At 67.1% G+C, this 54900-nt stretch carries 58 protein-coding genes and 1 pseudogene (2 of these 59 cut by a window edge); 32 read left to right on the top strand and 27 right to left on the bottom strand.

The features are described 5' to 3' along the window. The 7 genes from D9X30_RS03905 to D9X30_RS03875 all read left to right on the top strand — a co-directional run. Nucleotides 1–148 carry the 3' end of an SDR family oxidoreductase gene (locus tag D9X30_RS03905; protein WP_153948188.1) on the top strand. It extends 635 nt beyond the left edge of the window, so the window shows 148 of its 783 coding nt (coding positions 636–783); its start codon lies off the left edge, out of view; it ends in the stop codon at nt 146–148. Between the two features lie 109 nt (nt 149–257). Beyond that, nucleotides 258–689 (top strand): PaaI family thioesterase, encoded by a 432-nt coding sequence (locus tag D9X30_RS03900; protein WP_153948189.1) that lies wholly within the window; start codon nt 258–260, stop codon nt 687–689. An 85-nt stretch (nt 690–774) separates the two neighbouring features. Next, nucleotides 775–1788, top strand: a complete 1014-nt coding sequence (locus D9X30_RS03895; RefSeq protein WP_153948190.1) for an NADP-dependent oxidoreductase — start codon at nt 775–777, stop codon at nt 1786–1788. Nucleotides 1789–1820: 32 nt separating this feature from the next. Continuing rightward, entirely contained in the window at nt 1821–2663 is an 843-nt protein-coding gene (locus D9X30_RS03890; protein ID WP_153948191.1) for a class II aldolase/adducin family protein, read from the top strand. A 44-nt stretch (nt 2664–2707) separates the two neighbouring features. Then, the gene (locus tag D9X30_RS03885) at nt 2708–3643 is read left to right on the top strand and encodes a glutathione S-transferase family protein (RefSeq protein WP_153948192.1); all 936 of its coding nucleotides are present in this window, start codon (nt 2708–2710) and stop codon (nt 3641–3643) included. Nucleotides 3644–3761: 118 nt separating this feature from the next. Further along, on the top strand, nt 3762–4664 hold the full coding sequence (locus D9X30_RS03880; RefSeq protein WP_153948193.1) for an SDR family oxidoreductase: 903 nt from the start codon (nt 3762–3764) through the stop codon (nt 4662–4664). Between the two features lie 66 nt (nt 4665–4730). Beyond that, complete coding sequence (locus D9X30_RS03875; protein WP_153948194.1) at nt 4731–5651, top strand: alpha/beta fold hydrolase; 921 nt, start codon at nt 4731–4733, stop codon at nt 5649–5651. Between the two features lie 63 nt (nt 5652–5714). On the opposite strand, the gene D9X30_RS03870 is transcribed toward D9X30_RS03875, so the two are convergent. Continuing rightward, a complete protein-coding gene (locus tag D9X30_RS03870; RefSeq protein ID WP_153948195.1) occupies nt 5715–6236 on the bottom strand; it encodes an O-acetyl-ADP-ribose deacetylase in 522 nt (173 codons plus the stop codon). Between the two features lie 286 nt (nt 6237–6522). Between D9X30_RS03870 and D9X30_RS03865 the strand changes: the two genes are divergently transcribed. The 3 genes from D9X30_RS03865 (at nt 6523) to D9X30_RS03855 (ending at nt 9121) form a co-directional block, all read left to right on the top strand. After that, a complete protein-coding gene (locus tag D9X30_RS03865) occupies nt 6523–7521 on the top strand; it encodes an alpha/beta hydrolase (RefSeq protein ID WP_228770937.1) in 999 nt (332 codons plus the stop codon). 117 nt (nt 7522–7638) lie between these two features. Further along, nucleotides 7639–8622, top strand: coding sequence for a tripartite tricarboxylate transporter substrate binding protein (locus D9X30_RS03860; protein WP_153948197.1), 984 nt, complete (start codon nt 7639–7641; stop codon nt 8620–8622). Between the two features lie 61 nt (nt 8623–8683). After that, a complete protein-coding gene (locus D9X30_RS03855) occupies nt 8684–9121 on the top strand; it encodes a YbgC/FadM family acyl-CoA thioesterase (RefSeq protein WP_153948198.1) in 438 nt (145 codons plus the stop codon). A 220-nt stretch (nt 9122–9341) separates the two neighbouring features. Here the strand turns inward: D9X30_RS03855 and denD are convergent, their stop codons facing one another. The 7 genes from denD to D9X30_RS03820 form a co-directional block, all read right to left on the bottom strand. Then, entirely contained in the window at nt 9342–10313 is a 972-nt protein-coding gene (denD, locus tag D9X30_RS03850) for a D-erythronate dehydrogenase (protein ID WP_153948199.1), read from the bottom strand. A gap of 31 nt (nt 10314–10344) precedes the next feature. Further along, on the bottom strand, nt 10345–11127 hold the full coding sequence (gene otnI, locus D9X30_RS03845; protein ID WP_153948200.1) for a 2-oxo-tetronate isomerase: 783 nt from the start codon (nt 11125–11127) through the stop codon (nt 10345–10347). 28 nt (nt 11128–11155) lie between these two features. Continuing rightward, entirely contained in the window at nt 11156–12514 is a 1359-nt protein-coding gene (locus D9X30_RS03840; RefSeq protein ID WP_153948201.1) for an MFS transporter, read from the bottom strand. A 192-nt stretch (nt 12515–12706) separates the two neighbouring features. After that, complete coding sequence (otnC, locus tag D9X30_RS03835; RefSeq protein ID WP_153948202.1) at nt 12707–13348, bottom strand: 3-oxo-tetronate 4-phosphate decarboxylase; 642 nt, start codon at nt 13346–13348, stop codon at nt 12707–12709. An 8-nt stretch (nt 13349–13356) separates the two neighbouring features. Continuing rightward, entirely contained in the window at nt 13357–14658 is a 1302-nt protein-coding gene (otnK, locus tag D9X30_RS03830; RefSeq protein WP_153948203.1) for a 3-oxo-tetronate kinase, read from the bottom strand. Nucleotides 14659–14662: 4 nt separating this feature from the next. Next, a complete protein-coding gene (gene ltnD / locus D9X30_RS03825) occupies nt 14663–15562 on the bottom strand; it encodes an L-threonate dehydrogenase (RefSeq protein WP_153948204.1) in 900 nt (299 codons plus the stop codon). Between the two features lie 21 nt (nt 15563–15583). Next, entirely contained in the window at nt 15584–16327 is a 744-nt protein-coding gene (locus tag D9X30_RS03820) for a FadR/GntR family transcriptional regulator (protein ID WP_153948205.1), read from the bottom strand. A gap of 187 nt (nt 16328–16514) precedes the next feature. Between D9X30_RS03820 and D9X30_RS03815 the strand changes: the two genes are divergently transcribed. Further along, nucleotides 16515–16949 carry a GNAT family N-acetyltransferase gene (locus D9X30_RS03815; RefSeq protein ID WP_153948206.1) on the top strand — a complete coding sequence of 145 codons (435 nt, stop codon included), beginning with the start codon at nt 16515–16517 and terminating at the stop codon, nt 16947–16949. A gap of 24 nt (nt 16950–16973) precedes the next feature. Here D9X30_RS03815 and D9X30_RS03810 read toward each other — a convergent pair whose 3' ends face one another. From D9X30_RS03810 to D9X30_RS03800, 3 genes are all read right to left on the bottom strand, one after another. After that, nucleotides 16974–18128, bottom strand: coding sequence for a CaiB/BaiF CoA transferase family protein (locus tag D9X30_RS03810; RefSeq protein WP_153948207.1), 1155 nt, complete (start codon nt 18126–18128; stop codon nt 16974–16976). 35 nt (nt 18129–18163) lie between these two features. After that, entirely contained in the window at nt 18164–19159 is a 996-nt protein-coding gene (locus D9X30_RS03805; RefSeq protein ID WP_153948208.1) for a tripartite tricarboxylate transporter substrate binding protein, read from the bottom strand. Between the two features lie 64 nt (nt 19160–19223). Further along, nucleotides 19224–19985, bottom strand: a complete 762-nt coding sequence (locus D9X30_RS03800) for an enoyl-CoA hydratase/isomerase family protein (RefSeq protein ID WP_153948209.1) — start codon at nt 19983–19985, stop codon at nt 19224–19226. A gap of 78 nt (nt 19986–20063) precedes the next feature. On the opposite strand from D9X30_RS03800, the gene D9X30_RS03795 reads away from it, so the two are divergent. Both D9X30_RS03795 and D9X30_RS03790 read left to right on the top strand, forming a co-directional pair. Beyond that, a complete protein-coding gene (locus D9X30_RS03795; protein ID WP_153948210.1) occupies nt 20064–20720 on the top strand; it encodes a GntR family transcriptional regulator in 657 nt (218 codons plus the stop codon). 92 nt (nt 20721–20812) lie between these two features. After that, entirely contained in the window at nt 20813–21283 is a 471-nt protein-coding gene (locus D9X30_RS03790; protein ID WP_153948211.1) for a DUF3597 domain-containing protein, read from the top strand. A 106-nt stretch (nt 21284–21389) separates the two neighbouring features. On the opposite strand, the gene D9X30_RS03785 is transcribed toward D9X30_RS03790, so the two are convergent. The 3 genes from D9X30_RS03785 to ygfZ are packed head-to-tail and all read right to left on the bottom strand — an operon-like array spanning nt 21390 to nt 23601. Then, nucleotides 21390–22247, bottom strand: coding sequence for an NRDE family protein (locus tag D9X30_RS03785; protein WP_153948212.1), 858 nt, complete (start codon nt 22245–22247; stop codon nt 21390–21392). A gap of 33 nt (nt 22248–22280) precedes the next feature. After that, nucleotides 22281–22571, bottom strand: a complete 291-nt coding sequence (locus D9X30_RS03780; RefSeq protein WP_153948213.1) for a DUF4936 family protein — start codon at nt 22569–22571, stop codon at nt 22281–22283. A gap of 19 nt (nt 22572–22590) precedes the next feature. Then, a complete protein-coding gene (gene ygfZ / locus D9X30_RS03775) occupies nt 22591–23601 on the bottom strand; it encodes a CAF17-like 4Fe-4S cluster assembly/insertion protein YgfZ (RefSeq protein ID WP_153948214.1) in 1011 nt (336 codons plus the stop codon). 266 nt (nt 23602–23867) lie between these two features. Here ygfZ and mltG point away from each other — a divergent pair, with 266 nt between their 5' ends. The 7 genes from mltG (at nt 23868) to D9X30_RS03740 (ending at nt 29232) form a co-directional block, all read left to right on the top strand. After that, nucleotides 23868–24866 carry an endolytic transglycosylase MltG gene (mltG, locus tag D9X30_RS03770; protein ID WP_153948215.1) on the top strand — a complete coding sequence of 333 codons (999 nt, stop codon included), beginning with the start codon at nt 23868–23870 and terminating at the stop codon, nt 24864–24866. Nucleotides 24867–24870: 4 nt separating this feature from the next. Beyond that, nucleotides 24871–25473, top strand: a complete 603-nt coding sequence (gene tmk, locus D9X30_RS03765; protein ID WP_153948216.1) for a dTMP kinase — start codon at nt 24871–24873, stop codon at nt 25471–25473. An 86-nt stretch (nt 25474–25559) separates the two neighbouring features. Beyond that, the gene (locus tag D9X30_RS03760) at nt 25560–26579 is read left to right on the top strand and encodes a DNA polymerase III subunit delta' (protein ID WP_153948217.1); all 1020 of its coding nucleotides are present in this window, start codon (nt 25560–25562) and stop codon (nt 26577–26579) included. A gap of 147 nt (nt 26580–26726) precedes the next feature. After that, on the top strand, nt 26727–27128 hold the full coding sequence (locus tag D9X30_RS03755) for a PilZ domain-containing protein (protein ID WP_502799608.1): 402 nt from the start codon (nt 26727–26729) through the stop codon (nt 27126–27128). A gap of 43 nt (nt 27129–27171) precedes the next feature. After that, the gene (locus D9X30_RS03750) at nt 27172–27681 is read left to right on the top strand and encodes a GNAT family N-acetyltransferase (protein ID WP_153948219.1); all 510 of its coding nucleotides are present in this window, start codon (nt 27172–27174) and stop codon (nt 27679–27681) included. Between the two features lie 17 nt (nt 27682–27698). Beyond that, a complete protein-coding gene (locus D9X30_RS03745; RefSeq protein ID WP_153948220.1) occupies nt 27699–28496 on the top strand; it encodes a TatD family hydrolase in 798 nt (265 codons plus the stop codon). Next, a complete protein-coding gene (locus D9X30_RS03740) occupies nt 28489–29232 on the top strand; it encodes an ankyrin repeat domain-containing protein (protein WP_153948221.1) in 744 nt (247 codons plus the stop codon). The genes D9X30_RS03745 and D9X30_RS03740 overlap by 8 nt, the downstream gene beginning before the upstream one ends. An 82-nt stretch (nt 29233–29314) precedes the next feature. Here the strand turns inward: D9X30_RS03740 and D9X30_RS03735 are convergent, their stop codons facing one another. Next, nucleotides 29315–30391 carry a J domain-containing protein gene (locus D9X30_RS03735; protein WP_153948260.1) on the bottom strand — a complete coding sequence of 359 codons (1077 nt, stop codon included), beginning with the start codon at nt 30389–30391 and terminating at the stop codon, nt 29315–29317. 170 nt (nt 30392–30561) lie between these two features. Between D9X30_RS03735 and D9X30_RS03730 the strand changes: the two genes are divergently transcribed. Then, nucleotides 30562–30759: a hypothetical protein gene (locus D9X30_RS03730; protein ID WP_153948222.1), complete on the top strand. Its 198-nt coding sequence runs from the start codon at nt 30562–30564 to the stop codon at nt 30757–30759. Between the two features lie 65 nt (nt 30760–30824). Next, on the top strand, nt 30825–32024 hold the full coding sequence (locus tag D9X30_RS03725) for an HD-GYP domain-containing protein (RefSeq protein WP_153948223.1): 1200 nt from the start codon (nt 30825–30827) through the stop codon (nt 32022–32024). An 18-nt stretch (nt 32025–32042) separates the two neighbouring features. On the opposite strand, the gene D9X30_RS03720 is transcribed toward D9X30_RS03725, so the two are convergent. Then, nucleotides 32043–32936, bottom strand: a complete 894-nt coding sequence (locus D9X30_RS03720; RefSeq protein ID WP_153948224.1) for a LysR family transcriptional regulator — start codon at nt 32934–32936, stop codon at nt 32043–32045. A gap of 108 nt (nt 32937–33044) precedes the next feature. Here D9X30_RS03720 and D9X30_RS03715 point away from each other — a divergent pair, with 108 nt between their 5' ends. Both D9X30_RS03715 and D9X30_RS03710 read left to right on the top strand, forming a co-directional pair. Continuing rightward, complete coding sequence (locus D9X30_RS03715; RefSeq protein ID WP_153948225.1) at nt 33045–33362, top strand: DMT family transporter; 318 nt, start codon at nt 33045–33047, stop codon at nt 33360–33362. 104 nt (nt 33363–33466) lie between these two features. Next, nucleotides 33467–34804 (top strand): mechanosensitive ion channel family protein, encoded by a 1338-nt coding sequence (locus tag D9X30_RS03710; RefSeq protein ID WP_153948226.1) that lies wholly within the window; start codon nt 33467–33469, stop codon nt 34802–34804. Nucleotides 34805–34864: 60 nt separating this feature from the next. Here D9X30_RS03710 and purT read toward each other — a convergent pair whose 3' ends face one another. From purT to D9X30_RS03690, 4 genes are all read right to left on the bottom strand, one after another. After that, nucleotides 34865–36067, bottom strand: a complete 1203-nt coding sequence (gene purT / locus D9X30_RS03705) for a formate-dependent phosphoribosylglycinamide formyltransferase (RefSeq protein ID WP_153948227.1) — start codon at nt 36065–36067, stop codon at nt 34865–34867. A gap of 42 nt (nt 36068–36109) precedes the next feature. Then, the gene (locus D9X30_RS03700) at nt 36110–38290 is read right to left on the bottom strand and encodes a TonB-dependent siderophore receptor (protein ID WP_153948228.1); all 2181 of its coding nucleotides are present in this window, start codon (nt 38288–38290) and stop codon (nt 36110–36112) included. Nucleotides 38291–38505: 215 nt separating this feature from the next. Next, a complete protein-coding gene (locus tag D9X30_RS03695; protein ID WP_153948229.1) occupies nt 38506–39330 on the bottom strand; it encodes an IclR family transcriptional regulator in 825 nt (274 codons plus the stop codon). After that, nucleotides 39327–40112, bottom strand: coding sequence for an IclR family transcriptional regulator (locus D9X30_RS03690; RefSeq protein ID WP_153948230.1), 786 nt, complete (start codon nt 40110–40112; stop codon nt 39327–39329). Before D9X30_RS03690 ends, D9X30_RS03695 begins: the two co-directional genes overlap by 4 nt. Nucleotides 40113–40248: 136 nt before the next feature. Here D9X30_RS03690 and D9X30_RS03685 point away from each other — a divergent pair, with 136 nt between their 5' ends. From D9X30_RS03685 to D9X30_RS03675, 3 genes are read left to right on the top strand one after another with little or no spacing between them, the layout of a single operon-like run. Then, the gene (locus D9X30_RS03685; RefSeq protein ID WP_153948231.1) at nt 40249–41406 is read left to right on the top strand and encodes an acyl-CoA dehydrogenase family protein; all 1158 of its coding nucleotides are present in this window, start codon (nt 40249–40251) and stop codon (nt 41404–41406) included. A 35-nt stretch (nt 41407–41441) separates the two neighbouring features. Then, on the top strand, nt 41442–42431 hold the full coding sequence (locus D9X30_RS03680; protein WP_153948232.1) for a Bug family tripartite tricarboxylate transporter substrate binding protein: 990 nt from the start codon (nt 41442–41444) through the stop codon (nt 42429–42431). Nucleotides 42432–42433: 2 nt separating this feature from the next. Then, the gene (locus D9X30_RS03675; protein WP_153948233.1) at nt 42434–43681 is read left to right on the top strand and encodes a CaiB/BaiF CoA transferase family protein; all 1248 of its coding nucleotides are present in this window, start codon (nt 42434–42436) and stop codon (nt 43679–43681) included. A gap of 28 nt (nt 43682–43709) precedes the next feature. Here D9X30_RS03675 and D9X30_RS03670 read toward each other — a convergent pair whose 3' ends face one another. From D9X30_RS03670 to D9X30_RS03645, 6 genes are all read right to left on the bottom strand, one after another. After that, entirely contained in the window at nt 43710–44396 is a 687-nt protein-coding gene (locus D9X30_RS03670; protein ID WP_153948234.1) for a GntR family transcriptional regulator, read from the bottom strand. 75 nt (nt 44397–44471) lie between these two features. Continuing rightward, nucleotides 44472–45473: a TRAP transporter substrate-binding protein gene (locus D9X30_RS03665; RefSeq protein ID WP_092595631.1), complete on the bottom strand. Its 1002-nt coding sequence runs from the start codon at nt 45471–45473 to the stop codon at nt 44472–44474. A gap of 55 nt (nt 45474–45528) precedes the next feature. Beyond that, nucleotides 45529–46794 (bottom strand): TRAP transporter large permease, encoded by a 1266-nt coding sequence (locus D9X30_RS03660; protein WP_153948235.1) that lies wholly within the window; start codon nt 46792–46794, stop codon nt 45529–45531. 4 nt (nt 46795–46798) lie between these two features. Beyond that, the gene (locus tag D9X30_RS03655) at nt 46799–47443 is read right to left on the bottom strand and encodes a TRAP transporter small permease (protein ID WP_153948236.1); all 645 of its coding nucleotides are present in this window, start codon (nt 47441–47443) and stop codon (nt 46799–46801) included. 97 nt (nt 47444–47540) lie between these two features. After that, complete coding sequence (locus D9X30_RS03650; protein WP_153948237.1) at nt 47541–48455, bottom strand: dihydrodipicolinate synthase family protein; 915 nt, start codon at nt 48453–48455, stop codon at nt 47541–47543. Nucleotides 48456–48889: 434 nt separating this feature from the next. Next, nucleotides 48890–49450, bottom strand: a complete 561-nt coding sequence (locus D9X30_RS03645; protein WP_153948238.1) for a lipid-binding SYLF domain-containing protein — start codon at nt 49448–49450, stop codon at nt 48890–48892. A gap of 165 nt (nt 49451–49615) precedes the next feature. On the opposite strand from D9X30_RS03645, the pseudogene D9X30_RS03640 reads away from it, so the two are divergent. The 5 genes and pseudogenes from D9X30_RS03640 (at nt 49616) to D9X30_RS03625 (ending at nt 53799) form a co-directional block, all read left to right on the top strand. Beyond that, nucleotides 49616–51000 (top strand): annotated as a pseudogene (locus tag D9X30_RS03640) (LssY C-terminal domain-containing protein). Further along, complete coding sequence (locus tag D9X30_RS03635) at nt 50997–52094, top strand: LssY C-terminal domain-containing protein (protein WP_228770938.1); 1098 nt, start codon at nt 50997–50999, stop codon at nt 52092–52094. Before D9X30_RS03640 ends, D9X30_RS03635 begins: the two are co-directional and overlap by 4 nt. A gap of 38 nt (nt 52095–52132) precedes the next feature. Next, nucleotides 52133–52267 carry a hypothetical protein gene (locus D9X30_RS29680; protein WP_283780707.1) on the top strand — a complete coding sequence of 45 codons (135 nt, stop codon included), beginning with the start codon at nt 52133–52135 and terminating at the stop codon, nt 52265–52267. Between the two features lie 37 nt (nt 52268–52304). Then, the gene (locus D9X30_RS03630) at nt 52305–53345 is read left to right on the top strand and encodes a lipase family protein (RefSeq protein ID WP_228770939.1); all 1041 of its coding nucleotides are present in this window, start codon (nt 52305–52307) and stop codon (nt 53343–53345) included. A gap of 61 nt (nt 53346–53406) precedes the next feature. Further along, nucleotides 53407–53799: a DUF294 nucleotidyltransferase-like domain-containing protein gene (locus tag D9X30_RS03625; RefSeq protein WP_249640874.1), complete on the top strand. Its 393-nt coding sequence runs from the start codon at nt 53407–53409 to the stop codon at nt 53797–53799. Nucleotides 53800–53841: 42 nt separating this feature from the next. Here the strand turns inward: D9X30_RS03625 and D9X30_RS03620 are convergent, their stop codons facing one another. Beyond that, nucleotides 53842–54900, bottom strand: partial view of a hybrid sensor histidine kinase/response regulator gene (locus D9X30_RS03620; protein ID WP_153948241.1) — the 3' portion only. The gene runs 912 nt beyond the window's last position; the window shows 1059 of its 1971 coding nt (coding positions 913–1971); the start codon falls outside the window, past its right edge; it ends in the stop codon at nt 53842–53844.

Genomic DNA, 54900 nt, shown 5'->3' with positions numbered 1-54900 from the left:
CGTGGACAAGATGTGCGAAGGCGTGCCGCTGCACCGGCTGGGCGACGACGAAGACCTGAAGGGCGCCGCGCTGCTGTTTGCGTCGGACGCCGGCAAGCACATCACGGGGCAGATCCTGGCGGTCGATGGCGGGGTCAGCGCGGTATAAGTGCCGTGTAAGTGCCGCGCCCGCTCTCCCAACCCCTCTCCGGGACACGGGAGCGGGACGCGAAGCCGGCGCATAATTCAGGCCGAAGATTTTTTCAATTGCCCCAAACATGACCCAGCGCCAACTCAATATCCCGTTCCTTGCCGATCTCGGCGTGCTGTGCAACACCATGGAAGGCGGCCGCAGCGAGATCGAGCTGGATCTGCAGACGCGCCACCAGAACAGCTGGGACATGGCGCACGGCGGCGTGATCATGACCCTGCTCGACGTGGCGATGGCCATCGCCGGCCGCTCGTCTGACGCCGAAGGGCGGGGCGTGGTGACTATCGAGATGAAGACCAGCTTCATGGCGCCTGGGCGGGGCAAGCTGACCGCGCGCGGGCAGACCGTGCATCGTACGTCGACGATGGTGTTCTGCGAAGGCGAGATCGTCGACGCCGACGGCAAGATCGTGTCGAAGGCCTCCGGCACGTTCAAGTACATCAAGCGCATGCCGCCCAAGCGGGAAACCGGGGCGGCGGATTCAGGTGCCGACGGCTGATCCCGTCGCGCCAGCAGTACTTCCATCCCAATAAACCGCGCAACACCGCGCAAGCCACGCGCAAACCGAGCGAAGGAATCCACACATGTCGAAGCAAACCTACAAGCGCATCGTTCTGGCCTCGCGTCCGGCCGCAGCCGTCACGCCCGAGAATTTCCGCCTGGAAGAGGTGGCCGTGCCGGAGCTGGCCGACGGCCAGGTCATGGTGCGCAATCATTTCCTGTCGCTCGACCCGTACATGCGCGGGCGCATGAGCGACGGCAAGTCGTACGCCGATCCGCAGCCGCTGGACGAAGTGATGATCGGCGGCACCGTCGGCGAGGTCATCGCCAGCAAGAACCCCAAGTGGAATGTCGGCGACCAGGTCGTGGGCATGTTTGGCTGGCAGGAAATCGGCGTGACCGACGGGGGCGGCATGCAGAAGGTGGACACCACGCATATCCCGCTGTCGGCCTACCTGGGCTCGGTCGGCATGCCCGGCGTGACCGCCTGGTATGGCCTGAACAAGATCATCGCCCCCAAGGCCGGCGAGACCATCGTCGTCAGTGCGGCCTCGGGCGCCGTGGGCAGCGTGGTTGGCCAGCTGGCCAAGCTGGCCGGCTGCCATGTGGTGGGCGTGGCCGGCGGCAAGGACAAGTGCGACTACGTGACCCGTGAACTAGGCTTCGACGCCTGCGTGGACTACAAGGCGGCCAAGGACGCCAAGGAGTTGTACGCGATGGTCAAGGCCGTGACGCCCAAGGGTGTCGATGGCTACTTCGAGAACGTCGGCGGCGACATCCTCGACGTGGTGCTGGCCCGCCTGAACCCGTTCGCGCGCATCGCCGTGTGCGGCCTGATCGCCGGCTACGACGGCCAGGACATGCCGATCCGCAACCCGCGCGCCATCCTGGTGTCGCGCTGCAAGATCGAGGGCTTTATCGTGTCCGAGCACATGGACGTCTGGCCGCAGGCGCTCAAGGAACTGGGCGGTTTTGTGGCGCAGGGCAAGATCAAGTTCCGCGAGAGCATCGCCGAAGGGCTGGCCAGCGCGCCGGAAGCCTTTATCGGCCTGCTCAAGGGCAAGAACTTCGGCAAGCAGCTCGTGAAGATGGTCTGAGCGGCACCCACCCCACAAAAAAGGAGACAGCCATGAACGCCCCGCAAACCGCCAATGCCAAAGATGACATGGCCGCTGGCCTGTCCGAGGAGGTCAAGGCCCGCTACCGCAACCTGCCGCGCCCGCCGAAGTTCGACACGCCGGCCCAGGAACGGCTGCACCGCAAGCAGCGGCTGGCGGCGGCGTTCCGGCTGTTCTCCAAATTCGGGTTTGACGAAGGCGTGGCCGGCCATATCACCGCGCGCGACCCCGAGTTCACCGACACGTTCTGGGTCAACCCGTTTGGCGTGCATTTCAGCCACGTCAAGGTGTCGAACCTGATCCGCTGCGACCACCACGGCAACGTGGTGGAGGGCGACTATCCAGTGAACGCAGCGGCCTTTGCCATTCACTCGCGCGTGCACCAGACGCGTGAAGACGCCGTGGCCGCGGCCCATTCGCACAGCACGTACGGTCGGGCGTGGTCCACGCTGGGGCGCAAGCTTGATCCGCTGACCCAGGACGTCTGCGCGTTCTACAACGACCACGCGTTGTACGACGACTTCGGGGGCGTGGTGGTCGAACTGGACGAAGGCCAGCGTATCGCCAACGCGCTGGGTCCGAACAAGGCGGCCATCCTGCAGAACCATGGCCTGCTGACGGTGGGCAAGACCGTGGACGAGGCCGCCTGGTGGTTCATCACGATGGAACGGTCTTGCCAGGTACAGATCCTGGCCGAATCGGCGGCCGCCCGGACGGGCCAGGCACCGAAGGTGATCAGCGATGCGGCGGCCAGCCAGGCCTACGCGATCGTCGGTACGGCGCAGGCCGGCTGGTTCCAGTTCCAGCCGTTATACGCACGTATCGTTAAAGAACAGCCGGATCTGCTCGATTAAGCAGGAGTCGATCTCCGCGATCTCTCTCCTCCTGAAAGGCCAAGATGCCCGACATCATCCTTCATCAATACGCAACATCGCCGTTTTCCGAGAAAGTCCGTCTCGTGCTGGGCGCCAAGGGCTTGTCCTGGTGCGCGGTGGAAATCCCGCCGATCATGCCCAAGCCCGATGTCACGGCGCTGACCGGCGGCTACCGCCGCACGCCGGTCATGCAGATCGGCGCCGATATCTATTGCGATACGGCATTGATCTGCGCGGTGCTGGACCGCATGGCGCCCAATCCGCCGCTGTATCCGGTGGCGCAGGCCGCGCCGTCGCGCATCATGGCGGCCTGGATCGACAGCGCGTTGTTTACGGCCACCGTGACCTACGCGATGCAGCCGGCCGGCGTGCAGGCGATGCTGTCGCACCTGTCGCCTGGGCAGATCCAGGCCTTCATGGCCGACCGCAAGGCCATGCGCGGCGACTCCAACGCGCTGCGCATGCCGTTGCCGGAGGCGGCGGCAATGCTGCACGAGACCTTCGCGCAGTTGCAGGAGCAGTTGTCCACCGGCCTGCAGCATGTGGCCGGGCCGGAGCTGTCGATTGCCGATTTCTCGCTGTTTCACTGCATCTGGTTTATCCGGCGGGCCCCGGCGCTGGCGGCATTGCTCGACGGCTATCCGCTGGTCAAGACGTGGTTCGCGCGCATGCAGGCGTATGGCCACGGCAAGCTGCGCGTGATTCCTGCCGAATCCGCCATTGCCGATGCCTATGATCACGACCCGCTGCCGCACGACACGACCATCCTGCCCGGCGCCGGCTTTGCGGCCGGTGACGCGGTCACGGTCACGCCCACCGACTACGCGAAGGACCCGGTGGCCGGTGTACTGCTGACGCTGACCGAGCACGTGGTCACGATTCGCCGGCAGGACCCGCGCGCAGGCGCGGTCAACGTGCATTTCCCGCGTCAGGGCTATCACGTGCAGGCGGCGGGCTAAGGCACGCAGTGGTGCAGTGTTTCCCCCTCACCCCCTTTGCGGGAGAGGGGAGCAAAGACCATCAACACAAGACATATCCGAACATATCCGGACATATCCGAGAACGGAGGAGACACCCATGAAGCAGTTCGAAGGCAAGGTCGCCGTCATTACCGGCGGCGCATCGGGATTCGGCAAGGAGTTCGCGCGGATTGGCGCCCAGTCGGGCATGAAGCTTGTGCTGGCCGATGTCCAGGAAGACGCGCTCGACGCCGCGGTGGCCGAATTCAAGGCGCAGGGCGCCCAGGTGATCGGGCTGCGCACGGATGTCTCGAAAGGCGAAGAGGTTCAGGCGCTGGCCGATGCGGCCCTGACGGCCTTCGGCGAGGTCAACCTCGTTTTCAACAACGCCGGCGTCGGTGCGGGCGGCCTGCTGTGGGAAAACTCCGAGAAGGACTGGGAGTGGGTGCTCGGCGTCAACCTGTACGGGGTGATCCACGGCGTGCGCATCTTCACGCCGCTGATGCTGGAGGCCGCCAAGAAGGACCCCGGCTTCCAGGGCCACATCGTCAATACGGCGTCGATGGCCGGGCTGCTGAACCCGCCGGCGATGGGCGTCTACAACGTGTCCAAGCATGCGGTGGTGTCGCTGACCGAAACGCTCTACCAGGACCTGAGCCTGGTCACCGAACAGGTGCGCTGCTCGGTTCTGTGCCCATACTTCGTGCCGACCGGCATCAGCCAGTCGCAGCGCAACCGGCCTGCCGGCCTGGCCAACGACGCGCCGCCGACGCGCTCGCAGATGGTGTCGCAGGCGCTGTCGGACAAGGCAGTCAATTCGGGCAAGGTCACCGCGGCGGACGTCGCGCAGATGACGTTCGATGCCATCCGCGACGAAAGCTTCTATATTTATTCCCACCCGCAGGCCCTGGCCACGGTGCGCAACCGCATGGAGGACATCGTCAACCAGCGTAATCCTGGCGATCCGTTCGGCGACAAGCCCGAAGTCCGCGCCGGCCTGGTTGCCGCGCTGCGCGGCTGACCTGGCCACTTTCTTGCATCGTCGATCGGGAGACCTGTGATGGCAGACATAGCCAGGGAGACAACGATGACCGCACCCGCCGTGATCCATCATTTGCAGTTCGCCAACCTGCCCAACGGCACGCGGCTGCATTACGGCAGTGCGGGCGAGCAGGGCAAGCCGCTGATCCTGTTCGTGCATGGCTTCCCCGAGTTCTGGTACGCGTGGGAGCGGCAACTGGCGGAATTCGGCCAGACCCACTTCGCGGTGGCGCCAGACCTGCGCGGCTTCAACCTGTCGAGCAAACCGGCGTCGGCCGACGCCTACAAGCCGAAGCTGCTGGTCGAAGACCTGGTGCAGTTCATCCGGGTGCTGGGCTACGAGCGATGCACGATCGTGGCGCACGACTGGGGCGGGGCGGTCTGCTGGAATCTGGTGGCGCAGTTTCCGGAGCTGGTCGAACGCTTTGTCATCATCAACTCGCCTCATCCGTACCTGTTCGCCCGGGCGCTGTCGGCCGATCCGGCGCAGCAGCAGGCGTCGGCTTACATGAACTGGCTGCGCAAGCCCGGTTCGGAGCAGGCGCTGGCGGCCAACGACTTTGCCTTGCTGGAAAAGATGCTGACGGGCGAGGCGGGCGCCGTGCCGGCCTGGTTCACGGGCGAGACCCGCGCGAAGTATCACGCGGCATGGTCGGCGCCCGGCGACGACGATTCGCACCCGCTGACCGGCGGCGTCAACTACTACCGGGCCACGCCGATGCACCCGCCGGCGCCGGGCGAGACCGCGCCGGATATCTCGCGGCTGGACCCCGCGATGTTCGTGATCCGGGTGCCGACCCTGGTGATCTGGGGCGAAAACGACCGCGCGCTGCCAAAGTCGCTGGTGGACGGGCTCGAAAATTTCGTGCCGGACCTGCGCCTGGAGCGTATTCCCGAAGGCACGCACTGGGTCATCCACGAGCAGCCCGAGCGGATCAATCTGCTGATCCGCAGCGCGCTGCCGTAGTGGCACGTGGGAAGGAAGGCCGCGCACTGGCGGCTCGAACCGTAGCCGCCAGCGCGCTGCCGCCTATTTGAGCCGCTCGCGATACAGCTTGTAGTTCTCGTCGTCGAAGCAGACAAAGGTCACCTGCTCGATCGACGGGGCGCGGCCCAGCGCGTCGCGTACCGCCGCGATGGCGATATCGACGGCGCGCTCGCGCGGGAAGCCGTAGATGCCCGTGCTGATGTTCGGAAAAGCCACCGTGCGCAGATTATGTTCGCCCGCCAGCCGGATGCTGTTGCGATAGGCGCTGGCCAGCAGGGCATCTTCATTCTCGCTGCCGCCTTTCCACACAGGCCCCACGGCGTGGATGACATAGGGGGCCGGCAGCAGCCCGCCCGTCGTGATCACCGCCTCGCCAGTCGGACACCCGCCCTGGGCATCGCGAATCGCCCGGCAAGCGGCCCCGATGGCCGGCCCGCCCGCGCCGTGAATGGCGCCGTCCACGCCGCCTCCGCCCAGCAGCCCGCTATTGGCCGCGTTGACGATGGCATCGACCTCCATCCTCGTGATATCCCCATGCACAACCTGCAAGTGTTCGCCTGTCATGGTGTCTCCTGTTTAGTCGGGGTGCCGTGCTGGCGTTGCACGCCCCTACAAGCATAGGCGCGGAACGTGCGCCCGGCAGCATCGCAAGCATGGCCGGTGATCGCGCAAAAGGTGCTTCAGGCGTTGTCTTGAGGGTTATTTCGTAATGCTGCAGGCCGGAAAGGCTGGCATGATACGGAAATCGAACGACCGTTCACAATTCGAATTGTTGTTGAGCCTGTGATCCCGGTGTGCCCCCGGTCGGTATCGGTCTAACATGGCCGATTATCCGATTTCGACTGTTCCTATGTCCGCTCAGCCTTCTCCGTCCGTTCCCGGCTTGCCTGCCCAGCCGCTCGACCCCCAGGTCGCGCAGCTGCTGGAACTGATTGCGCGGGCCAAGCGTCCGGCGATCCATACGATGGACCCGGCGGACGCCAAGATCGGCTACGAAAAGAGCGCGCCGATTCTGGACTTGTCGCCGGCCGCGGTACACAGCGTCGAGGATTTCGCGGTCACGGCCCGGGATGGGTACGCCATTCCGGTGCGGCTCTATGCGCCGCGCGAAGCCAGCTGGGCCGACCCGCTGCCGCTGCTGGTCTACTTCCACGGCGGCGGGTTCACGGTCGGCAGCATTCATTCGCATGACTCGCTGTGCCGCGTGTTCTGCAATGGTGCCGATTGCCTGGTGCTGTCCGTGGATTACCGGCTCGGCCCGGCGTGGAAATTTCCGACCGCCGCCAACGACGCGTTCGACGTGCTGCATTGGGTGTTCGACGAAGCGGCCCGCCTCGGCGCCGACCCCGCCCGGATCGCCATCGGCGGCGACAGCGCGGGCGGTACGCTGGCGGCGGCCTGTGCCGTCGAGGCGCGCGATACCGGCCTGAAGCCGGTGCTGCAGATGCTGATCTATCCCGGCACCAGCGCGCGCCAGGACACCCCATCGCACCACGCGCTGGCCGATGGCTACCTGCTGACGGCCGACATGATCCAGTGGTTCTTTGGCCAGTATCTGGACCAGGATGCCAGCCGCGACGACTGGCGCTTTGCGCCGCTCGACGGTGGCGGGCACGGGGCCGACGTCCGGGGCGTATGCCCGGCGTGGATCGCCGTGGCCGGCTACGACCCGCTGCACGACGAAGGCGTGGCCTACGCCGCCAAGCTGCAAGGGGCCGGTGTGGCCGCCACGCTGGCCGACTACCCGACGATGATTCACGATTTCTTCAAGATGGGACGCTTTATCCATGCCGTGGCAGGCGCCCATGCCGACGCCATCGCTGCGCTGCGGGAGGCGTTCCAGACATAGTCAATTAACGAATTTTGGCCTGACCCCTGCCCATAACAACCGGGGCGGGCCTGCATCTGTTTCACGGTTTATCGAAGTCGCAACAGTGCATTTTTGCAGCAGAAGGAGACAACACTCATGCAACGCCGCCACTTTATGGCCCAGGTGGGCCTGATCGCCGCTTCGGCCGCAGTTGGACTGGCCGCCATGCCGGCACACGCCCAGGCGGACAAATTCCCGAATCGCCCGATTCGCCTGATCATCGGCTACACGGCCGGCGGTTCCACCGACATCCCGTTCCGCGTGCTGGCGGAAAACGCCTCGAAGATCCTGGGCCAGCCCGTGATCGTCGAGAACAAGCCCGGCGCCGGCGGCGTGCTGCCCGCGCAGATGATGCAGTCCACGGCCCCGGACGGCTACACTCTGGCGCAGGTGGCCATGCCCGTGTACCGCCTGCCGTACACCACCAAGATCAACTGGGACCCGGTCAAGGACCTGAGCTACATCATCAACCTGGCCGGCTATTCGTTTGGCCTGGTGGTGCCGGCCGATTCGCCGATCAAGACGATGCAGGACTACATCGCCTACGCCAAGGCCAATCCGGGCAAGCTGACCTACGGTTCGCCGGGGTCGATGACCACGCTGCACCTGACCATGGAAGACCTGGCCATGCGCCAGGGCGTGCAGTTCTCGCACATCCCGTACAAGGGCAACTCGGAGTCGATGCAGGCGCTGCTGGGCGGCCACGTGATGTCGGTGGCCGATACGCCGGCCTGGGCGCAGTACGTGGAATCGGGCAAGCTGCGCCTGCTGTCCACCTGGGGTGAAAAGCGTTCGGCACGCTTCCCGAACGTGCCGACGCTGAAGGAACTGGGCATGGGCATCGTGCAGACCTCGCCGTTTGGCCTGGTGGCGCCCAAGGGCACCGATCCGGCCATCGTCAAGAAGCTGCATGACGCGTTCAAGCAGGCCATGGAAATGCCGAACTACCGCGAATCGCTGGCCAAGTTCGACATGGAGCCGTACTACATGAGCTCCACCCAGTACGCGGCGTTTGCGGCAGACACGGTCAAGCGCGAGCGCGCGATCATCGAGAAGCTCGGGCTGAACAAGCCGCAATAAGCCTGTCATCGGACGGGGCGTTCCACGGAGCGCCCCGTTTTTCATTGGGAGCCTGTGCCAGATGGCCAAAGAGGATTTCCGCCACAGCATGCCGCTGCGCGTGCGCTGGGCCGAAGTCGATCCGCAGTCGATCGTCTTCAACGCGCACTACCTGACCTACTGCGATATCTGCGTGACCGAATACTGGCGCGCGGTGGGCATCCGCTACCCCGAAGACGTGCTGCACGCGCATGGCGTGGACATCTTCGTGGTCAAGTCCACGCTCGAATACCACGCCTCGGCACGCTTCGACGACATGCTCGATATCCGTGGCCGCATGGCGCGGCTGGGTCGGTCGAGCCTGCTGTTTCGCGTGGAGATGTACCGCGGCGACGAACACCTGATCACCGGGGAGATCGTCTACGTGTGTGCCGATCCGCAGACGCAGAAGTCGGCGCCGATTCCGGCGCAGGTAAGGGAGCAGATCGAGGCGTGGGAGGTAACGAAGCCTGCTGCGTGAAGCGTGGGGAGGGTTTGAGGCGCTCGCCCTCTCCCCCGGCCCCTCTCCCGCAAGGCGGGAGAGGGAGCTCAACAGCGGTTGCCGTGCCCCTTGCTTCTCCCTTCTCCCGCTCTGTGGGAGAGAGGCCAGCGGTTGCCGTGCCCCTTGTTTTCTCCCCTCTCCCGCTCTGCGGGAGAGGGGCGGGGGAGAGGGCCAGCGGCTCAATAGCGATACGGCTAACTCAAAGCGAGATCCCCGCATCCTCCGCATAAGCCCGAATCACATCGTCAAAGCTGGCATCGCTGACAAAGCCCAGTTCCAGCGCGCGGGAAGGGTCCCACGCCGCCGGCCACGTACCAACGATCTTCTCGATGCGCTCTTCGCGCTGCCATGTCACGCGGTCGGCCACCGCATCGCCGGCCACGCGGCGCAGGGCGTCCACCATCTGCGCGGCCGTCACCGACAGTCCCGGCAGGTTCACCACGCGACGGTTGCCAAAGCGCGCGCCGTCCAGTTCGATGCCATTGACCAGCGCCTGGATCGCCCCGCGTGGCGACAGCAGCCACAGCGCGGTGTCCGGGTGTACCGGGCAGTTGGCCGCCACGCCCGACAGCGGTTCGCGGATGATGCCGCTGGCAAACGACGACGCGGCGGCATTGGGCTTGCCGGGGCGCACGCTGATCGTCGGCAGGCGCAGCACGCGGCCATCGACAAAGCCCTTGCGACTGTAGTCGGACAGCAGCAGTTCACCGATGGCCTTCTGCGCGCCGTACGAAGACTGCGGATTCAGCGCGGTATCGTCCTGTACCACGCCCGGCAGCTTGCCGCCATAGACGGCCACCGAACTCGTGAACACCACGCGCGGCACGTGGCCGGCCTGGCGGCACGTTTCCAGCAGTGCCCGCGAGGCGTCCAGGTTCACGCGCATGCCCAGGTCGAAATCGGCCTCGGCCTGGCCGCTGACCACGGCGGCCAGGTGGAAGATCGCGCCGGTATCCCGGTCGATGGCCTGCGCCAGCACGGCCGGGTCGGACAGGTCGCCCGTCACCACGCGCACGCGGGCATCGTCGATCTGGGGCGCCACCACGTCGAGCAGCGTGAGCCTGTCGATCGTGACGGCGCGTCCGTCCAGGTTCAGCGTGCCGCGCTTGAGCAGCAGGCGGGCCAGTTGCAGGCCCAGGAATCCGGCACCGCCGGTAATCAGTACGTTCATGGTTGCAACAATCCTGTGGGTTTTCAGAGGATCAACGCTTCAGGTACGGCTTGAGCCAGCCCAGGCCCTCGGACGTGCCGGCACGCGGCCGGTACTCGCAGCCAATCCAGCCCGTGTAGCCGAGCCGGTCGATCACGTCGAACAGGTACGGGTAGTTCAGTTCGCCGATGTCCGGCTCGTGCCGCTCGGGCACGCCTGCAATCTGGATATGGCCGATGCCACCAAAATCGCGTGCCAGCTTCTTGGCGATGTCGCCTTCCACGATCTGGCAGTGGTAGCAGTCGAACTGCACCTTCAGGTTGGCGGCGCCCACCTGCTGGCAGATGGCCTGGGCGTCGTCCTGGCGGTTCAGGAAGTAGCCCGGCATGTCGCGCGTGTTGATCGGCTCGATCAGCACCGTGATGCCGTGCGCGGCGGCCGACGCGGCGGCGTAGGCCAGGTTTTCCAGGTAGACGGCACGGCAGCGGGCGCGGTCGGCGTCGGCCGGAACGAGGCCGGCCATCACGTGCACGCGGTCGTTGCCGATCACGGCCGCGTATTCCAGCGCCTTGGCAAATGCGTTGCGGAACTCGGTCTCGCGCCCGGGCAGGGCGGCGATGCCGCGCTCGCCGGCGGCCCAGTCGCCTGGCGGCGCGTTGAACAGGGCCTGGGTCAGGCCGTGCGCGTCCAGCCGCTGGCGGATCTCGGCGGCCGGATGGTCGTACGGGAACAGGTACTCCACGGCCTGGAAGCCGTCCTTTGCCGCAGCGGCAAAGCGGTCCAGGAAGTCGTGTTCCGTGTACATCATCGAGAGGTTCGCGGCAAAGCGCGGCATGTCAGGTCTCCTTGAACGTCAGGTTCGATCAGCGGTTGACCAGCCGGGCCGGGGTCAGCCACACCAGCAGGGCGCCCACGATCAGGATGGCCGACAGCACATACATCGGCAATTGCGTGCTATGCGTCAGGTCCTTGAGCGCGCCCACCATGTACGGCGACACAAAGCCTGCCAGGTTGCCCACCGAGTTGACCACGGCGATGCCCGACGCGGCGGCAATGCCGCTCAGGAACGCGGTCGGCAGCGACCAGAACAGCGGCGCGCAGGTCAGCACACCGGCTGCGGCCAGCGACAGCGCCGCAATGGCCACCGGGGTATTGTGGGTGAAGGACGCCGCAATCGCAAAGCCCGTGGCACCCATCAGCGCGGGCACGATCAGGTGCCAGCGGCGTTCGCGGCGGGCATCGGCGCTATGGCCCAGGATGTTCATGACGACGATCGCGCAGATGAACGGGATGGCGGACAGCAGGCCGATGTTGAGGTTGCCCGTCACGCCGCTGGCCTTGACCAGGGTCGGCATCCAGAACGTCAGCGCATACTGGCCGGTCACGAAGCAGAAGTAGATCAGGCACATCCACCAGACGCGGCGGTCGCTGAACACGGCGCCCAGCGAATGCATGTCGCGCTGGCCATTGGCCGCGGCGGCGGCCGATGCGGCGCGCTCGTCTTCCTCGATATTGCGCTTGAGCACGCGCTTTTCGTCATGGCTGAGCCACGGCGCCTTGTCGATGCCGTCGCGCAGCACGAAGATCGTCACGATGCCGATGGCAAACGCGGGCAGCGCCTCGATAAAGAACATCCATTGCCAGCCGGCCCAGCCGTGGGTGTCGTGGAACGCGTCCATGATCCAGCCCGACAGCGGGTTGCCGAACATGCCGGCCACCGGGATGCCCGACATGAACAGCGCGATCATCCTGGCGCGGCGGTGCGACGGATACCAGTACGTCAGGTACAGGATCACGCCCGGATAGAAGCCCGCCTCCGCCAGGCCCAGCAGGAAGCGCATGACGTAGAACTGCGTGGGCGTCTGCACGAACACGAACGCGGCCGAGATGATGCCCCACGTGATCATGATCCGCGCGATCCAGACGCGCGCGCCGATGCGGTGCATCAGCAGGTTGCTGGGCACCTCGAACAGGAAGTAGCCGATAAAGAACAGGCCGGCGCCCAGGCCGAACACGGTCTCCGAGAACTGCAGGTCCTGCGCCATCTGCAGCTTGGCGAAGCCCACGTTGACGCGATCGAGATAGGCGATCACGTAGCACAGCATCAGGAACGGCATGATGCGCCAGAACACCTTGGTGTAGGCGGTCTTTTCGGTGGCGGCGTCGGCGTCGAGCCGTGCGTCGGCGGCAGGGGTCCCCACCGCGGGGTTGGAAGCGGTCATCTGGTCAGTCTCCACGTGTATTGAAAATTCAGCCGGTTTGCTCCCTCTCCCGCAGGGCGGGAGAGGGTTGGGGAGAGGACAGGGGCGTTTATTTTGTGGCGTCGCCTGGGGGATGCGCTGGTCCTCTCCCCCGGCCCCTCTCCCGCCAGGCGGGAGAGGGGAGAAACAATCAGTCGGTAGGTATTACTTGGTTCACCACCTCGCCTTGAACGTGTCGCGCAGTTCCGCCAGCGCGGCTTCATCGAGCGGGGCGGGCTTGTCCCGCAGCATCATCCAGAGCCGGGCGGTTTCCTCCAGCTCCTCCAGCGCCCAGGCCGCGCGCGACACGCTGTCTTCCCACACCACCGGGCCCAGGCGCGCCAGCAGCACGCCCCGTACCTCGCGGGCCAGCTGCGCCACGCGGGCGGCCACGGCGGGGTCGCCGGGGCGGTGGTACGGAATCAGCGGGATATGGCCCACCTTCATCACGTAGTACGGCGTGATCGGCGGCAGCACGTCGTCGGGCTGCCAGACGCCGGCCAGCGTCAGGGCCACCAGATGTGTCGAATGGGTATGCACCACGCCGTGGGCGTTCGGGTTGTTGTCGTAGACGCAGCGGTGCAGCGTCAGCGTCTTCGACGGCTTGTCGCCCGATACCCAGGTGCCGTCGGTGGCCACCTTGGCCACCCTGGCCGGATCGAGCGTGCCCAGGCAGGCATCGGTGGGCGTGATCAGCCAGCCGTCTTCCAGGCGGGCGCTGATGTTGCCGGCCGTGCCGACCGTGTAGCCGCGCTGGAACAGGCTGGCGCCGACGCGGCAGATCTCTTCGCGCAACGCGCTTTCGTTCTGGCTCATGGTCAGGCTCATCGCGCGGCTCCCAGCGCTTGCAACGCTTCGTCGAAGAAGTTCTCGCCGCCGAAGTTGCCCGATTTCAGGGCCAGCGCCAGCGGTTCGGCATCGAGCGTGACCGTGGCCGGCACGCCGGGGGCAATCTGGCGGCCGATGCGCAGCGACTGCACGCCCAGCGCCTGCACCACCGCGCCCGACGTTTCGCCGCCAGCCACCACGAAGCGGCGGGTGCCGCGCGCCTTGAGCGTGGCCGCAATGCAGGCCAGCGCGTGCTCGACCAGTTCGCCCGCGCGCGCCACGCCCAGTTCGGCCTGCACGGCCTTGACCTGTTCGGGTTGCGCGGTGGCGTAGATCAGCACCGGCTCGTCATGATCGCGGGCAAAGGCCAGGGCCTCGTCGGCCACGGCCTCGCCACGCGCCAGGCGCAGCGGATCGATCCGCAAGGCGGGGCGTTTCTGGGCGATCCAGTGCGCCACCTGGCCGTTCGTGGCGCGCGATGCGCTGCCGGCCAGCACCACGCCGTGGCCATTGACGGCCGGCACATCGGCGGCGTCGGTGCGCGCGGGCAGCAGCCCGGCACGGCGGAAGTTCTGCGGCAGGCCCAGCGCAATGCCCGACCCGCCCGTGATCAGTGGCAGCGCCGCGCAGGCTTCGCCCAGCGTGAACAGGTCGGCGTCGGAGATCGCATCGGCAATGGCCAGCTTCACGCCCTCGGCGCGCAGGGCGTCGATGCGGGCGCGCACGGCCTCGGGCCCCTTGGCCACGGTGTCATAGCGCAGCAGGCCCGCCTTGGCCCGGCTCTGGCGCTGCAGCACGCGCACCAGGTTGGCATCGGTCATCGGCGTGAGCGGATGGTGCTCCATGCCCGATTCGTTGAGCAGGGCATCGCCCACGAACAGGTGGCCACGGAAGATCGTGCGGCCGTTTTCGGGAAAGGCCGGGCAGGCGATCGTGAAATCGCTGCCCAGCGCGTCGAGCAGGGCCTCGGCCACCGGGCCGATATTGCCGGTGTCGGTCGAATCGAACGTCGAGCAATACTTGAACACGAACTGGCGGCAGCCCTGTTCACGCAGCCAGGCCAGCGCCGCCAGCGATTGCGCCACGGCGTCGGCTGCCGGAATCGTGCGCGACTTCAGCGCGACGACGATGGCGTCGGCTGCCACGGCCGATGTGGGCACGCCAATGGTCTGTACGGTGCGCATGCCGTTGCGCACGAGCGTGTTGGCCAGGTCGGTGGCGCCGGTGAAGTCGTCGGCGATGCAGCCCAGCAGGGGGGCATTCGGGCCATTCGGGCGGTTCTGACGGTCGGTCGTCATCGCCTTACTCCTTGCCCTTGCCGGCCGGCAGTTCGATGCCGGGGAAGATCTTGATGACGGCCGAATCGTCCTCGCCGCCGTGGCCGGCGGTGGACGCCATCATGAACATCTGGTGCGCGGCGGCCGACAGCGGCAGCGGGAATTTGCTGGTGCGCGCCGTATCGAGCACCATGCCCAGATCCTTGACGAAGATATCGACGGCGGACAGCGGCGTGTAGTCGCCGGCCAGGATGTGCGGCACGCGGTTTTCGAACATCCACGAATTGCCGGCGCTGTGCGTGATCACGTCGTAGAGCGCGTCCGGGTCCACGCCTTCGCGCAGGCCCAGCGCCATGGCTTCGGCCGCCGCGGCGATATGCACGCCAGCCAGCAGCTGGTTGATGATCTTGACCTTCGAGCCGGCACCATGGGCGTCGCCCAGGCGATAGACCTTGCCGGCGATGGCGCCCAGCACGTCTTCGGCCAGTGCGTAGGCTTCGGCCGGTCCCGACGTCATCATCGTCATTTCGCCAGTGGCCGCGCGGGCGGCGCCGCCCGAGACCGGCGCGTCGATCAGCAGCAGGCCCGTTTCGGCCAGGCGCTTGCCCAGCGCCTCGGCAAAGCCGGGGGGCACGGTGGCGCTGGCGATCACGAGCTTGCCGGCGGCCATGGCCGGCACGGCACCCCGTTCGCCGAACAGCACCGCTTCGGTCTGCGCGGCGTTGACCACCAGCGTGATCACCACGTCGCAGCGTTCGCCCAGTTCGGCCGGGCTGGCGCAGGGCACGCCGCCGGCGTCGGCAAAGCGGCGCAGCACTTCTTCGCGCAGATCGAACGCATGGACCTGGAAGCCGGCGCGCAGCAGCGACTGCGCCACGCCATAGCCCATCGCGCCCAAGCCGATGACACCAATATTCCTGGACATGGAAATCTCCTGAAAGCGGGATTAATGCGACGGGCCTTGCGGCAGGTCGCCAGCGGCAGCATCGTCGTCGCCCAGTTGCGACAGGCGGCGCGCCGCGTTGTACATGTGGTTCTGCGCGGCATTGCGCGCGGCGTCGGCGTCGCCGGCACGAATTGCGGCGACGATGGCCTGGTGTTCCTCGCGCACCTGGCGCGAGAAATCCTCGCGGCGCGCCTCGTTGGTACGGGTCACGCGGGTGGCGGTTTCCAGGTACTGGCTCAGGAACGCCAGCGTCTTGAGAAAGTAGGGGTTGCCGGTGGCTTCAGCGATGGCGCGGTGAAAGCCCACGTCGGCGTCCACGCCGTCGCCGCCGGCGGCCACCTCGGCATCCAGACGGGCCAACGCGGCGTCGATGCCGGCCATGGCGGCATCGGTGCGGCGGCGGGCGGCCTGCGCGGCCACCTCGGCTTCGATGGAACGTCGCAGTTCGACGATCTGCAGCACCGATTCAAGCGTGCCGACGTCGGTGTAGTCGATGCGCAGCGGCCGGATGCCAGCCTGTTCCGTGACAAAAACGCCGCTGCCCTGGCGCGATTCCACGAGCCCTTCGTACTTCAGGCGGGCAATAGCCTCGCGGATCACGGTGCGGCTGACGCCGAATTCCTCGGACAGTACGGCCTCGGTGGGCAGCTTAGCGCCACGCGGAAAAGCGCCGCCTTCGATCTTTTCGAGTAGCTGTTCGGCCACGCTGTCAGTCAGCGCACGGGCGGGAATCTTCTGGAACATCGTCGTCACGTCATCGGGTAGTCAGGTCATCATACAATTTCACCAAGGGTTGGCAGAGGGGGTAATCCCTAGGATGGTGCGGTGGATGGCCGATAATCGCACGGCCCTGCTGCACCACCTTGACCGCCGTCACGGGCCTGCCGGCGTATGATTGCGTCTTCCCAGACTTCCCTGCCCCTCGAACATCATGTCCGTTTCCGCCGATTCCGTACTGGTCTGCCCCTGGGAGGAAGCCCGCGAACGTGCGCGCGCCATCCGCTACAGCGTATTTGTGGAGGAGCAGGGCGTGCCGGTGGAACTGGAGTGGGATGACATGGATGCCCCAAGCTGGCACGCACTGGCGTTTGCCGCCGATGGCACGCCCGTGGCCACGGGCCGGCTGCTGCCGGATGGCCATATCGGCCGCATGGCCGTGCTCAAGGTGGCGCGCGGCACCGGCGTGGGCGCCATGGTGCTTGACGCGCTGATGGCCAAGGCCGCCGAACTGGGCTACCCGGCACTGATCCTCAATGCCCAGACCCACGCCGCGCCGTTCTACGCGCGCGTGGGCTTCGAGCAGGTGGGTGAGGAATTCGAGGAAGCCGGCATTCCGCACGTCGAGATGCGCAAGCGCATCGGCTGAGGCTGCCGGTTCCTCGGTTTTCGGCTACGCGCCGAACTCACGCAGCAGCGCCTCGCGGTCCTCATCGAGCCGGGGCGCCGGCCGCACCGCGCCGGTCTGCCAGGCGTCGCCGATCTTGATCGGATTGCCTGCCACGCGCAGCGACTTGTCGGCGCCGATGCCAACGTCGAGCAGCATCTGCCGGGCCTCGACGTGGGCGTTCTCCATGATCTGCGGTACCCCGTTCAATGGACCATGCGGCACGCCGGCGGCCTCCAGGATGGCTTCCCATTCCGCGGTCGGTGCCTCGCGCAGGCGCGTTTCGAGGCACTGCTTCAGGTCGGCATGGTGTTCGTTGCGGGCCGGGACCGACGCGAACCGGGGGTCGTCGGCCCATTCCGGCCGCGCCAGCGCACGGCAGAGCCGTTCGAACAAGGCGTCGTTGCCCACCGCAATCACGATAAAGCCGTCCCGCGTGGCAAACATGTCGAACGGCGTGATCGACGGGTGCCGCGTGCCCAGCGGCTTCGGCACGTTGCCGGTGGCCGAAAAACGGGCGATGGGATTTTCCAGCAGCGCCACCTGGCAATCGAGCATCGAGATATCGACCCGTTCGCCCAGCCCGGTAGCGGCGCGCCGCAGCAGCGCGGCCTGGATGCCGATGGTGGCATACAGGCCCGCGCCGATATCGCCAATCGACACGCCCACGCGCGCCGGATTGCCGCCGGGCTCGCCGGTCACGCTCATCAGCCCGCCCATGGCCTGCACCACCATGTCGTAGGCGGGCCGGTTGCGGTAGGGGCCGGTCTGGCCGAAGCCCGAGATCGACGCATACACCAGGCGCGGATACCGGGTGCGCAGCATCTCCCAGGTGTAGCCGAGCTTGTCCATCACGCCGGCGCGGAAGTTTTCCACCAGCACGTCGGCGCCTTCCAGCATCCGTTCCAGCACCGCGCGGTCCGACGCGTCCTTGAGGTCGAGCGCGATCGACGACTTGTTGCGGTTCACCGATGCAAAATAGGCCGACTCGCCATCGACGAACGGCCCCACCTGGCGCGAATCGTCGCCCCGGTCGGGATTCTCGATCTTGATGACGCGGGCGCCAAGGTCGGCCAGCATCATCGTGCAGTACGGGCCGGCCAGCACGCGCGTGAGGTCCACGACCGTGATGCCGTGCAGGGGTCCGTTTGGCGTTGTCATGCTTGACTCCTTCAGGTTCGATGCGCGGGCCGGCATCAGTCGATCTTCGCGCCGCTGGACTGCGCCAGGTCCACGCCGATCTTGCCTTCGCGGGCCGCAAAAGCGCGGAATTCAGCCACCGATGCCGACACCGACACCTCGTCGCCCTGCGCCAGGAATCGCTTGCGCAGTTCGGGGTCGGCCATGACGCGGGTGGTCGCTGCGAACAACTTGTCGATGATCTCGGGCGGCGTTTTCGCGGGGGCGAACAGCCCGTACCAGGCCGACAGGTCGTAGCCCTTGACCCCGCTTTCGGCGATGGTCGGCAGTTGCGGGTTGGCGTTCGAGCGTTGGGCCGATGTGACCGCGATCGGCACGACCTTGTGGGTGTCGATCATCGGCTTGACCGATGGTGCCGTGCCGAACGTCACCTGCACGTCGCCGGCGGCCACGGCCTGCGCCGATGGCGCGCCGCCCTTGTACGGCACGTGCGTCATGCGCACGCCGGCCAGCTTGGTGAAGTAGACGCCAGCCAGGTGCGTGATCACGCCATTGCCCGACGACGAATAGTTGATGGCGCCCGGGTGCGCCTTGGCCTGCGCGATCAGGTCCTGCACGTTCCGGATGCCTGTGTCCTTGTTGACGGCCAGGATCAGCGGTGCGGCCGACAGTTTCGTGATCGGCGCGAAGTCGGACGGTTCGTAGCGGATGTTCTTGTAGAGCACCTTGTCGCCGCCCATCAGGCTGGCCGTGGCGATGTAGAGCGTGTAGCCATCGGGCGCCGACTTGGCGACGTACTCGGCGGCAATCGTGGTGCCGGCGCCGGGCCGGTTGTCGACCACGACCGGCTGCCCCAACTCGCGGCTCAGCGCATCGCCATAGAGCCGCGCGGTGTTGTCCGCGCCGCCGCCGGCCGGAAATCCGATCACGAGCCGGATCGGCTTGTTGGGGTAGGAAGTCTGCGCCGATGCGGCAACGGGCAGCGCCGCGAACAGCGTGCCGAAGATGGCCAGCGCGGTGCGATGGGGCAGGGTGGTCAGGGTGGTCGTCATGATGATGTCTCCTCCGTAGCTGTTTCGCCACTTGAGTGAATGGACGCGGCGGTGCCTGGCGTGGCTATCGGCCGCGGAACGCAGGGGTTCGTTTCTCCTTCCATGCCGCCGCGCCCTCGCGCAGGTCTTCCGAGGTTTCTGAGCGGTGGATGTCGCGTTGCAGCGCGTCGGCGTCAAGCCGGCCGCAGGCGATGTCGTTGAGGTGGCGCTTCATGCCGGTCAGTGCGATGGGCGCCATGCCGGCCAGCTGGGTGCTCAATGCCGCCACGCGCGCGGCCAGCGCATCGGCGCTCACCATCTCGGTCAGGAAGCCGATGCGCAGCATCTCGTCAGCCTCGATGCGGTCGGCGGTCAGGAACAGCCGCTTGGCGGCGTTCAGGCCCAGGCGCGAGACATAGCGCTCCATGCCGCCGCGATAAAAGTGCAGGCCCAGCCGGGCGGCCGGCATGAACATGTCGCATCCCGGCACGCCGATCCGGAAATCGCACGCCAGGCACAGGTCGGTGGCGCCGCCATAGACGCCCCCTTGGATCGCGGCAATCGTGACGGGCCGCGCGGCGTCGATGGCGTCGATCACGTCGCCGAAACTGGCCGCGCCTTCCTCGGGCTTGCCGCCCAGCGATCCGATGTCGTAGCCGCTGCAGAAGTACTTGCCCGCGGCGGCGAAGCACAGCACCAGCACGTCGGGCATGGCATTGACGGCGGCAACGTGGTCGCGCAGGGCAATCAGGTCGGCCGGGCTGAGCCGGTTGGCCACATTGGGCCGGCGCAGCATGATGGTGGCAACGCGGCCTTCGATGGCCAGGGAGGGTGAGGTATCATCCATCTCGTTATATCTCATAGCCGATTTGATATATCAAAAAAGGCTACAGATATTTTTATACAAAAGGTAGAGGGTAAACCCATGCAATCGCTACAAGATCGGATTCGCGAAAGCGTGATCGCGGCCATCCAGGCGGGCGATCTGCGGCCCGGTGCGCAGATTGACGAGAAGATGCTGGCCGAGCAGTTCGACAGTTCGCGCACGCCGGTGCGCGAGGCGCTGCTGATGCTGGCCGCCCAGGGGCTGGTGTCGATCGCGCCGCGTGCCGGCATGTTCGTCCACAAGCCCAGCGCGGCAGAGCTGGTGGCGATGTTCGAGACGCTGGCCGAGATGGAAGGGGTGGTGGCCCGCCTGGCCACCCGGCGTATTTCGGCCGAAGGGCGCCGTGCGCTGGCCGAATCGCACGAGGCCGCCGGCGTCCCGGCGCGCCAACGCGATGCGCTGGCGTACGCCGACGCGAACCGTGTCTTCCACGAAGTGCTGTACCAGGCGGCGGCCAATCCGTTTCTGTCGGAGCAGATCGTGCAGTTGCGGCGCCGGCTGGCGATCTACTGGCAGCGCAAGGACCTGATCAACGAGGCACGCGTGGCGACGTCGTACCGCGAGCACGGCCAGGTGGTCGAGGCCATTCTGAGCGGGCAGGCCGATGCTGCGGCCGAGGCCATGCGCACGCATATCTCGGCGGGCGGCAAGGCGCTGGCGGACCTGGTGCTGCTGGCCGACGCGGCGTCGGCATAGTGTTCGCCGATTGGGGGATTCGGTCGCAGAGGGCTGCGGAGGAACGGATTTTGCGGGATGGCGTGGCCGTCTACCTGAATCCGGAGGCCATCATGAGCATCTTCAAGGACATCCTCAACAAGCTGCTGCACCGCAGCCAGCCTGGCGGGTCCGCAACCGCCAGCGCCACGCCGGGCACGACGCCGAGCGCGACGACCGGCACCACATCGCCATCGGCCAGCCCGAACGCGCCGTCGCCGGGCGCCGTTCCGCCGCCGGGCAGCGCGCCCGCGCCGTCCGCCGCACAGGCGCAGCCATCGTTGTCACAGGTCGATGTGGAAGCGGTCATGGACAAGGCGGCCAGCGAGGCCGGCCAACCGCTCAACTGGCGCACATCGATCGTCGATACGCTGAAGGCGCTCGGCATCGACAGCAGCCTCGAACATCGCAAGGCGCTGGCCAAGGAGCTGAACTACACCGGCGACATGAACGATTCCGCGGCGATGAACATGTGGCTGCACAAGCGCGTCATGCAGGAACTGGCCGCCAATGGCGGCAAGCTGCCGAAGGACCTGACGGACTGACCGAAGGATGGACTGGCGGTTCTGCTCGCGCCGTGAAAGTTTGCACGCCAGGGTTGCAAACGGCGGCGCGAGCCCGGGCCCGGGGGCGGCCCGGCTGCGATGACGATTACCGGGGTGCCGGGACGGTCCCGGTATCGCGTGCCACCTTCAGGCGGCCCTGGTACGACACCTCGCCAGTCTTGCCATCGGCATCGAAGCTGCGCTCGACAAAATCGAAGCGGCCGTCGTGCCGCACGCGCAGCACGGTGCTGGCGCGCGTGCCATAGCTGGACGAACGGATAAACGCCGACGACAGCAGCTTTTCCCATTCGGGCGCCACGCCGGTACTTGGCAGTTCCCAGTCGGGCGCCTGCTTTTCATCGGCCAGCAGCTGCAGGTAGGGCTCGGGGTCCGATCCGGACTGTCCGCGGTCGGCAGCCAGTACCTCGCACATGGCGCCCACGCGGCTGCGCACCTTGGGCCAGGGCGTATCGAGCAGGGCGTTCGACAGGCCATACAGGCCGGGCTTGAGCTTCTGCGGCTGGCGCGACTTGGACCGGTTGCTGTACCACCAGAGATCATGCAGGTCGCTGGCCAGCAGGTTGAAGCCGTTGTACGCGCCGGGCGCGCGGGCCAGGTCGTGCAGATACTCGTCGGCGGTCTGGTTGCCGCGCAGGAAATGCGACACCAGTTCCCCGCGCGAGCGGGCATCGGTACGTTTTTCGGAAGGGGCGCGGTAATTGGTCAGCGCCGCAAAGCGGGCGCGCGAATCATCGGGCCATTCGGGCGATTCGGCGTTGGCGACGCCCATCCACGTACCGGCATCGCCAATCACCTCCGCCAGGTCGCGGCCGCCCAGCACTTCGTGGGCATCCTGCCACCAGTGCGCGGCCGCCGCCGGGCGGGCATAGAATTCGTCGCGGTTGCCAGCAACCACCAGGGCATAGTCCGGGTGCGATTGCCAGGCCACCAGTATCAGACACATGGGGGCTTCCTTTCTACGGCTTCTCTCGCGCGGTCAGAGCACGTCCAGATCGATGAACCGCTCGCTCATCCGGTCGCCGCTGATCCACTGCGCCAGCCCGCTCTGGCGCCACAGCCCGTCGAGCGTGGCATCGAACGCGGGCGGCACATCGGCGTAACTCTCCATCCACGTCTGCAGGCCCGCTCGGGTCTCGGGCCTGCGCATCAGCGTACCACCAATTCCGGTCGCCTCGGCGACCGTTTCCATCCAGCGGTGCCAGTGCGGCAGCGCGTCAGCCGCGTGCGCATCGGGTATCTTGAAGTAGACGTAGAGATGATCGCTCATGGCGGCGTTCCCGGGGCGTTCAGCTGGCCGATTCGGCCTCGTTCGGCAGCGGCACTTCGTACGGCAGCGCACGCGTGGACAGTGCCGGTCCGTTGGCGGCGCCCAGGTGCAGCGCACCGGCGGCGGCGTCGATCTTCAGTTCGGCCAGGCCGTCCCAGCCGCCCAGCGGCGACGCGGCGGCGTTGACGACCATGCCGCACGGCTGTTCGGGGTCTTCCGGACGGAAGATCTCGGCGGCGGCGGCCGGCACGGGGCCTTCGCCCTGTACGCGCCACATGCGCCGCTTGAGCGTGCCGCGATACTGGCTGCGCGCCACCACTTCCTGGCCGGGATAGCAGCCCTTGCGGAAATTGACGCCGCCCACCAGCTCGAAGTTGATCATCTGCGGCACGAATTGCTCTTGCGTCGGGGCCGTGATGCGCGGGATGCCGGCGCCAACCTCGAGCCAGTCCCAGAATGCGGGGTCGGCGGCCGCCAGCGTGGCACCCAGCGTCTGCTGCAGGGCATCGGCGCGGTCGGCGGCGGCAACCAGCTGCCAGCGCGCCTCGTCTTCTGCATCGGCCAGGCGGATCACCGTGACGCCATCGGCGTGGGCCACGGCCAGCGGGCCCTGCGGCGCGGGCAGGCCGGCCTGGCGCAGCGCGGCCTCGGCACCGGCGCCGGCCACGCCCAGCACGCGGTGCGTGGCGGACAGGTCTGACAGTTTGGCCTTGGCGCGCAGCACGAACATGGTCAGGCGCTTCTGGATGGCGGGCTGGATGTCGGCCGACAACTGCAGCACGACGCCTTCGGTATCGCGCCACATCAGGAAGCTGGCCATCAGGCGCCCCTTGGGCGAGCAGTAGCCGGCCAGCCGCGCCGCATCGGCGGGCAGGTCTTCCACGGCATTGGTCAGCTGGGTGTGCAGGAAGGCAGCGGCGTCGTCGCCGGCCACGCGGATCAGGCCCAGGCCGACGGGCGCGGTCACGATACCGGCGGCGGGCAGGGCGGCGAAGCTGTCGGCGAGGGTCGGGAATTCAGTGGCGGACATGCGGACGGTCCTGAAAATCGGATGGATGGGTAAATTGGGGGCGCAAGTGCGGAACACAACGTACGGCCACGCCGGCGTGTCCGGCGGCACGCGATCGGCGTTACCAATCACTGCGGGCCTTCAGGTGACACCCGTCAGGTAACGCTCGGTGACACATTGGCCACAAGGCTCCCGGTATTATATGGGCCTGTCGCCATTCCGACCGGCCGCCCCAATGATCCCGACCCGCCGGCGGGGGCATGGCGGCCGGTACTTATTCTTACGCCATGAAACGTCTGTTCCTGCGCCTGGTCGGGGTATTGCTGGTCTTTGCCATGGCCGCCGCCGGCGGCTTTGCCTGGTGGGCCCGCCAGCCGCTGGCGCTGTCCGCGTCCCCCGTCGAAGTCATCATCAAGCCCAATTCCGGCGTGGCCAGCGTTGGCCGCCAGATCCAGCGCGGCGGCGTGGGCATGGACCCGCGCCTGTTCCAGTTGCTGGCCCGCGTGACAGGCCATGCCGCCGAACTCAAGGCTGGCGGATACCAGTTCGAGACCGGCGTGACGCCGCTCGATGTGATCGAAAAGCTGGCCAAGGGCGAGGTCACGCACTATGTGGTCACCGTGATCGAGGGCTGGGAATTCCGCAAGATGCGCGCGGCCGTGGATGCCAATCCGGCCTTGAAGCACGACACGCAGAACCTCTCCGATGCCGACCTGATGAAGGCCATCGGTGCGGCCGAGACATCGCCGGAAGGCATGTTCTTTCCCGATACCTACCTGTTCGCCCGCGGCAGCAGCGACGTGGATCTCTACAAGCACGCCTACCGGGCCATGCAGAAGCGCCTGAACGATGCCTGGAACGCGCGCTCGCCCGACCTGCCGTACAAGACGCCGTACGAGGCGCTGGTCATGGCATCGATCGTCGAGAAGGAAACGGGCCAGGCGGCCGAGCGGCCGCTGATTGCCGCCGTGTTCGTGAACCGGCTGCGCAAGAACATGATGCTGCAGACCGACCCGACCGTGATCTACGGCATCGGCCCCGCCTTCGACGGCAACCTGCGCAAGAAGGATCTGCAGACCGACACCCCGTACAATACGTACACCCGGACCGGCCTGCCGCCGACCCCGATCGCGCTGCCAGGCCTGGCCTCGCTGGCCGCAGCCACCACGCCGGCGCCCTCCGATGCGCTGTACTTCGTGGCCCGAGGCGACGGCAGCAGCCATTTTTCCAGCTCACTCCCCGAACATAATCGCGCGGTCGACAAGTACCAGCGCGGAAAGCCCTGAATTCATGCGCGGCAGATTCATCACCTTTGAAGGCATCGACGGCGCCGGCAAGAGCACCCATATCGAATGGGTAGCCGGTCGCCTGCGCGAACGCGCAACCGTTGTAACCACCCGCGAGCCGGGCGGCACGCCGCTGGGCGAAGACCTGCGCGGCCTGCTGCTGCACCGGAAGATGGACCTGGAGACCGAGGCGCTGCTGATGTTCGCGGCGCGCCGCGAGCATATTGCCGAGGTCATCGAACCGGCGCTGGCGCGCGGCGACTGGGTCATCTCCGACCGCTTCACCGACGCTACCTTTGCCTACCAGGGCGGCGGCCGTGGCCTGCCGCGCGAGCGACTGGAAGTGCTGGAGCAATGGGTGCAGGGCGATCTGCAGCCCGACCTGACGCTGCTGTTCGACGTGCCGCTGGAGACGGCGGCGCAGCGCCTGGCCAGTGCCCGCGAGCCGGACAAGTTCGAGGCCGAATCGCGCGCATTCTTCGCGCGCACCCGGGCCGAATACCTGCGCCGCGCAGCCCAAGCGCCGGGGCGGTTCCGCGTGATCGACGCCACGCGGTCGATCGACGACATTCGCGTGACACTTGAGAAAATCATCTCAAGCCTCTGATTTATTGGATATATATGCGCACGCTGATGTGGACGGGCAGGGCTCGGACAATACATGAGGCGATCGCGCTAACTTACTGATCCGGCATGCTTTATCCCTGGCAACGAGAAGACTGGCAACGGCTGGCCGCGCTACGCGACCGGCTGCCGCACGCGCTGCTGCTGCATGGGCAGCAGGGCATCGGCAAGCGCGACCTGGCCCTGCATTTCGCCCAGGGCCTGCTGTGTGAATCTCCGGTGGCCGATGGCCAGCCCTGCAATACCTGCGGCGCCTGCCACTGGTTCAGCCAGGGCAATCACCCCGATTTCACCGTGGTACGCCCCGAGGCGCTGGAAGCCGGCACGGGCGATGCCGATGGTGACGGCGAAGGCGGCAGTAGCAGCAAGAAGAAGGCGCCCAGCAAGATCATCCGCATGGAGCAGGTGCGAGGGCTGATCGAGGCCGTGGGCGTGGGCACCCATCGCGCGGGCCTGCGCGTGGTGGTGGTCTACCCGCTCGACGCGCTGCAGACCGAGGGCGCCAACGCGCTGCTCAAGACGCTGGAAGAGCCGCCGCCGTCCACCGTGTTCCTGCTGGTGACCGACCGGATCGACCGCGTACTGCCGACGATCCTGTCGCGCTGCCGGCAGTTTTCGGTGGCGCGTCCCACCCACGCCGCCGCGCTGGAATGGTTGCGCAGCCAGGGCGTGGCCGATGTCGAGGCCCAACTGGCGCTGTCGGGCGGGGCGCCGCTGACGGCGCTGCATGCCGCGGAGGCCGAGGAACAGCCGCTGCAGCGTTTGCTGGTGGGGCAGCTGGGTGCCGGCGCCGCGTTCGATCCGCTGGCGGCGGCCGAGCAATTGCAGAAGCTGCCCGTGCCGGCCGTGCTGGGCGTGCTGCAACGCTGGACGTACGATCTGCTGGCGCTGTGCCTGGGCACCGGCGCCGTGCGCTATTTCCCGAAGGAGCACGCTGCGCTTGGACGCTGTGCCGGTGCCACCGATGCCCATCGGCTGCAGGGGTTTGCGGCCCGGCTGGTCAATCATCGGCGTAGCGAGAACCATCCGCTGGCGGCGCGCCTGGTCCTGGAGTCGGTTTTCCTCGATTACCGGCAATTGTTCCGCTGAAAGCGACAAAAAAAAGACCGAAGCGGCCAAAAGCATAGGCATCGATGGGCACGCGTGGTAAAAGTCGAGCCACGCAGTTCCCATATTCCATAGCCCGCCTGAGCGGGCAAATCACAGCAGGGGTCAAACATGAATGCACCAGTCACGATGCCGCCGCGTCCGGCGACGGCTGCACCCGTCAATCCGGCGGGGCCTGTCACGGGCGGCGCGCCGCAGCGGCCGAATGTGCTGTCGCTGTCGATCAAGGATCAGGCGGGGCTCTACGCGGCCTACATGCCGTTCCTGGCGCGCGGCGGGATCTTTGTACCGTCGAACCGGCCGTTCCGGCTGGGCGAGCAGGTCTTCCTGGTGCTTTCATTGCTGGACCGGCCGCAGAAATACCAGGTGCAGGGTACCGTGGCCTGGATCACCCCGGCCGGCACGCCGATGAAGACGCCCGGCGTGGGCGTGCATCTGCCGGACGACGACAATGGCCGCATGCTCAAGCGTGCGGTGGAAGAGCTGCTGGGCAAGACCATCGAATCGGGCCGGCCCACGCAGACCCTGTAACTTCATGTGAAATGCGAAGCCTGCTTCGCAAGTATTTGTTTTTATGAGTAATAGCGGTTTTTCGGTGCGTCTGGCGACGCGTGACGACCTGGCTGGCATCGTCGAGATCTACAACAGCACGGTGCCGTCGCGCATGGTGACTGCCGATACGGAGCCGGTGTCCGTGGCCTCGCGCGAGGCCTGGTTCGCGGCGCACCTGCCAGAACGCCGCCCGCTCTGGGTGTGCGAAGCCGCCAATGGCCGCATGGCCGGCTGGGTCAGCTTCTCAGACTTCTATGGCCGTCCGGCGTACGGCGCCACCGCCGAAGTCTCGATCTACCTGCACGAGGATTTCCGGGGCCAGGGCCTGGGCCGCTTCCTGCTGGAGCAGGCCATTGCGCATGCGCCCCGGGTGGGCGTCAACACGCTGCTGGGCTTTATCTTTGGCCATAACGCGCCGAGCCTGGCCCTGTTCGAGCGCCATGGCTTCTCGCGCTGGGGCGACCTGCCGCGCGTGGCCGTGCTCGACGGCGTCGAGCGCGACCTCCTGATCCTGGGCCGCCGCCTCGGCTGAGCGCGAAGGAATACACCATGTTTGTCGATTCCCATTGCCATATCGATTTTCCGGAACTGGCGCAGCGCCTGCCCCAGTTGCTGGAAAACATGAAGGCCAACCAGGTCACGCATGCGCTGTGCATCTCCGTGACGCTGGAGGATTTTCCGCGCGTGCTGGCGCTGGCCGAACAGCATCCCAACCTCTACGCGTCGGTGGGGGTGCACCCCGACTACGAGGAAGACGCCGAGGAGCCGACGCTGGAGCGGCTGGTGACGCTGTCCGCCCATCCGCGCGTGGTGGGCACCGGCGAGACCGGCCTGGACTACTACAGGCTCAATGGCCGCAGCGTCGATGACATGGAATGGCAGCGCGAGCGTTTCCGCACCCATATCCGCGCTGCCCGCCAGACCGGCAAGCCGCTGATCATCCATACGCGGTCGTCGGCCGACGACACGATCCGGCTGATGCGCGAAGAGAATGCGCGCGAGGCCGGCGGCGTCATGCACTGCTTTACCGAGACCTGGGACATCGCGAAGCAGGCGCTCGACGAAGGCTTCCATATCTCGTTCTCGGGCATCGTCACGTTCAAGAGCGCGGCCGACCTGCAGGAAACCGCGAAGAAGGTGCCCCTGGACCGCATGCTGATCGAGACCGACTCGCCGTACCTGGCGCCGGTGCCGTATCGCGGCAAGACCAATGAACCCGCCTGGGTACGCCATGTGGGCGAGTTCATCGCCCGCCTGCGCGATGTGCCCGTGGAGGCGGTGGCAGAACAGACGACGGAAAACTTCTTCCGTCTTTTCAAGCACATAGACAGGAATGCTCATGCTTGACATCAAGATTAGACGCCTGGCATCGGCCATGGCCCTGGTAGGCCTGACCGCGATGTCGGGCTGCGCGCTGGTGCAGGCCGCACCGGCCGACGACATGCGCAAGGCCGTGGAATTCGACGACGGCAACACCGTGCAGAAGCTGCTGGCCAAGGGCGTGGACCCGAACCTGGTGGACAACCGCGGCAACCCGATGCTGGTGGTGGCGCTGCGCGAAAAGTCGAAGAAAGCGGCCACGGCGCTGATCAAGGCCAAGAACATCGACTTCGACAAGACCAACCCGGCCGGCGAGAACGCGCTGATGATGGCGGCGCTGAACGGCGACCTTGACATGATCAAGCTGATGGTCGATGGCGAGGAGGCCGAGGTCAACAAGAAGGGCTGGGCGCCGCTGCACTACGCCGCGACGAACGGGCACAACGACGTGGTCAAGTACCTGGCGGACCATGCCGCCTATCTGGACGCCGAAAGTCCGAACGGCACCACGCCGCTGATGATGGCGGCGCGCGGCGGGCACATCGACACGGTCAAGCTGCTGCTGGACGAAGGCGCCGACATGCGCCTGAAGAACCAGCAGGGCATGACGGTGATCGACTTCGCCGAGCAGTACAACCAGAAGGAAATCGCCGACGGCCTGAAGTCGCGCTGGCAGAAGCTCTACGGGAATGTGCCGGCACCGGCTCCCAAGCCGAAGCCCTACGTGGCGCCCAACGGCCAGCCGCAGCCCAAGGCCTATTGATCCTTGTTGAGCCCTGTCGATACCTGTGGATCCCCGTTGATCGCGTGCCCGCGCCTGCGGGGGCCGGCGTCCCGTCGCCGGCTCAGGGAAATTCGCGCTCGGAGATGGTCACCGAGCGCGATGTGCCGCCCGGTACCGCGTACAGCTTGAAGACATTGCGATTGGCGCTGGTGCCGGCCGCCTCGCGGATTTCCGATAGATCGAAGCGTTCCGAGCGGAAGATCTCGCCGGTGTCGAGGCTCTGGTAGCGCAGGTCATAGGCGCCGGGCGAGATATTTTCCATCGTGAACGACGATCCGCTGCGCACGAAGCTGGTGCGCACCGGCAGCGGCGCATTGCCGTCGACGGCCACCAGTTTCAGGATCACGTCGGACGCACTACCGGAGTTGTCGACCGTCAGCGTGGACAACCCATTCCCGTTGAGTACCGGATAGCCCGGCAGATAGCCCGAATGATCGGGCCAAGGCATGCCGCGCGGCGTCAACGACGGCCGGGTATAGCCACGCTCGCCGGCCACCCGCTGCACGCCCGGCAACACCGATCTGACCAAGGCCTGTGGGGCGCTGGCCGGCACGGCCCGCGCGTCGGCGCTACCCGCTGTGGCTTCGCCGGAGCCCGACCAGTCTCCCAGCATGATCACGATGATGGCGCCGATGGCCGCGTAGAGCGCGGCCGATCCGTATTTTGGCAGCGGTACGGCGGGTCCATCTGGGGCACGCTCGCGGGCGGCGCGCCGGGGGCGCTCCTGACGGTCCGGACGCGCCTTGCGTGAACGGAAGGGCGGCGCATCGGTGGGCTCCGGATCGGCGGCACGCGCCTGCTGCGCGGGGCGGGAGGCCGCCTGACGCGCGGCCTGCTGGCGCTGTGCGGCCTGGCGCTGGGCCTGGGCCGCCGCCGCCCGCTGGGCCTGCGCCTGGCGCTGCATGCGCTCGGCCTCGCGTCTTTCCTCGGCAAGAATCCACTGGTCGTGCTCCGCGCGGCGCTCCGGGTCGCGCAGCACTTCATAGGCGGCGTTCAGCAGCCGCATGATGCGGTTCGCTTCCTCGCTGTCGGCGTGCCGGTCAGGATGATATTTCTGGCTCAAGGACTTGTAGGCGGCCCGAATCACTTCGGTCGGGGCGTCGCGTGAAACCTTGAGGTTGTCGTAGTGGGTGTGCATCAAGCAGGAAGACGCAATGGCGGTGGTCGACAACAGATAACGGCAAGTCGCCGCGAATATCAAGCTGAACGCGCGGGCCGGGCCTGGCGCGGACAAGTCTCGCGCAACCGGGGGATGGGGTCTGCGGGGTGGCGAACAAAGCCCCGCCGGGCCACCGGGCGCAGCGCCCGATGCCGGGCTGCGCCGTTGCCGGTGGTGTTGTTTTTTGGCGGCAATATGGTCTGAGCGAGCCTGGCTTTGGCATGCTGCAGGATGCGGACGCCGCAAGATCGGCGTGCCACGAAAACAATAAAAAAACACTAAAGAAATCCGGCCGCCTGCCGATAATGGCGGCCAATGATAAGAATCAGCGCGAGGGGCCGGCCTGACCAGAGCCCTGCCTGAACGGGTACGCGGGCATGGGCTTCGTGGGCCATTTGATAGGGGCGATTGCATGCTGAGAAGAATCAAGGCGGAACAGCTGCAGATTGGCATGTTCGTGGCAAGGCTGGGCGGGCCGTGGATCAACCACCCGTTCTGGCGGTCGCGTTTTCTGGTGACGAGCGACGAGCAGGTGGAGCAGATCCAGTCCGCCAACGTGCAGGACGTCTGGATCGACATCCTCAAGGGCCGGAACCTGCCGACACCGGCGGCGCCGGAGATGATGGAGGCCAACGACGCCAGCGACGCCAGCGACGATCCCGAGTCGAGCTTCGAGGACGAACTCGAGCGTGCGCGCGAACTGATCAAGACCGGCCGCGTGCTGGTCGGCAACCTGTTCAACGACATCCGCATGGGCCGCGCGCTCGAAACGCACGGCGCGCTGCTGCTGGTGGATTCGGCGTCGACATCGCTGTCGCGCCATTCGCAGGCGCTGCTGGCCATGGCCCGGCTCAAGGTCAAGGACGACTACACGTACCTGCATTCGTTCTCGGTCTGCGCGCTGATGATTGCCGTGGGCCGCAACCTCAAGCTGCCCGACGGCGAGGTGCGCGAACTGGGCCTGGCCGGGCTGGTGCACGATATCGGCAAGCTGACGCTGCCCGAATCCCTGCTGATGAAGGGCGGCGACCTGTCGCCGTCGGAAGAGGAGCAGATGCGCCGCCATCCGTCGGCCGGCTACCGCATCCTGAACGAGGCACGGCTCTACACCAACATTCCGCTCGATGTCTGCGTGCACCACCATGAACGGGTGGACGGGCGCGGCTACCCGTTCGGGCTGCTGGAGCACGAGATCAGCGTCCACGCCAAGATCGCGGCCATCTGCGACACCTACGATTCGCTGACCTCGCCGCGCCCGAAACACCCGGCGTGGTCGCCGGCGCGCGCCATGGAATACATCGCGGTGCGCGTTGACACGCTGTTCGACCGCCGCGTATTCAAGGCGTTTACGCGCACCATCGGCATCTACCCGCTGGGCACCGTGCTGCGGCTGCGTTCGGGCCGGCTGGCGGTAGTCTGCGGCCAGAACGAAGGCGAACCGCTGCGCCCGCGTGTGATGGTGTTCTACTCGGTGCCCGACGCCAGGCCGTTGCCACCCGAGGTGCTGGACCTGACCCAGGCGGACGACACCGTGATCGCGTTCGAGGACGCCCGCCAGTGGGGCTTCAGCGACGAGCAGCTCATGGCGATGTACGCGCCGCACGCAAAGTAGGGCGGCGCGCAGGGCGTTTCAGTCCTGCAGCACCCAGGGCGACAGCCGCAGCGCGTCGGTGACGAAGTCGTTGAAGGCGCGCACGCGCGCGCTGTGGCGCAGGTCCGGATGGGTCAGCAGCCACAGCGGGGTGTCCAGCGCGGGGTCGGGCTCGGCCAGCCGCACCAGCGACGCGTCGGCATCGCCGAGCATGCATAGCAGCATGCCGGCGCCCATGCCAAGCCGGACGGCCTGCGCCATGGCCACCAGGCTGTCCGCGCGCACGGCGCAGCGGTCCGGGGACACGTTGGCCAGCGCCCAGCGGGCCTGCGCCAGATGCGCGAGGCTGTCGTCCGGCACCACCCACCAATGGCCGGGCCAGTGCGCGTGGGCCGGTGCTTCCATCCGGTCCAGATAGTCGCGCGACGCATAGGGCGCGGTCTGCAGCCGTCCCACGTGCCGGCCCAGCAGGTGATCGGGCGGCGCCGAGGCCGGCCGCACGGCCACGTCCGCCTCGCGGCGGGTCAGGTTCAGGAAGTTGTTGTGGATCACCACCTGCAGTTCGATACGCGGATGCCGGACCCGGAAATCGGCCAGGATCGGCATCAGCAGCCCATAGGCGAGCGTATCGGTGGTGGTCACGCGCAGCGGGCCGCCCAGTTCGGTGTCGCGCCCGGCCAGCACGCGCTGGGCGGCGTCGATCTGTTCGCCCACGCCGTCAAGCTGCCCGGCCAGCGTTTCGCCGGCCGGCGTCATCACATAGCCGCCCAGGTCGCGCGAGAACAGCCGCGTGCCAAGGTCTTCCTCCAGCTTGTTCAGCCGCCGCAGCACGGTCGAATGATTGACCCGCAGCGCCCGCGCCGCCGCCGCCAGCGACCCGTGCCGGCTTACGGCCAGAAAGACGCGCAGGTCGTCCCAGTCTGCCTCCTGCATTTTTGCATTGCCTTTCCGCGATTTACGCGAATTGTTATGCCGATTTGCATAGCCTACAGTGTGGCGCAAGGAAGGGCAACCGGGGTTGCCCGATTTGAGGAGAACACCATGGCATGGACGCTGCTGGTCGTGGCAGGACTGATCGAGATCGTGATGGCGCTGGCCCTGAAACATACGGATGGCTGGACGCGGCCCGGGCCGACGCTGCTGGGCATTGGCGCGGCGCTGGCCAGCATCTACCTGCTCAGCGCGGCGTTGCGGCAACTGCCGGTGGGCACCGCCTATGCGATCTGGACCGGCATCGGGGCCATCGGCGTGACGCTGGTGGGCATCCTGTTTCTTGGCGAAAGCGCGTCGCCGGCCCGGCTGGCACTGATCGCGCTGATCTTTGTCGGGATCGGCGGCCTGAAGCTGCTTCCGGCGTGAGACACGTCCGAATTTGCAGGATCAGGCATGCAAAGTGTGGCGCCCGGGCGCATGGCTAGTAGACTTGTCGCCTGTTCCGAACCGATTGCCTTTGCATTGCCTTGATGACATTTGACGCCCTGCTGGACCTGTTCCAGCAACGTATTCCCGCCCATCCCTGGGCGCAGATCTCGCTGTATGTGCTCGCGCTGCTGGTGATTGCCGCCATCGCGCAGTGGCTGGTGGCCCGTGTGGTGGGCCGTGTGGTGTATCGCGTGCTGAGCCTGTCGGGCAACCGCGACTGGGCGGCCGCGCTGATGCGCCACCGCACCTATCGTCGGCTGGGCTATGCGGTGTTCCTGGCCGTGATCACGGTCGGCATCAGCCAGGTGCCCGACCTGGGCAAGTTTTCGATTCTGATCGAGCGGCTGGCGCATGCCGGCACGTGGGTCAGCGTGTTCCTGATGCTGTCGGGCGTGCTCGGCGCCTGGCAGACCGTCTTCGCCAACAGCCGCCGCGCGCAGACCCGCTCGATCAAGGGGTACGTGCAGATTGCCCAGCTGGCGCTGTGGCTGGTGTGCGGCGTGCTGGTGCTGTCGATCCTGATCGACCGCTCGCCGCTGTGGATGCTGTCAGGCATTGGCGCGATCTCGGCGGTGCTGCTGCTGGTGTTCAAGGACACGCTGCTGTCGCTGGTGGCCAGTACCCAGCTGACGTCGAACGACATGCTGCGCATCGGCGACTGGATCGAGATGCCGCAGTCCAATGCCGACGGCTTCGTCATGGACATCGCCCTGCACACGGTCAAGGTGAAGAACTGGGACAACACCGTGACCACGGTGCCGACCTACAAGCTGTTCTCGGAGAGCTACCGCAACTACCGGCACATGTTCGAGTCCGGCGCGCGGCGCATCAAGCGTACGCTGCGCATCGACGCCACGTCGGTACGCTTTCTGGACGATGCCGAAGTGCGCGCGCTGATGCGCTTCCGGCTGCTGCACGACTACCTGGAGGTCAAGCAGCAGGAGGTCGAGCAGACCAACCGGGCGCTGCAGGGCCCGGACGCCGACCCGGTGAACCGGCGCCGGCTGACCAACCTGGGCACGTTCCGCGCCTATGGCATCGCGTTCCTGCGCGCGCATCCCGATATCCATCACGACCTGCTGCTGAACCTGCGCATGATGGAGCCGGACTCCCAGGGGATTCCGATCGAGGTCTACTGCTTCAGCACGCGTACGGGCTGGATGGACTACGAGCGCATCCAGGGCGACATCTTCGACCACCTGTTCGCGATCCTGCCGGAGCTGGGGCTGCGCCTGTACCAGTCGCCGTCAGGTGCAGACCTGAGCGGCCTGCGCGATTCCCCGCGCGGCGCGCATGCGGCGCTGGCCGCGGCGGCGGCCGACCCGGGCGCGCGCGAGCCGATGGCGGCGCCGACGGATCGGGCAGACCGGGTGATGTGAGGGGAGAAAGCCCTCAGGCCGTGCTCAGGCTGGGCTCAGGCAGGAGGGCTCAGGCTGGGCTCAGGCCTTGCGCGGCTTGACCTTGCCGGCGGCTTCCTTGGCGCGATCGCGGGCGGTTTCCACATCGGCGGCGTAGGCCAGCGCCACGCCCATGCGGCGCTTGGTGAACGACTCGGGCTTGCCGAACAGGCGCAGCTCGGTCTGCGGCACGCGCAGGGCCTCGTCCACGCCGTCGAACACGATGCCTTCCGCGTCGACGCCGCCGTAGATCACCGCGCTGGCACCTGGGGCGCGCAGGCTGGTGTCGACCGGCAGGCCGAGGATGGCGCGGGCGTGCAGCTCGAATTCGTTCTGCCACTGCGAGATCATCGTCACCATGCCGGTGTCATGCGGACGCGGGCTGACTTCGCTGAACCAGACCTGCTCGCCCTTGACGAACAATTCCACGCCGAACAGGCCCTGGCCGCCCAGGTCCGCCGTCACCGCGCGGGCGATATGCCGGGCCGATTCCAGTGCCTTCGGGTGCATCGGGTGCGGCTGCCAGCTTTCCACGTAGTCGCCCGCCACCTGCACATGGCCGATCGGCTCGCAGAATTGCGTTTCCACCTGGCCGTTGGCACCCACCGCGCGTACGGTCAGCAGCGTGATTTCATAGTCGAAATCGATGAAGCCTTCGACGATGACGCGGCCGTGGCTGACGCGGCCGCCGGCCATGGCGTAGTCCCACGCCGCCTTGACATCCTCGGGGCCGTCGATCTTGCTCTGGCCCTTGCCAGAACTGCTCATGACCGGCTTGACCACGCACGGGTAGCCAATGCCGCCGTCGATGGCGGCCTGCAGTTCTTCGAGCGAATCGCAGAACTTGTACGGGCTGGTGGGCAGGCCCAGCGTTTCGGCGGCCAGGCGGCGGATGCCTTCGCGGTCCATGGTCAGGCGCGCGGCGCGGGCGGTGGGGATCACGCGGACCACGCCGGCGGCTTCCAGGGCTTCGAGCATCGGCGTGGCGATGGCTTCGATCTCGGGCACCACCAGGTCGGGGCGCTCGGCCTCGATCAGCGCCTTGAGCTGGTCACCATCGCTCATCGTGATGGTGCGCGCGTGGTGTGCCACCTGCTGACCCGGCGCGTTCTCGTAGCGGTCTACCGCAATGGTCTCCACGCCCAGACGCTGCAGCGCGATCAGCACTTCCTTGCCAAGCTCGCCGGAGCCCAGCAGCATGACTTTGGTGGCGGACAGGGAGAGGGGGGTTCCAAGGGTGGTCATGGCGGGGGGCTCGGCGGGAAGGAAAAACCGCGATTGTATATCCTAGTACGCGATCTTCGCGCTCAGGCTGAGGGCGCGCGGGTCCGCCGGCTGGGCGTAGTTTTCGTACTGGAAGCCCCAGTATCGCTTGTTGGTCAGGTTGGTCAGCGCCGCGCGCAGCGTCAGCTCCTTGCCGGACACGCGCGTGTTGTACGTGGCGCCGAGATTGAACACCGTGTAGCCACCCAGGTTCAGGTGGTTGGCGGCGTCGGCCTTCATCGGGCCGGTGTACTTGCCGTCCACGCCCACCTTCAGGCCGGGCACGAACGGGATGCGGTAAGCCACACGCCCGGTCAGCATGAAGTTCGGGGCGCCCGCCACGCGGTTGCCGATGTTGGTATCGCCTTCGGTGTACTCGGCGTGCAGGAACATCGCGCTGCCGCCCACTTCCCACTGCGAGCCGATCCGCGACGAGCCGGCCAGTTCCAGGCCCTGATAGACCGACTGGCCATCCTGCACGAAGGTCGGCAGCGCGCCCGCGCCGTTGTCGCGCGCGAATTCGCTGCGGCGCTCGATGCGGAACAGCGCCGCGGTACCCGTCCAGATGCCCTGGTCGGTCTTGGCGCCCACCTCGTACTGGCGGCTCCGGGCCGGCGTCAGGCCCTGGCCGGCGTTCGCGTAGTTGGAGGCCACCACGCCGCCACCGTCGAACGACTCCACGTAGCTGGCGTACAGCGTGGTGCTTGGCATCGGCTTGAACATGATCGCCGCGGTGGGCGTCAGCAGCCCGTTCCGGGTGAAGCTGGTGTCACCCGAACCGGTGCCAGTGAAGCTGTTCTGCTCGTAGTTGGTCACGCGCAGGCCGGCCAGCACCGACCACTTGTCGGTCAGGTGCATCGTGTCGCTGACAAAGGCGGCCTTCTGGGTGGTATCGCCGGCGCGGTACTTCTGGAACGCCGTGTTGCTGTAGTGCACGCCCGTGTACGGACCATACAGGTTGCCGGATGCCAGCGAGGGGTCGTTGAAGAAGTTGCTCGTATAGCGGTCGATCTGCTGCTGCCAGCTCACGCCGGCCACGAGTTCGTGGCGGAACTGGCCCGTGCGGAACTTGCCCTCGACCATCGTCGTCCAGTTGCTGAACTGCTGGTTCTCGGCCCCGTCGTAGCGCGAGCTGGTGTAGTTGCCGGCAGCGTCCGACACGAAGAACGTGCTTTCGTTACGGCTGCGCGCCTGCTTGCTGAAACTGTAGGTCGTGCTGACCGTCCAGTCCTGGTTCAGGGCGTAGCGCAGGCCCGTCTGGTAGACCTGGAGGTTGGAGTAGAAATGCGTGTCCGGGCCGGCGTAGAGACCGCCGCGGCCGCTGATCACGCCGGGCAGCTGGTTGCCGGCGAGGCTGCCAAAGTAGAACGACGGCGTGGCGCCCCAGGTATTGCGGTCCTGGTAGAGGCTGTCGAACGTCCAGGTCAGGTCGCGCGTGAGGCGGGCGTCCAGGCCCAGCGACACCGAATTGCGGTTGATGCCCACGGCATTGGCCGGCTTGCCTTCCTCGTGGGTCACGTTCAGGCGATAGCCAAACATTTTGTCCGGGCCGGCCCGGCCGCCCACGTCCACGTGCTCGGTCCAGACATGCGACGACCGGTAGCCCAGTTCCACGCTGGCCGTGAACTGGTCGGTCGGCTTCTTCGTCACGTAGTTGACCGTGCCGCCCGGATTGCCAAAGCCGTACATGAAGCCGGACGCGCCCTTGAGCAGTTCCACCTGTTCCAGCTGTTCGTAGGGCAGCGTAATGCCGTAGGCGATGAACGGCATGCCGTTGATCTTGAACGCATTGCGCCAGTCCAGCTGCAGGCCGCGCACGGTGGCGTACGACGCCCAGGCGTTGTTGCCGTTGCTGTTGTCCGACACCGAGGCGTCGTTGAAGAACACGTCGCCGACCTTGGTCACCTGGCGGTCAGCCAGGTCTTCGCCGCTGACGACCGTGGTGGAAAACGGCGTGTCCAGCTGCGAACGGCTGCCGAGCGCACCGCCGGAGGCCTTTTTCTGAAGCTGCGGACCCAGATCGATGTCCTGCGTGGCGCTCACGGTCACCGACGGCAGGGCCTGTTCGGCCGGTGCGGTCTGGGCCATGGCCGTTCCGCAAAGCGGAAAACCGGCCACGACAGCCATGCGGGCAAAGGCGGCGAGAGGGCGGATGCGCGAGGGCGCGTGCTGGCGGCGGGATGCCGGCGACGGACAGGACGTCATGGTGCGGATTGGCTCGTCAATGAAAACGTAAACCGTAATACGAACAAGTCGCATTACGGTATCGAGGGGCGAATGATGCCCATTGAACCGTTGCACCGTCAAGGGAAAGCCGTGGCTTGCCCAGGGGCTTCGTCATATTTCCAACATGTCGCAGTGGGAATGCAATCCGGACAGGACAGGCGCCGGTCCGCTGACGGCCGGGGGGAGGCCGGCCGTCAGCGCAGTCCGAGCAGGTCTTCCAGCGTGCGCGCCAGGGCGACCAGGCGTGGCCCGACGCGCTTCTGCACGGTGTCGAACGTGCCCGGCCGCGCCGGGACGCCGCCATTGACCACGAACCATTGGGAATCGACCGGCTTGCACAGCGGCACGGCGAAGCCGAACACGTCGTGTCGCCATTCCGCCCGGTTCGAGCAATAGCCGAGCACGTCCAGATCCTGCCGCGCCTGGGCCAGGGCCGGTTCGGCGCGGCGCCAGGCGTCGGGCGACGCCAGCCGCAGGCGGTTCAATACCGGATCGCGCAATTCGGCCGGCACGCGCCACAGCCATGCCTTGCCGATGGCGGTGGTCAGCATGGGCAGTGCCGCGCCGATATCGGGCGGCATCACCAGGTTGTCGGTCGAGCGCGCCGTTTCCACGTAGATCATCTGGGTGCGGTCGCGGATGCCCAGCGACACGGCGCCGCCTGTTTCATCGGCCAGCGCCTTCATCAGCGGGCGCGCCACCTGACGGATCTGCATGCTGGCCAGCAGCGGGTAGCCGGGCGCCAGCACCGGCGCCCCCAGGCGGTACTTGCCCAGCGCCGCCTCATGGCGCAGGTAGCCCAGCACGGCCAGCGTATGGGTAAGCCGCGCCACCGTGGATTTCGACAGACCAGTGCGCTGCACGAAATCGCGGTTGCCCAGCAGCGCCTCGCCGGGGCGGTAGGCCAGCAGGATGTCGATGCCGTTGGCCAGCGTGCGGGCGAACTGGCGGTCGGCCGGATCGTCGCCCGCGGCTGGCAAAGGCGGGGCGGGGTTGCCGGGGAGGATGTCGCGTGTCATGCCAGCAGCGCCTCCACTTCTGCCACCAGTTCGATCAGGCGCGGTCCCATCTCGCGTTCGAGCTTGCCGGGCCTCATGCGGGTGGCGGGCACGCCGCAGTTGAACATCAGCGTTTCGCCATCGGTCGGCTGCCGCATGGGCACGGCTACGGCGTGGACATCGGGCAGCCAGTCGCCGGGCGAGCGCGTGAAGCCAAGCGTCGCCAGATCGTCGATGGCAGCCGGGATGGCGCCCGCATGGCGCTGCCAGTCGTCGGGCTCGGCCTCGCGCAGGCCCGCCAGCACGGTGGCGCGCAGGTCGGCAGGGGCCTGGGCCAGCCAGGCGCGGCCGATGGCCGAAGCCAGCATCGGCAGCGACGCGCCAATATCGGGCCGGAACGCGATGGCGTCGTGGCCCCGGCTGGTTTCCACATAGACCATGCGCAGGCGGTCGCGCAGGCCCAGCGACACCGACCCGCCCATGCGGTCGGCCAGCGTCTTCATCAGCGGGCGCGCCACCTGGCGCACGCGCAGGCTGGCCAGCAGCGGATACCCGAGCGACAGCGCCGTCGATCCCAGCCGGTAGCGGCGCAGCCGGTCGTCGTAGAGCAGCAGCCCGCGCACGGCCAGCGTGTAGGTCAGCCGGCTGATGGTGGCCTTGGACAGCCCCGTGCGTTCGGCCAGCTCCCTGTTGCTGAGCACCGTTTCGCCCACCCGGAAGCACTGCAGCAGCGCCAGGCCGTGCGCCAGCGTGGTGGCGAAGGCCGGATCGGGATGGTGGCGGGGGGATTTGGGTGCGGGCATCGGGTTGTCATCCTACCGAAGCCAGTATGGCGCCGGACCGTCCGGTGTTCAAGATAGCGAAACAATGCTGCCGGCATATCGAAGCGGGCGGTACGCTTGGGCCCATCACAAGAGAAGAGATCGAGGGAGCGAGACGATGATTCGTGATCCGGACGTATTCCAGCCGTTCCTGCAGTCGCTGCGCCGTTTCGTGCGCGAGCGGCTGGTTCCGCGCGAAGCCGAGGTGGCCGCGCGGGACCTGGTGCCCGACGACGTGGTGGACGCCATGGCCGCGCAGGGCATGTTCGGCTATTCGATTCCGGAGGAATACGGCGGCGCGGGCATGACCACCGAGGAACTGGTGCTGGCCGCGATGGAACTGTCGCAGTGTTCGGTGGCATTCCGCGCCCGTGTGGGCACCAATACCGGGATCGGCTCCGAGGCCCTGGTGGCCGACGGCACGCCCGAGCAGAAGGCGCGCTACCTGCCGCTGCTGGCCAGTGGCGAGCTGACCGGGTCGTTCGCGCTGACCGAGCCCGATGCAGGCTCCGACGCCACCGCGCTCAAGACCACGGCCGTGCGCGATGGCGATCACTACATCCTGAACGGCACCAAATGCTTCATCACCAATGCGCCCATTGCCGGGCTCTTCACGGTGATGGCGCGCACCGATCCGGACAAGGCCGGCGCGGGCGGCATCTCGGCGTTCATCGTGCCGCGCGGCACGCCGGGGCTCGGCACCGGGCAGCCGTACCAGAAGATGGGGCAGGCCGGATCGCCGGTGTCCGAGGTCTATTTCAACGATTGCCGCGTGCCGGCCGCCAACCTGATCGGCGGCGAGGAAGGCCAGGGCTTCAGGACGGCGATGAAGGTGCTGAACAAGCAGCGCATCCACCTGGCCGCGTTGTGTACCGGACCGGCCATCCGCATGCTCGACGATGCGGTGCGGTTCGTCACCGAGCGCAAGCAGTTCGGGCAGGTGCTGGCCGACTTCCAGCTGGTGCAGGCGATGATTGCCGACTGCCAGACCGACATCCACGCGGCCCGCGCGCTGATCCTGGACACGGCCCGCAAGCGCGACGACGGGCAGGACGTGACGATGGAGGCGTCGATCTGCAAGTATTTCGCGTCGGAGATGTGCGGCCGCGTGGCCGACCGCTGCGTGCAGCTGTTTGGCGGCTACGGCTATATCGCCGACTACGGCATCGAGCGTTTCTACCGCGACGTGCGACTGTTCCGGCTGTACGAGGGCACCAGCCAGATCCATCAGCTCAATATTGCCAAACGCACGTTTGCGCAGGCCGGCACCCGCTGAGCGGCAGCCGTACCATGGATAAAGACGGAGACGACATGTTCAAGCCCATCCTGATTGCCGCCGGCCTGGCGTGCGGCATGGCCCTGACGCCGATGATGCCGGCCCACGCGGCCGACGCCGATGCGAAATATCCCAGCAAGGTCATCCGCCTGGTGGTGCCATTCGCGCCGGGCGGGTCCACCGACATCGTCGCGCGGCTGATTTCAGAGCCGTTGCGCGAGGAACTGGGCCAGACCGTCATCGTCGAGAACCGGCCCGGCGCGGGCGGCAATATCGGCGGCGATATCGTGGCCAAGGCCGCGCCGGACGGCTACACGCTGCTGATGGCCGCCGCCGGGCAGATCGCCATCAACCCGAGCCTGTACGCGAAGATGAGCTACGACCCCGCGCGCGACCTGGCGGCCGTCACGATGATTGCCCGCGACCACAACATGATGGCGGTCAACGCGTCGCTGCCGGTCAGGAACGTCAAGGAGTTCGTCGCCTATGCCCGCGCGCATCCGAACCGGATCACCTTCGGTTCGCCCGGCAACGGCAGCCCGGCGCAACTGGCGGGCGAACTGCTGAACCAGACCGCCGGCCTGAAGATGCAGCATGTGCCGTACAAGGGCAGCGGCCCGGCCGTGGCCGACCTGATCGCCGGCCATATCACGCTGATGATCGACAACATGCCGGCGATCTGGCCGCACGTGCAATCGGGCAAGCTCCGGGCACTGGCCGTGACCAGCGACAAGCGCGCCTCGGGTGCGCCAGACGTGCCCACCGCCGAGGAAGCCGGGCTCAAGGGCTACGTGGTGACGGCGTGGAAGGGGCTGATGGTGCCGGCCCATACGCCGCGCCCGATCGTCGATCGCCTGAACCAGGCCATGGTCAAGGTATTGGCGCGGCCCGAGATCCGCAAGCGGCTGATCGAACAGGGTGCCGAGCCGGTAGGCAATTCGCCCGAGCAGTTCGCGCAGCAGATCCGGACCGATACCGCCTGGTGGGCGGCGCTGGTGAAATCCACCGGCACCACGCTGGACTGACGATGACGCACGCATCCACTCACGCAACCCCGCACGCATCCGCGCACGCCGGCCCGGGCCCGCTGGCCGGCATCCGCATTCTCGACATGGCCACGGTGCTGGCCGCGCCGTTTTCCAGCACGCTGTGCGCCGACATGGGCGCCGAGGTGGTCAAGCTGGAACTGCCCGACGGCAGCGATCCGCTGCGCGGCCTGGCGCCGGTCAAGGGCGATCTGGCGCTGTACTGGAAGGTCACGAACCGGGGCAAGCGCGGCATCACGCTCGATGTGCGCAAGCCGGCTGGCCGTGCACTGTTCCTGAAACTGCTGCCCGACTTCGACGTGCTGGTCGAGAACTTCCGCACCGGCACGCTCGACCGCTGGGGCCTGGACCTGGCCACGCTGCATCGCGCCAACCCCCGGCTGACGGTGCTGCGCCTGACCGGCTTCGGCCAGACCGGCCCCTACGCGCAGCGCGCCGGGTTTGCGCGGATCTTCGAGGCGATGAGCGGATTCACGAACCTGACCGGCGAAGCCGGCGGCGCGCCGCTGCACATGAACTATCCGATGGGCGACATGGTGGCCGGCCTGTTTGGCGCGTTTGCCATTGCCAGCGCCATGGCCGAGCGCCGCCGCGCGGGCAACGAGACCATGCCGGGCCAGGAGATCGACCTGGCGGCCACCGAGGCGCTGTTCCGCGTGCTGGAACCGCTGGCCGTCGAATACGAGCAACTGGGCCAGGTGCGCGAGCGCGCCGGCAACCGGGCCACGTACACGGCGCCGTCGAACATGTACGCGACGGCTGACGGCCAGTGGGTGTCGCTGGTGGCCTCGTCGGGACCGATCTTCCGGCGGCTGTGCCAGGCCATTGGCCAGCCGGCCATGGCCGACGATGCGCGCTTTGCCACCAATCCGTCGCGCGTGCGGCATCTGGACGCCCTGGACGCGGCCATCAAGGACTGGTTCGCGGCGCATGCCTACGCGGACGTGGCGCAGGCGCTGGCCGCGCACGAGATTCCGTTCAGCAAGATCTTCTCGATTGCCGATATCGTCGACGATCCGCACTTCCGGGCGCGCCAGGCCATCGTGCGGCTGCCCGATCCGGATCTGGGCACGATTCCGGCCCCCTGCGTGGTGCCAAGGTTTTCCCGGCATGCGCCGGCCCCGGCGCGCAGCGGGCCGGGCGTCGGCGAACACAATGCCGAGGTGTATGGCGGGCTGGGGCTGACCGCCGACGATATCGACGGGCTGAAGCGCGACGGGGTGGTCTGAGGGAGGCTGCCGGCGGGAAGACCGGCGGTCAGGCGTCGATCACCCGCCGCGCGAACCGCTCCAGATAGTCCATCAGCAGGTCGGCGCCGCGCGCGGCTTCGGCCTCGTTGCCGCTGGCGATGGCGCTGGCCATCGCCAGATGCGCCTGGGCGCCCTCGGCAATCTCGCCTTCGTGCTGGTACGCGTACCAGAAGCGGCGGCACTGCACGATCAGCGGGATCACGGCCTTCACGGCCGACCGGTTGCGGCAGGCGGCATGGTTGACGTGGTCCAGCGCCTGGTCGGCGGCCATGTATTCGTCCAGGTTGCCGCGCTGGGCCGCCTTGACCATCTTCTGGGCGCTGGCCAGCAGCGCCTTGCGCTGGGCGTCGGTGGCGCGCCGCGCCGCGCTGGCGGCGATCAGCCGTTCCAGCACGCGGCGGGTGGCAATCACGTCCAGGTGGTCCATCACGTCGATGGTCGACACCATCAGCCCACGCCGCGGCTGCTGCACGATCAGGCCCATCGACACCATGCGCATCAGCGCCTCGCGCACCGGCGTGCGGCCCAGCTCGGTCATTTCGGCCAGTTCGGCCTCCACCACGGGGCTGCCGGGCGCGATCTCCAGCTTCGAGATCATGGTCTCGATCCGGTCATAGGCGATATCGGCGGCGCGGCGCTTGCCGGTTTCCGGCGCGTGTGTGGTCGTACCCAGGGAACTGGAAGCGTTAGGCATCTCGAACGAAGGAGCGGGGCCCGCCAGCCGGCGGGGCTGGCGGTGGCCGTCATTATGCCGCAGGCGGGCGGTGCGTCAGAGCGTGGCGCCGATCTTGCGCAGCTCGGGGATGGCCGGGGCCTTGGCCACCCAGAGTTCGTCGAACTTCTTCACGACCGGCTGCGGGTCGTAGCTCGATGCGCTCTTGAAGGCCACAGACGATTGCTTGAGCTTGTCCACCAGGCCGGCTTCGGTGGTCACGATGTCGTTGATCTGCGCCGTCAGCGCCTGGTTGACCAGTTGCCGCACCAGGTCGCGGTCCCTGGCATCGAGCCCGGCCCAGATGCGGCCCGACACCAGCGGCGCGAACGGCATGAACAGCGCGTTCATCGGCAGCAGCGCCTTCGAGATCTTGTCGTAACGCTGGTTCCACGACAGTTCGATGTCGGCTTCCAGCCCGTCCACCTGCCCGTTGGTCATGGCGTCGAACACGGCCGGGGTGGGAATCGGCGTGGGGGCGGCGCCCAGCATCGAGTAGAAGTCGCGGTAGACCGGCGTGGGGTTGATCCGCAGCTTCATGCCCTTGAGGTCGTCGGGCGAGCCGATGTCCTTGGTGGCGAACACCACGCGCATGCCCGTGATGCCCCAGCCCAGGCCGATGGTACCGGTCTCGCGCGGCAGCGCATCGAGCAGCTTCAGCGCGGCCGGCGTGCGCACAAGCCTGGCCACGCTGGCCGTGGAGCGCACCAGGTAGGGCGCGTTGATGGCGGCCACGCTCGATACGCGCGAGCCCAGTTCGGCGGCCTGGATCCAGCCCATGTCCAGCGCGCCCGACTGCAACTGCTGCATCATGGCCGATTCGTTGCCAAGCTGGCCCGAGTGGAACACCGTGACGCTGAGCCGGCCGTCGGTTTCCTTCTTCAGCGATTCACCGAACGCCACGGCGGCGCGGTTCCAGGAATGCCCCGCCGGCGTGATCAGGCCCAGGCGGAATTCCTTCGTGGTAGCGGCGCGCGTGGTGGACGTGATCACCAGCGGCGCGGCGGCGGTGGCCAGCGCGGTGGTCTTCAGAAAGCGGCGGCGGGTGAAGTGGGACATGGCAGGCTCCTGTACGTTTCGGGGGAAGTCGAGGTGGGAGAGGGAAGGGAAGCGGCTACTTCAGCAGTCCGATGGACAGGCTGGGGAACAGCGACAGCAGCACCAGTCCAACGCAGCTGATCAGGAAGAAGGGCAGGGTGATCATGAACATCTTGCCGGGCTTGGCGCCGGTGACGGCCGACGCCACGAAGAAGCTGAGTCCCACGGGTGGCGACATCAGCCCCAGCACCAGGTTGATCACGATGACCACGCCAAAGTGGCGCGGGTCGATGTGATAGACCTCGGTGGCCACGGGCAGCAGGATCGGCACGGTCATGATCAGGCCCGGAATGCCGTCGATGACGGTGCCGATGATCAGCAGGATGACGTTGGCCAGCAGCAGGAACGCAATCGGGCTGTGCGCCACGGTCTGGATCCAGGTGGCCACCATCTGCGGGATCTTCCCGTAGATCAGCAGCCACGAGAACACGGCCGCCGCCGCCACCAGGAACAGCACGATGGCCGAGTAGATGGCCGAGCGCAGCAGGATGGCCGGCAGCGTGCGCAAGTCGAATTCCTTCGTGACATAGCGCCCCACCAGGGCCGCGGCCAGCGCGCCCACGGCGGCGGCCTCGGTGGGATTGGCCAGGCCGGCCAGGATCGAGCCGACGATGACGATCGGTATCAGCAGCGTCGGGCTGGCCTGCAGCACGGTCGTCGCGCGCTCGCGCAGCGTCTGGCGGGCGCTGCGCGGGTAGTTGTAGAACATCCCCATGATGGCGATGATCACGAAGAACAGCAGTGTCAGCAGCACGCCGGGCAGGATGCCGGCGATCAGCATGTCGCCCACCGCCACCTGGGCCAGCACGCTGTAGACCACGAACATCACCGACGGTGGAATGATGGGGCCGAGCATGCCGCCGTAGACGGTCAGGCCCGCCGCGAAGGTCTTGTCGTAGCCCTGCTTTTCCATCTCGGGCACCATGACCTGCGCCATGATGGCCACCTGCGCGGTGGCCGAGCCGATGATCGACGACACCAGCATGTTGGCCAGGATGTTCACGTACGCCAGGCCGCCCTTGACCGAGCCGACGAAGGCCATCGACAGGTCCACCAGCCGGCGCGTGATGCCGCCGCTGTTCATGATCTCGCCGATCAGGATGAACAGCGGGATGGCGATCAGGCCGTAGCTGTCCACGCCGGCGAACATCTGCGTGGGAAACGACTGCAGCAGCACGGTGTCGCCGGTGCTGAAGATAAAGGCCAGCCCGGACAGGCACAGACAGATGCCGATGGGCACGCCGGCCAGCATCACGGCGCAGAAGAAGAAGGTGGTGGTCATGGCTTCAGTTCACCGATTCGGCATCGCCGACGTAGAACTCGGGGTACGCCCGGCGCGGCGCCAGGTCCAGGTCTTCGAGCAGGTTGGCCAGCGCATGCAGGCTCAGCGTGCAGGCGAACAGCGGCATGATCAGCTGCAGCACCCACATCGGCCATTCCAGTGTCTGCGTGTGCTCGGTGTAGAGGAAGTTGAACGACTGGGCCGCGTATTCCTTTGCGTCGAAGTGGAAACTGGCGATGCCGACCGGGTCCATCCACAGCCAGCACATGGCGATCATGGCCAGGCCAAACACCAGCACGCCGCCCGTGGCGATGACCTTGGCGGCCTTTTGCAGCCGGGGCGGCAGCTGCTCGGTCAGCAGCCCCACCGCGAAATCCAGGCGCAGGCGCGTCATGACCGATGCGCCGACGAAGGTCAGCCACACCACGGAATAGACCGACGCCTCGTCCACCCAGTACAGCGGCAGGCCGGCGTAGCGCGTGGCCACGTTCAGCAGGATCAGCAGCACCAGCAGCGTCATCAGCCCGCCAAGCGCCAGGCGCTCCACGGCCAGCACGGCGTCGGAGGCGCGCAGCACCCAGCGCACCGGGCGCGCCACGGGCGGGCTGGCGGGCGCTGCATCCGCCGTGATCGAGGAGAGGTCGGGCATGGCTGTAAAGCTCCTGTGCGTGGATATCGGACGGGCCGGATCGTGCAAGTTGGATGCCAGTCGGCGCGCTGGTCGGCGCCGGCCGGCATCGCGCGCGTCAGGCCACCGACTGGTACTGGGCCGGCCGCGTGGCCAGCGCCTGGCGCACGACCTTTTCGACGAAGGCGCGTTCCTCGCCGATCAGCGGCAGGCGCGGGCGGCGCATGTGTTCGGTGCCCACGCCCACGATGGCGTCGATCAGCTTCAGGTTCTGCACGAGCTTGTTCGACACGTCGAGATGGAGCATCGGCGTCATCCAGCGGTAGAGCTTCAGTGCCTCGGCGAAATTGCCGGCGCGCATGAGGTCGAACAGCGCCACGGTCTCGCGCGGGAAGGCGCAGCCCACGCCGGCCAGCAGGCCGTCGCAGCCGAGCGCCAGCCCTTCGTAGGCCAGGTCGTCCACGCCCATGAAGATCTGGTAGCGGTCGCCCACGGTGTTGCGCAGGTCGGTCACGCGGCGGATGTCGCCGGTGCTTTCCTTGACGGCCGCGATCCACTTGCAGTCGGCCAGCTCGGCCATGTGCTCGGGCTTGAGATCGACCCGGTAGGCCACCGGGTTGTTGTAGACCATCACCGGCTTCTGGGCCGCCTCGGCCATGGCGCGCACGTTCTGCATGGCCTCGCGGGCGTCGGCCACGTAGATCACCGACGGCATGACCATGAAGCCGGCCACGCCGAGCTTGTTGGCGCCGTCGATGTAGCGCAGCGCGTCGCGCGTGCTGGTCTCGGACACATTGGCCAGCACGGGAATGCGGCCGTCGGCGGCCTCCAGCGCAATGCGCGCCACGTCGAGCTTTTCTTCCAGCGACAGCGTGCTGGCCTCGCCCAGCGATCCGCACGTGACCAGGCCGTGGATGCCGTTGCGGATCTGGAAGTCGATATGGCGGATGGTGCCTTCGGCATCGATGCGCTCGTCGGCGTGGAACTTGGTCGTGACGGCCGGGAAGATGCCGGTCCAGCGCGGATTGCTCATGAGGAACTCCTCGGTTGGGAAGGTGAGGCTGCGCACCGGGCGGTCTGTCGAACGCCCCGGTGCGCCGCGTGAAAATATCTTTTAAATATATTAAGGATATCTTTGCGAAATAATCCAGCACGATCCATGCCAGTGGAAACCCGAATAGGCGGTGGGCCGGAAAACGGCGTCAGGCGGCGGATTGGCGGGGGACACGCCGGGGCAGGCGCGGGTCAGGCCGGGCAGGGCCGGGGTCTGGAAGGGGCTCGATGGGACATCCCGGGGCACGCATGCACGCCGTCATGCACCGCAGGCGGGGGCATGCACCGAGACGGCTCGCGTGGACGGGCATCGGTTGGATCAGGCACGGCGACGTCGCGGGGGCCGTTCAGCAGGCAAGCCATGCCCCGGGGCCGGTCTTGCCGCCCCAGGGCCTGCCGCTTTTTTGTAGCGACTTAATTCAGTTCGTCATCCTTGTAGTACTTGGTGCCTTTGGCAGTCAGTTCCAGCGCCAGGCCCTTGTCCGTGATCTGGTAGAGCCAGATTCCCGGCCCGACGGCCAGTGCGCCCTGGTAGGACGAGCCGCTGTCGCCGGCCTTGGCCGCGGCGGTCGACTGTCCGCCGAAGGTCCAGCCTGACTGGATGAAGTCGTTCAGCGCGGATTCCTTCTCGAACACCCAGACCAGCTGGAACTTCTTGACCCCGATGCCAAGGCCCGCCTGCAGCTCGACCATCTTCATGTAGGTCATGGCCTTGGTCTTGTTGTTGACCGCGATGCCTTCACCCGTGCCGCTGCCGGCAAGCAGGATCTTCATGCCGAAATTGCTGAAAGCCGCATAGCCGGCCGCCGAAGCCACGGCGCTGCGGGCCGATGGCTGCGCCTTGTAGAGCGCATCCAGCGCCTTCTGCGCAGCGGTGCGCACCTCGGCCTGCTTTTCGGATTTGCTTGCGCCCAGTGCGATCGCCGGGACTGCGATCAGGGTGGGGAGTGCCAGGATGGCGATTCGTCGATGCATTGCTGCCCCCTTTCTTCGTAACGGGGCGCCAGGCCCCTTGCTTTTGCAGCGCCGGCCAGTGTGCAGCATGCCGGTTGCCTCGTTCGATCGCCGGTTCACCGTACTGTCGTGCGCCCGGGGGCAGCTCTTTCTTGTGAAACGCGGGAACGTATCCCAGACTAGACGATGGAAGGCAGTGCGGCAATCTGGCCTGGATGCGGCCAGCTTTCGGCCTGCTCCGAACCCGTGACAGTCGGTTCCGCGTTCGCCGGGGCAGCCATGAAATCTGCCGCTATGGTTTGTGCGTCGATGGCGTTGCTGGTGTTGGCGGCTTGTGCCGCGCCGGAGCGCCAGCAAGCAGTGGGCGACTTCCGCTCGCGGGCCGTCACGCGCGCCGACGGCGGCGTCAGCGTGGCCGTCTCGGTCCTGTCGGCGCGCGAGAGCGCGGACGTCTATGGCGTGCCGTTGGCCGACAAGGCCACGCAGCCGGTCTGGGTGCAGGTTCGCAATGACGACGACCGGCCGTACTACCTGCTGTTCCCCGGACTCGATCCCAACTTTGTACCGGCCTCCGAGGCCGCCGACGCGTTCGCCGCAAACGAGTCCGCCGATGTGAAACGCCAGCTGCACGACCGCTTTGCGGCGCTGGCCTTCCGCAATCCGGTGCCGCCCGGCCAGACCGTCTCGGGCATGGTGCTGACCAGCCTGGAGGAAGGCGTCAAGCTGGTGCAGATCGACCTGGCTGCCGATGGGCGCACGCGCACGTTCTCGGTCTTCACCGTGGTGCCCGGCTTCCGAGGCGACTATCACGCCAGCAAGGTCTTCACGCGCGAGATCTATCCGCCCGGGGCCATCCGTGACTTCGACGACGATGCCGCATTCCGGGCCGCCCTGGAGTCGCTGCCATGCTGCGCCACCAATGGCGACGGCTCGCGCAACGGCGATCCGTTGAACCTGATCATCGTGGGCGGCCTCGATGACGCCTTCCCGGCCCTGGTACGGCGCGGCTGGCGTCCGACCGAGACGAAATGGTCGGGGGCCATCATGCGCGTGGTGACATCGGCGCTGTCGGGCGATCGCTACCTGAACGCGCCGGTCAGCGATCTCTACCTGTCGGCCGTCCGCAGGACCTGGCGCTGCAGAAGGCCCGCGATTCGGTTCACCAGCGCAACCACCTGCGGCTCTGGCTCAGCCCCATGCGCTATCAGGGCAAGCCGGTATGGGTGAGCCAGATCAGCCGCGATATCGGCAGCCGCATGACGATCCATTCCCCCACGCTGACGACCCACAAGATCGACCCCGATGTCGACGAGGCGCGCACGGCGCTGGCCGAGGACATGGCGTACTCCCAGAGCCTGGCCGTGGTTGGCTATGTGGGTGGCGTTGGTCCGGCGCCGCAGCAGGCGCCGCGCCAGAACCTGACCACCGACCCGTATTACACGGACGGTGACCGCCTGGTCATGGTGTTCTACCAGCGCCCGGTGTCGCTGTCGGCGATCCGCCGCTTCAGCTGGCATGACGAGAACGGGCCGGACGGGCGCCGTGCCACGGGTGTCGGGGTGGGGCGATGATGGCCACCCCGGGTGTCCGGCACTGGGCGGCTGCCCTGGCGCTGATGGCCTGCCTGGCGTTACTGCTGGCGGGATGCACCACCTGGCAACGGCCCGCCCCGGACGGCGACGCGCCGCTGCGAGCCCGGGCGGTCAGCGTCACGAAGGAAAGCATCACGCTGCGCGCCGCCGTATTGGGCAAGATGGAAAGCCACCGCCTGCTGGGCGCGAATATCGGTGCGTTGGGGGTGCAGCCGGTCTGGATCGAGGTGCGCAACGACACCCCGCAGTCGCTGGCGCTGCTGCGCACCGGAACCGATCCCGACTACTTCTCGCCGCTCGAAGTCGCGTGGTCGCTGCACGGGTGGTTCAGCGGCAGCAGCAATGCCGAGATCGACGACTGGTTCAACCAGGCGGGATTCCACAATCCCGTGCCGCCCGGTGAAACCCGCTCGGGCATCGTGTTCACCAACGCCGCGCGCGGCACCAAGCTGCTCAATGTGGATCTGCTCGGCAACCAGCACCTGGTGGTCTTCACGCTGTTCCTCAGGGTGCCCGATGACGCCGATGACCCGAATTTCTCGCGGTCGCTGTTCACGTACCCCGATCCGCAGGTGACGGACTATCAGGACCTGGCGTCGCTGCGTGCCGCGCTGGAACGCCTGCCATGCTGCGCCACCGACGCCAGCGGCCAGCACGGCGGCGATCCGCTGAACGGGGTGGCCATCGGCGGGCTGGAGGATTTCGGGGCGGCCATGGTGCGCCGGAATTACCGCCGCAACCACCAGCCGCTCGACGACACGCAGTATGTGTTCGGCCGCGTCCCGGACGCCGTCCTGCGCAAGCAGGGGCCTGCCGGGTCGGTGTCACCAAACTGGATGCGTGCCTGGCTGGCGCCGTTTCGCTATCGGGGGCAATCGGTCTACGTCTTGCAGATTGGCCGGCCAGCCGGTGGCCGTCTCGGGGCCGCGCCGGCGCAGTCCATGTTGCACGAAGACGTGGACGAGGCCCGGAACATGGTGGTTCAGGACTGCATCTACTCCGAAGGCCTGGAAAAGCTCGGCTTTGTGACCGGGTGGGGCCGGTCATCCGGCAGCAGGAGCGCAGCAGCCTGAACGGGGCGCGGTACTTTACCGACGGTCTGCGCGCGGTCATGTTCTTCGTGACCCGGCCGCTCAGCATTGCGGATCTTGAGATCCTGGACTGGGTGCCCCTGGGCCAGCCCGCGAAGACCGACGCCACCGAAAAGGATCAGCATGCCGCCGAGGACACCGCGCAGGCGCGCTAGGCTGCCGTGGGGCGGGGCACTGGCCTGTGCCTGTCTGATGCTGGCCGGCTGCGCATCGAAGCCACTGGTTCCGTATTCCGCGGACACGCCGCCGCTGGCGCTGGTGCCGGCCGCCAGTGCGGGGGTGCGCGACGCACGCGGGCGCTTCCGGGAGATCTATTGCGCCGTCCTGAATGCGCGCCAGCAGGACCTGCCTGACCACCGGCCTTGCGAAGACGCGCTGACGCGTGTCGGCACCGAGCCGGCCGGCACCGGCAAGCCGGTCGATCTGGGTCCGTCGCGGCGGCATCTGGTGGCGATGATCGTGCCCGGCATCGGCTACGAGTGCTTCGAGCCGTGGCTTGACCCGCCCGGCACGGTGGCCACCCATGTGCGGCAGTTTGGCTACGATGCCGTGCTGCTTCGGGTGGATGCCCTGTCCGGCTCGGCGCACAACGCGCGCCAGGTGCGCGATGCCGTGCTGGCGCTGCCGGCGGGCCCCGATGGGCCCTATGTCGTGCTGATCGGCTATTCCAAGGGCGCGCCCGACATCCTCGAGGCCGTGGCCGGGTATCCGGAAATCGGCAGCCGGGTGGTGGCAGTCGTTAGCGCGGCGGGTGCCGTGGGTGGCTCGCCGCTGGCCAACGACGCCGAGCAGTACCAGGCCAACCTGCTGCAGCACTTCCCCGGGTCGAAGTGCGAGGCCGGCGATGGCGGGGGCGTGGAAAGCCTGCGGCCGGCGGTTCGCAAGGCGTGGCTGGCTGGCCATGCGCTGCCTGGCTGGACGCGCTATTACTCGCTGGTGACGTTCCCGGCCCCGGACCGCATTTCGTCGATCCTAGAATCGAGCTACGAAAAGCTGGCGCGCATCGACGGCCGCAACGACAGCCAGGTGATCTTCTACGACCAGATCGTGCCGGGCAGTGCGTTGTTGGGCTACGTCAACGCCGACCATTGGGCGCTGGCCGTGCCGGTCGCGCGCTCGCGCCCGACCATCGGCGCCATCTTCGTGACCCGCAACGCCTATCCGCGCGAAGCCCTCACCGAAGCGCTGCTGCGGTTCATCGAGGAAGATCTCGCGAGCGGGGCCAGCAGGTAAGCGCGTCCAAAAAAATGCCGCGCCCAGGGAGGCGCGGCCGTCAAGCACCCGCAACCGGGATGTGTCCGGGCGCGTCGCCAATCTAGCGGATCGAACGTGCGACCGATTGTGTCCGTATAGATATCTTTATGGACATGCAAAATCGGCTCAGGTCCGGTATCTTTGGCGCGTCAGAGGGGATAGCTCACGCCGTGATGTGAGCCATGTCACAGATCAGGAGATCGCGATGGTACGCAATGCCTTACGCGACGCGGCGATGCTGGAGCAGTACGTCAAGTATCTGCAGACCCGGGTCGCCAAGCAGCGGGCTGTTGTCGCGCAGCTTAGGGAATGCGGGCTGGACCCGCACGAAGATCAGGTCGTCCTGGAGAATCTGGAGGGCGCCGCCGAGGCATTGGCGCGCCAGCTCGCCCAGCTCCGGGCCCGGCCAAGGCCGGCGCTTGCGCTGGTCTGAGTCACGCAAGGTGCGACGGGCGATGCGCCGCGGCGCCGGTCGCTATGGCGCCGGGGCCATCGCCGTCTCGATGGCATCCATCAGTTCCTGAAGCCGCAGCGGCTTGCCGCACACCGCGTCGAAGCCCGATTCGATGGCGGCGCGGCGGTCCTGCTGGCGCGTGAACGCGGTCAGGGCGACCGCGGGCACGCGCTGCAGCGCCTCCACGGCCTCGCGTACGCGGATCTCGCGGATCAGGTCATTGCCGTCGCGGCCGGGCAGGCCGATATCGCTGATGACCAGATCCGGCGTGACGCGCGCCACTTCGTCCAGCGCCTCTTCGCAATCGCGCGCCGTACGCACCCGGGCGCCGTACTCCGTCAGGATCGCGGACAGCGCCGCCGCCGCGTCGGCATCATCCTCCACCACGAGCACGTCCAGCGCCGTCAGCGGCACCGATTGCGGCAGCGGCGGCACCGCTTCGGTGGCGGCGGGCACTTCCGGCGCGCCGGCATCGGCGAGCGGAATGATCACCTCGAAGGTGGCGCCCCGTCCCGCCCCGGCGCTGAACGCCCGCACCGTGCCGCCGTGCATTTCAGACAGGTGCTTGACGATGGCCAGGCCCAGGCCCAGTCCGCCGTGCTTGCGGCGGTTGGTGTCCTCGCTCTGGGTGAAACGGTCGAACAGCAGCGGCAGGAAGTCGGCAGGGATGCCGCGGCCGTTGTCGATCACGCGCACGTGCAGGTAGTCGGTGTCGGACGACACGTCGATCCGCACCGTGCCGTCCTCGGGCGAGAACTTGATCGCGTTGGACACCAGGTTCCACAGGATCTGCTGGAAGCGGGCCGCGTCCAGCCAGGCCGACTCCGCCGTGGCCGGGGCCAGATGCAATTCCAGCTTGATCTGCCGTTCGGCGGCCTGCGCCTGCATGGTGTCCAGCGCGCCGCGCACCACCTCGGCCACGTTGGCGCGCTCGCGTTCGAGCTTCATCTTGCCGACATTGAGCATCGACACGTCGACCAGGTCTGCCACCAGCCGGCGCTGGATGGCCACGTTGCGCTCCACGGCGGCCAACCCGCGCCGGCCTTCCTCGGTATCGATATGGCGCGCCAGCACGTGGGT

This window comes from Cupriavidus sp. U2 (genome assembly GCF_009663685.2).
Taxonomy (GTDB): domain Bacteria; phylum Pseudomonadota; class Gammaproteobacteria; order Burkholderiales; family Burkholderiaceae; genus Cupriavidus; species Cupriavidus necator_C.
Note: the sequence above shows the minus strand (reverse complement) of the source record. Positions and strands in the feature narration are given on the sequence as shown.

Bases quoted from the DNA above. Each gene is read 5' to 3' on its own strand.
- D9X30_RS03660 (WP_153948235.1), bottom strand. From the start codon at position 46,794: ATGACCACCACCTTCTTCTTCTGCGCCGTGATGCTGGCCGGCGTGCCC.
- D9X30_RS03855 (WP_153948198.1), top strand. From the start codon at position 8,684: ATGGCCAAAGAGGATTTCCGCCACAGCATGCCGCTGCGCGTGCGCTGG.
- ltnD (WP_153948204.1), bottom strand. From the start codon at position 15,562: ATGTCCAGGAATATTGGTGTCATCGGCTTGGGCGCGATGGGCTATGGC.
- D9X30_RS03740 (WP_153948221.1), top strand. From the start codon at position 28,489: ATGCTTGACATCAAGATTAGACGCCTGGCATCGGCCATGGCCCTGGTA.
- D9X30_RS03900 (WP_153948189.1), top strand. From the start codon at position 258: ATGACCCAGCGCCAACTCAATATCCCGTTCCTTGCCGATCTCGGCGTG.
- D9X30_RS03725 (WP_153948223.1), top strand. From the start codon at position 30,825: ATGCTGAGAAGAATCAAGGCGGAACAGCTGCAGATTGGCATGTTCGTG.
- D9X30_RS03680 (WP_153948232.1), top strand. From the start codon at position 41,442: ATGTTCAAGCCCATCCTGATTGCCGCCGGCCTGGCGTGCGGCATGGCC.
- D9X30_RS03790 (WP_153948211.1), top strand. From the start codon at position 20,813: ATGAGCATCTTCAAGGACATCCTCAACAAGCTGCTGCACCGCAGCCAG.
- D9X30_RS03870 (WP_153948195.1), bottom strand. From the start codon at position 6,236: ATGACAGGCGAACACTTGCAGGTTGTGCATGGGGATATCACGAGGATG.
- D9X30_RS03735 (WP_153948260.1), bottom strand. From the start codon at position 30,391: ATGCACACCCACTACGACAACCTCAAGGTTTCACGCGACGCCCCGACC.
- denD (WP_153948199.1), bottom strand. From the start codon at position 10,313: ATGAACGTACTGATTACCGGCGGTGCCGGATTCCTGGGCCTGCAACTG.
- D9X30_RS29680 (WP_283780707.1), top strand. From the start codon at position 52,133: ATGTTCTTCGTGACCCGGCCGCTCAGCATTGCGGATCTTGAGATCCTG.
- D9X30_RS03755 (WP_502799608.1), top strand. From the start codon at position 26,727: ATGCCGCCGCGTCCGGCGACGGCTGCACCCGTCAATCCGGCGGGGCCT.
- D9X30_RS03750 (WP_153948219.1), top strand. From the start codon at position 27,172: ATGAGTAATAGCGGTTTTTCGGTGCGTCTGGCGACGCGTGACGACCTG.
- D9X30_RS03675 (WP_153948233.1), top strand. From the start codon at position 42,434: ATGACGCACGCATCCACTCACGCAACCCCGCACGCATCCGCGCACGCC.
- purT (WP_153948227.1), bottom strand. From the start codon at position 36,067: ATGACCACCCTTGGAACCCCCCTCTCCCTGTCCGCCACCAAAGTCATG.
- ygfZ (WP_153948214.1), bottom strand. From the start codon at position 23,601: ATGTCCGCCACTGAATTCCCGACCCTCGCCGACAGCTTCGCCGCCCTG.
- D9X30_RS03895 (WP_153948190.1), top strand. From the start codon at position 775: ATGTCGAAGCAAACCTACAAGCGCATCGTTCTGGCCTCGCGTCCGGCC.
- D9X30_RS03860 (WP_153948197.1), top strand. From the start codon at position 7,639: ATGCAACGCCGCCACTTTATGGCCCAGGTGGGCCTGATCGCCGCTTCG.
- D9X30_RS03700 (WP_153948228.1), bottom strand. From the start codon at position 38,290: ATGACGTCCTGTCCGTCGCCGGCATCCCGCCGCCAGCACGCGCCCTCG.
- D9X30_RS03890 (WP_153948191.1), top strand. From the start codon at position 1,821: ATGAACGCCCCGCAAACCGCCAATGCCAAAGATGACATGGCCGCTGGC.
- D9X30_RS03670 (WP_153948234.1), bottom strand. From the start codon at position 44,396: ATGCCTAACGCTTCCAGTTCCCTGGGTACGACCACACACGCGCCGGAA.
- D9X30_RS03730 (WP_153948222.1), top strand. From the start codon at position 30,562: ATGCCGGGCTGCGCCGTTGCCGGTGGTGTTGTTTTTTGGCGGCAATAT.
- D9X30_RS03685 (WP_153948231.1), top strand. From the start codon at position 40,249: ATGATTCGTGATCCGGACGTATTCCAGCCGTTCCTGCAGTCGCTGCGC.
- otnC (WP_153948202.1), bottom strand. From the start codon at position 13,348: ATGAGCCAGAACGAAAGCGCGTTGCGCGAAGAGATCTGCCGCGTCGGC.
- D9X30_RS03820 (WP_153948205.1), bottom strand. From the start codon at position 16,327: ATGTTCCAGAAGATTCCCGCCCGTGCGCTGACTGACAGCGTGGCCGAA.
- tmk (WP_153948216.1), top strand. From the start codon at position 24,871: ATGCGCGGCAGATTCATCACCTTTGAAGGCATCGACGGCGCCGGCAAG.
- D9X30_RS03715 (WP_153948225.1), top strand. From the start codon at position 33,045: ATGGCATGGACGCTGCTGGTCGTGGCAGGACTGATCGAGATCGTGATG.
- D9X30_RS03880 (WP_153948193.1), top strand. From the start codon at position 3,762: ATGAAGCAGTTCGAAGGCAAGGTCGCCGTCATTACCGGCGGCGCATCG.
- D9X30_RS03630 (WP_228770939.1), top strand. From the start codon at position 52,305: ATGCTGGCCGGCTGCGCATCGAAGCCACTGGTTCCGTATTCCGCGGAC.
- D9X30_RS03785 (WP_153948212.1), bottom strand. From the start codon at position 22,247: ATGTGTCTGATACTGGTGGCCTGGCAATCGCACCCGGACTATGCCCTG.
- otnK (WP_153948203.1), bottom strand. From the start codon at position 14,658: ATGACGACCGACCGTCAGAACCGCCCGAATGGCCCGAATGCCCCCCTG.
- D9X30_RS03875 (WP_153948194.1), top strand. From the start codon at position 4,731: ATGACCGCACCCGCCGTGATCCATCATTTGCAGTTCGCCAACCTGCCC.
- D9X30_RS03815 (WP_153948206.1), top strand. From the start codon at position 16,515: ATGTCCGTTTCCGCCGATTCCGTACTGGTCTGCCCCTGGGAGGAAGCC.
- D9X30_RS03795 (WP_153948210.1), top strand. From the start codon at position 20,064: ATGCAATCGCTACAAGATCGGATTCGCGAAAGCGTGATCGCGGCCATC.
- mltG (WP_153948215.1), top strand. From the start codon at position 23,868: ATGAAACGTCTGTTCCTGCGCCTGGTCGGGGTATTGCTGGTCTTTGCC.
- D9X30_RS03840 (WP_153948201.1), bottom strand. From the start codon at position 12,514: ATGACCGCTTCCAACCCCGCGGTGGGGACCCCTGCCGCCGACGCACGG.
- D9X30_RS03800 (WP_153948209.1), bottom strand. From the start codon at position 19,985: ATGGATGATACCTCACCCTCCCTGGCCATCGAAGGCCGCGTTGCCACC.
- D9X30_RS03720 (WP_153948224.1), bottom strand. From the start codon at position 32,936: ATGCAGGAGGCAGACTGGGACGACCTGCGCGTCTTTCTGGCCGTAAGC.
- D9X30_RS03645 (WP_153948238.1), bottom strand. From the start codon at position 49,450: ATGCATCGACGAATCGCCATCCTGGCACTCCCCACCCTGATCGCAGTC.
- D9X30_RS03865 (WP_228770937.1), top strand. From the start codon at position 6,523: ATGTCCGCTCAGCCTTCTCCGTCCGTTCCCGGCTTGCCTGCCCAGCCG.
- D9X30_RS03655 (WP_153948236.1), bottom strand. From the start codon at position 47,443: ATGCCCGACCTCTCCTCGATCACGGCGGATGCAGCGCCCGCCAGCCCG.
- D9X30_RS03760 (WP_153948217.1), top strand. From the start codon at position 25,560: ATGCTTTATCCCTGGCAACGAGAAGACTGGCAACGGCTGGCCGCGCTA.
- D9X30_RS03805 (WP_153948208.1), bottom strand. From the start codon at position 19,159: ATGACGACCACCCTGACCACCCTGCCCCATCGCACCGCGCTGGCCATC.
- D9X30_RS03665 (WP_092595631.1), bottom strand. From the start codon at position 45,473: ATGTCCCACTTCACCCGCCGCCGCTTTCTGAAGACCACCGCGCTGGCC.
- D9X30_RS03650 (WP_153948237.1), bottom strand. From the start codon at position 48,455: ATGAGCAATCCGCGCTGGACCGGCATCTTCCCGGCCGTCACGACCAAG.
- otnI (WP_153948200.1), bottom strand. From the start codon at position 11,127: ATGCCGCGCTTTGCCGCGAACCTCTCGATGATGTACACGGAACACGAC.
- D9X30_RS03780 (WP_153948213.1), bottom strand. From the start codon at position 22,571: ATGAGCGATCATCTCTACGTCTACTTCAAGATACCCGATGCGCACGCG.
- D9X30_RS03885 (WP_153948192.1), top strand. From the start codon at position 2,708: ATGCCCGACATCATCCTTCATCAATACGCAACATCGCCGTTTTCCGAG.
- D9X30_RS03710 (WP_153948226.1), top strand. From the start codon at position 33,467: ATGACATTTGACGCCCTGCTGGACCTGTTCCAGCAACGTATTCCCGCC.
- D9X30_RS03810 (WP_153948207.1), bottom strand. From the start codon at position 18,128: ATGACAACGCCAAACGGACCCCTGCACGGCATCACGGTCGTGGACCTC.
- D9X30_RS03635 (WP_228770938.1), top strand. From the start codon at position 50,997: ATGATGGCCACCCCGGGTGTCCGGCACTGGGCGGCTGCCCTGGCGCTG.
- D9X30_RS03690 (WP_153948230.1), bottom strand. From the start codon at position 40,112: ATGCCCGCACCCAAATCCCCCCGCCACCATCCCGATCCGGCCTTCGCC.
- D9X30_RS03745 (WP_153948220.1), top strand. From the start codon at position 27,699: ATGTTTGTCGATTCCCATTGCCATATCGATTTTCCGGAACTGGCGCAG.
- D9X30_RS03695 (WP_153948229.1), bottom strand. From the start codon at position 39,330: ATGACACGCGACATCCTCCCCGGCAACCCCGCCCCGCCTTTGCCAGCC.